The organism is Cellulophaga baltica, from assembly GCF_018861125.1.
GTDB classification, from domain to species: Bacteria; Bacteroidota; Bacteroidia; order Flavobacteriales; family Flavobacteriaceae; genus Cellulophaga; species Cellulophaga baltica_A.
The window spans coordinates 57,531-115,201 of the sequence record NZ_JAHKQN010000029.1 but is presented as its reverse complement, the minus strand read 5'-3'; the positions used below and the strand labels follow the sequence as shown (position 1 = coordinate 115,201).

General features: G+C 31.0%; 57 protein-coding genes (1 of these 57 only partly in view). 27 read left to right on the top strand and 30 right to left on the bottom strand.

Annotated features, from left to right (window positions below; all coding sequences use genetic code 11):
• Positions 1 to 96, top strand: the 3' end of a protein-coding gene (locus tag KO500_RS14625) for an efflux RND transporter permease subunit (protein WP_215957306.1). It extends 3,402 nt beyond the left edge of the window; 96 of the gene's 3,498 nt are visible here — the last part of the coding sequence; its start codon lies off the left edge, out of view; its stop codon occupies positions 94 to 96.
• A 360-nt stretch (positions 97 to 456) separates the two neighbouring features.
• Here KO500_RS14625 and KO500_RS14620 read toward each other — a convergent pair whose 3' ends face one another.
• Positions 457 to 804 carry a toxin-antitoxin system YwqK family antitoxin gene (locus tag KO500_RS14620; protein WP_215957305.1) on the bottom strand — a complete coding sequence of 116 codons (348 nt, stop codon included), beginning with the start codon at positions 802 to 804 and terminating at the stop codon, positions 457 to 459.
• A gap of 245 nt (positions 805 to 1,049) precedes the next feature.
• On the opposite strand from KO500_RS14620, the gene aspS reads away from it, so the two are divergent.
• The 4 genes from aspS to KO500_RS14600 all read left to right on the top strand — a co-directional run bounded on the left by aspS (position 1,050) and on the right by KO500_RS14600 (position 5,188).
• Positions 1,050 to 2,804 carry an aspartate--tRNA ligase gene (gene aspS / locus KO500_RS14615; RefSeq protein WP_215957304.1) on the top strand — a complete coding sequence of 585 codons (1,755 nt, stop codon included), beginning with the start codon at positions 1,050 to 1,052 and terminating at the stop codon, positions 2,802 to 2,804.
• 36 nt (positions 2,805 to 2,840) lie between these two features.
• A complete protein-coding gene (locus KO500_RS14610; protein WP_215957303.1) occupies positions 2,841 to 4,634 on the top strand; it encodes a chloride channel protein in 1,794 nt (597 codons plus the stop codon).
• Between the two features lie 18 nt (positions 4,635 to 4,652).
• Positions 4,653 to 4,916, top strand: coding sequence for a hypothetical protein (locus KO500_RS14605; RefSeq protein ID WP_215957302.1), 264 nt, complete (start codon positions 4,653 to 4,655; stop codon positions 4,914 to 4,916).
• A gap of 77 nt (positions 4,917 to 4,993) precedes the next feature.
• Positions 4,994 to 5,188, top strand: a complete 195-nt coding sequence (locus KO500_RS14600) for a cold-shock protein (protein ID WP_215957301.1) — start codon at positions 4,994 to 4,996, stop codon at positions 5,186 to 5,188.
• A gap of 60 nt (positions 5,189 to 5,248) precedes the next feature.
• Here KO500_RS14600 and KO500_RS14595 read toward each other — a convergent pair whose 3' ends face one another.
• On the bottom strand, positions 5,249 to 5,698 hold the full coding sequence (locus KO500_RS14595; RefSeq protein WP_215957300.1) for a nucleoside deaminase: 450 nt from the start codon (positions 5,696 to 5,698) through the stop codon (positions 5,249 to 5,251).
• Positions 5,699 to 5,784: 86 nt separating this feature from the next.
• Between KO500_RS14595 and KO500_RS14590 the strand changes: the two genes are divergently transcribed.
• Complete coding sequence (locus tag KO500_RS14590) at positions 5,785 to 7,557, top strand: 1-deoxy-D-xylulose-5-phosphate synthase (protein ID WP_215957299.1); 1,773 nt, start codon at positions 5,785 to 5,787, stop codon at positions 7,555 to 7,557.
• Entirely contained in the window at positions 7,547 to 8,653 is a 1,107-nt protein-coding gene (locus tag KO500_RS14585; RefSeq protein ID WP_215957298.1) for a DUF3078 domain-containing protein, read from the top strand. The genes KO500_RS14590 and KO500_RS14585 overlap by 11 nt, the downstream gene beginning before the upstream one ends.
• A 5-nt stretch (positions 8,654 to 8,658) precedes the next feature.
• Here KO500_RS14585 and dgt read toward each other — a convergent pair whose 3' ends face one another.
• Positions 8,659 to 10,002: a dGTP triphosphohydrolase gene (gene dgt, locus KO500_RS14580; protein ID WP_215957297.1), complete on the bottom strand. Its 1,344-nt coding sequence runs from the start codon at positions 10,000 to 10,002 to the stop codon at positions 8,659 to 8,661.
• A gap of 147 nt (positions 10,003 to 10,149) precedes the next feature.
• On the opposite strand from dgt, the gene KO500_RS14575 reads away from it, so the two are divergent.
• Both KO500_RS14575 and KO500_RS14570 read left to right on the top strand, forming a co-directional pair.
• Entirely contained in the window at positions 10,150 to 10,542 is a 393-nt protein-coding gene (locus KO500_RS14575; protein WP_215957296.1) for a carboxypeptidase-like regulatory domain-containing protein, read from the top strand.
• 166 nt (positions 10,543 to 10,708) lie between these two features.
• Positions 10,709 to 13,000: an inorganic phosphate transporter gene (locus KO500_RS14570; RefSeq protein WP_215957295.1), complete on the top strand. Its 2,292-nt coding sequence runs from the start codon at positions 10,709 to 10,711 to the stop codon at positions 12,998 to 13,000.
• Between the two features lie 83 nt (positions 13,001 to 13,083).
• On the opposite strand, the gene KO500_RS14565 is transcribed toward KO500_RS14570, so the two are convergent.
• From KO500_RS14565 to KO500_RS14545, 5 genes are all read right to left on the bottom strand, one after another.
• The gene (locus KO500_RS14565) at positions 13,084 to 15,585 is read right to left on the bottom strand and encodes a zinc-dependent metalloprotease (protein ID WP_215957294.1); all 2,502 of its coding nucleotides are present in this window, start codon (positions 15,583 to 15,585) and stop codon (positions 13,084 to 13,086) included.
• Positions 15,586 to 15,716: 131 nt separating this feature from the next.
• Positions 15,717 to 16,301 (bottom strand): nicotinate (nicotinamide) nucleotide adenylyltransferase, encoded by a 585-nt coding sequence (nadD, locus tag KO500_RS14560; protein WP_215957293.1) that lies wholly within the window; start codon positions 16,299 to 16,301, stop codon positions 15,717 to 15,719.
• Between the two features lies 1 nt (position 16,302).
• Positions 16,303 to 16,881, bottom strand: a complete 579-nt coding sequence (gene gmk, locus KO500_RS14555; protein WP_215957292.1) for a guanylate kinase — start codon at positions 16,879 to 16,881, stop codon at positions 16,303 to 16,305.
• A complete protein-coding gene (locus KO500_RS14550) occupies positions 16,881 to 17,738 on the bottom strand; it encodes a YicC/YloC family endoribonuclease (protein WP_215957291.1) in 858 nt (285 codons plus the stop codon). The genes gmk and KO500_RS14550 overlap by 1 nt, the downstream gene beginning before the upstream one ends.
• 95 nt (positions 17,739 to 17,833) lie before the next feature.
• Positions 17,834 to 18,640, bottom strand: a complete 807-nt coding sequence (locus tag KO500_RS14545) for a 3-keto-disaccharide hydrolase (RefSeq protein ID WP_215957290.1) — start codon at positions 18,638 to 18,640, stop codon at positions 17,834 to 17,836.
• A 676-nt stretch (positions 18,641 to 19,316) separates the two neighbouring features.
• On the opposite strand from KO500_RS14545, the gene KO500_RS14540 reads away from it, so the two are divergent.
• Positions 19,317 to 19,772: an ASCH domain-containing protein gene (locus KO500_RS14540; RefSeq protein WP_215957289.1), complete on the top strand. Its 456-nt coding sequence runs from the start codon at positions 19,317 to 19,319 to the stop codon at positions 19,770 to 19,772.
• 200 nt (positions 19,773 to 19,972) lie between these two features.
• Here KO500_RS14540 and KO500_RS14535 read toward each other — a convergent pair whose 3' ends face one another.
• From KO500_RS14535 to KO500_RS14490, 10 genes are all read right to left on the bottom strand, one after another.
• On the bottom strand, positions 19,973 to 20,899 hold the full coding sequence (locus KO500_RS14535; RefSeq protein ID WP_215957288.1) for a DUF3078 domain-containing protein: 927 nt from the start codon (positions 20,897 to 20,899) through the stop codon (positions 19,973 to 19,975).
• A 63-nt stretch (positions 20,900 to 20,962) separates the two neighbouring features.
• Positions 20,963 to 21,466, bottom strand: coding sequence for a DUF2480 family protein (locus KO500_RS14530; RefSeq protein WP_215957287.1), 504 nt, complete (start codon positions 21,464 to 21,466; stop codon positions 20,963 to 20,965).
• Between the two features lie 16 nt (positions 21,467 to 21,482).
• Positions 21,483 to 21,809: a DUF59 domain-containing protein gene (locus KO500_RS14525; RefSeq protein WP_215957286.1), complete on the bottom strand. Its 327-nt coding sequence runs from the start codon at positions 21,807 to 21,809 to the stop codon at positions 21,483 to 21,485.
• Positions 21,810 to 21,824: 15 nt separating this feature from the next.
• Positions 21,825 to 22,247, bottom strand: a complete 423-nt coding sequence (locus tag KO500_RS14520) for a SufE family protein (RefSeq protein WP_215957285.1) — start codon at positions 22,245 to 22,247, stop codon at positions 21,825 to 21,827.
• Positions 22,248 to 22,375: 128 nt separating this feature from the next.
• Positions 22,376 to 23,593: an aminotransferase class V-fold PLP-dependent enzyme gene (locus KO500_RS14515; RefSeq protein WP_252732531.1), complete on the bottom strand. Its 1,218-nt coding sequence runs from the start codon at positions 23,591 to 23,593 to the stop codon at positions 22,376 to 22,378.
• 66 nt (positions 23,594 to 23,659) lie between these two features.
• Complete coding sequence (locus KO500_RS14510) at positions 23,660 to 24,250, bottom strand: outer membrane protein (RefSeq protein ID WP_215957284.1); 591 nt, start codon at positions 24,248 to 24,250, stop codon at positions 23,660 to 23,662.
• 131 nt (positions 24,251 to 24,381) lie between these two features.
• The gene (gene sufD / locus KO500_RS14505) at positions 24,382 to 25,698 is read right to left on the bottom strand and encodes a Fe-S cluster assembly protein SufD (RefSeq protein WP_215957283.1); all 1,317 of its coding nucleotides are present in this window, start codon (positions 25,696 to 25,698) and stop codon (positions 24,382 to 24,384) included.
• 52 nt (positions 25,699 to 25,750) lie between these two features.
• Positions 25,751 to 26,503, bottom strand: coding sequence for a Fe-S cluster assembly ATPase SufC (gene sufC / locus KO500_RS14500; protein ID WP_215957282.1), 753 nt, complete (start codon positions 26,501 to 26,503; stop codon positions 25,751 to 25,753).
• Between the two features lie 35 nt (positions 26,504 to 26,538).
• Positions 26,539 to 27,984: a Fe-S cluster assembly protein SufB gene (sufB, locus tag KO500_RS14495; RefSeq protein WP_215957281.1), complete on the bottom strand. Its 1,446-nt coding sequence runs from the start codon at positions 27,982 to 27,984 to the stop codon at positions 26,539 to 26,541.
• A gap of 72 nt (positions 27,985 to 28,056) precedes the next feature.
• On the bottom strand, positions 28,057 to 28,386 hold the full coding sequence (locus KO500_RS14490; RefSeq protein WP_215957280.1) for a HesB/IscA family protein: 330 nt from the start codon (positions 28,384 to 28,386) through the stop codon (positions 28,057 to 28,059).
• Between the two features lie 178 nt (positions 28,387 to 28,564).
• On the opposite strand from KO500_RS14490, the gene KO500_RS14485 reads away from it, so the two are divergent.
• Positions 28,565 to 29,515, top strand: a complete 951-nt coding sequence (locus tag KO500_RS14485; RefSeq protein ID WP_252732530.1) for a glycosyltransferase family 90 protein — start codon at positions 28,565 to 28,567, stop codon at positions 29,513 to 29,515.
• Between the two features lie 60 nt (positions 29,516 to 29,575).
• Positions 29,576 to 30,622 (top strand): thiamine-phosphate kinase, encoded by a 1,047-nt coding sequence (thiL, locus tag KO500_RS14480; protein WP_215957279.1) that lies wholly within the window; start codon positions 29,576 to 29,578, stop codon positions 30,620 to 30,622.
• Between the two features lie 150 nt (positions 30,623 to 30,772).
• Here thiL and KO500_RS14475 read toward each other — a convergent pair whose 3' ends face one another.
• Entirely contained in the window at positions 30,773 to 31,030 is a 258-nt protein-coding gene (locus tag KO500_RS14475; protein ID WP_215957278.1) for a hypothetical protein, read from the bottom strand.
• A gap of 274 nt (positions 31,031 to 31,304) precedes the next feature.
• On the opposite strand from KO500_RS14475, the gene brnQ reads away from it, so the two are divergent.
• Positions 31,305 to 32,576: a branched-chain amino acid transport system II carrier protein gene (gene brnQ / locus KO500_RS14470; protein WP_215957277.1), complete on the top strand. Its 1,272-nt coding sequence runs from the start codon at positions 31,305 to 31,307 to the stop codon at positions 32,574 to 32,576.
• Here brnQ and KO500_RS14465 read toward each other — a convergent pair.
• Together KO500_RS14465 and KO500_RS14460 are read right to left on the bottom strand one after the other, a co-directional pair.
• Positions 32,563 to 33,144, bottom strand: a complete 582-nt coding sequence (locus KO500_RS14465; protein WP_215957276.1) for a tRNA-(ms[2]io[6]A)-hydroxylase — start codon at positions 33,142 to 33,144, stop codon at positions 32,563 to 32,565. The genes brnQ and KO500_RS14465 overlap by 14 nt on opposite strands.
• 54 nt (positions 33,145 to 33,198) lie before the next feature.
• Entirely contained in the window at positions 33,199 to 33,813 is a 615-nt protein-coding gene (locus tag KO500_RS14460) for a MarC family protein (RefSeq protein ID WP_215957275.1), read from the bottom strand.
• A gap of 181 nt (positions 33,814 to 33,994) precedes the next feature.
• On the opposite strand from KO500_RS14460, the gene KO500_RS14455 reads away from it, so the two are divergent.
• Positions 33,995 to 34,582: a fasciclin domain-containing protein gene (locus KO500_RS14455; RefSeq protein ID WP_215957274.1), complete on the top strand. Its 588-nt coding sequence runs from the start codon at positions 33,995 to 33,997 to the stop codon at positions 34,580 to 34,582.
• 70 nt (positions 34,583 to 34,652) lie between these two features.
• Here the strand turns inward: KO500_RS14455 and KO500_RS14450 are convergent, their stop codons facing one another.
• A complete protein-coding gene (locus KO500_RS14450; RefSeq protein ID WP_215957273.1) occupies positions 34,653 to 35,945 on the bottom strand; it encodes an aminopeptidase P family protein in 1,293 nt (430 codons plus the stop codon).
• A 168-nt stretch (positions 35,946 to 36,113) separates the two neighbouring features.
• Here KO500_RS14450 and KO500_RS14445 point away from each other — a divergent pair, with 168 nt between their 5' ends.
• From KO500_RS14445 to KO500_RS14415, 7 genes are all read left to right on the top strand, one after another.
• The gene (locus tag KO500_RS14445) at positions 36,114 to 38,948 is read left to right on the top strand and encodes a VPS10 domain-containing protein (protein ID WP_215957272.1); all 2,835 of its coding nucleotides are present in this window, start codon (positions 36,114 to 36,116) and stop codon (positions 38,946 to 38,948) included.
• 3 nt (positions 38,949 to 38,951) lie between these two features.
• On the top strand, positions 38,952 to 39,338 hold the full coding sequence (locus tag KO500_RS14440) for a DUF2721 domain-containing protein (RefSeq protein WP_215957271.1): 387 nt from the start codon (positions 38,952 to 38,954) through the stop codon (positions 39,336 to 39,338).
• Positions 39,339 to 39,675: 337 nt separating this feature from the next.
• A complete protein-coding gene (locus tag KO500_RS14435; RefSeq protein WP_215957270.1) occupies positions 39,676 to 40,353 on the top strand; it encodes a succinate dehydrogenase cytochrome b subunit in 678 nt (225 codons plus the stop codon).
• Positions 40,354 to 40,365: 12 nt separating this feature from the next.
• A complete protein-coding gene (locus tag KO500_RS14430; RefSeq protein ID WP_215957269.1) occupies positions 40,366 to 42,381 on the top strand; it encodes a fumarate reductase/succinate dehydrogenase flavoprotein subunit in 2,016 nt (671 codons plus the stop codon).
• Between the two features lie 10 nt (positions 42,382 to 42,391).
• A complete protein-coding gene (locus KO500_RS14425; protein ID WP_215957268.1) occupies positions 42,392 to 43,132 on the top strand; it encodes a succinate dehydrogenase/fumarate reductase iron-sulfur subunit in 741 nt (246 codons plus the stop codon).
• Between the two features lie 786 nt (positions 43,133 to 43,918).
• Positions 43,919 to 44,659 (top strand): LytR/AlgR family response regulator transcription factor, encoded by a 741-nt coding sequence (locus KO500_RS14420; protein WP_215957267.1) that lies wholly within the window; start codon positions 43,919 to 43,921, stop codon positions 44,657 to 44,659.
• 42 nt (positions 44,660 to 44,701) lie between these two features.
• A complete protein-coding gene (locus KO500_RS14415) occupies positions 44,702 to 46,648 on the top strand; it encodes a tetratricopeptide repeat protein (protein WP_215957266.1) in 1,947 nt (648 codons plus the stop codon).
• On the opposite strand, the gene KO500_RS14410 is transcribed toward KO500_RS14415, so the two are convergent.
• Positions 46,641 to 47,210 (bottom strand): DUF3109 family protein, encoded by a 570-nt coding sequence (locus tag KO500_RS14410; protein ID WP_215957265.1) that lies wholly within the window; start codon positions 47,208 to 47,210, stop codon positions 46,641 to 46,643. The two genes, KO500_RS14415 and KO500_RS14410, sit on opposite strands and share 8 nt — an antisense overlap.
• A gap of 102 nt (positions 47,211 to 47,312) precedes the next feature.
• Here KO500_RS14410 and KO500_RS14405 point away from each other — a divergent pair, with 102 nt between their 5' ends.
• Together KO500_RS14405 and KO500_RS14400 are read left to right on the top strand one after the other, a co-directional pair.
• Positions 47,313 to 47,891, top strand: a complete 579-nt coding sequence (locus KO500_RS14405) for a MarC family protein (protein ID WP_215957264.1) — start codon at positions 47,313 to 47,315, stop codon at positions 47,889 to 47,891.
• A 26-nt stretch (positions 47,892 to 47,917) separates the two neighbouring features.
• A complete protein-coding gene (locus KO500_RS14400) occupies positions 47,918 to 48,121 on the top strand; it encodes a hypothetical protein (RefSeq protein WP_215957263.1) in 204 nt (67 codons plus the stop codon).
• Here KO500_RS14400 and KO500_RS14395 read toward each other — a convergent pair.
• The 4 genes from KO500_RS14395 to KO500_RS14380 form a co-directional block, all read right to left on the bottom strand.
• The gene (locus KO500_RS14395; RefSeq protein WP_215957262.1) at positions 48,118 to 49,746 is read right to left on the bottom strand and encodes a S41 family peptidase; all 1,629 of its coding nucleotides are present in this window, start codon (positions 49,744 to 49,746) and stop codon (positions 48,118 to 48,120) included. The two genes, KO500_RS14400 and KO500_RS14395, sit on opposite strands and share 4 nt — an antisense overlap.
• Positions 49,747 to 49,754: 8 nt before the next feature.
• Positions 49,755 to 50,192, bottom strand: coding sequence for a deoxycytidylate deaminase (locus KO500_RS14390; protein ID WP_215957261.1), 438 nt, complete (start codon positions 50,190 to 50,192; stop codon positions 49,755 to 49,757).
• 112 nt (positions 50,193 to 50,304) lie between these two features.
• Positions 50,305 to 50,889, bottom strand: a complete 585-nt coding sequence (locus KO500_RS14385; RefSeq protein WP_215957260.1) for a HupE/UreJ family protein — start codon at positions 50,887 to 50,889, stop codon at positions 50,305 to 50,307.
• 13 nt (positions 50,890 to 50,902) lie between these two features.
• Positions 50,903 to 51,583: a TerB family tellurite resistance protein gene (locus KO500_RS14380; protein ID WP_215957259.1), complete on the bottom strand. Its 681-nt coding sequence runs from the start codon at positions 51,581 to 51,583 to the stop codon at positions 50,903 to 50,905.
• A gap of 143 nt (positions 51,584 to 51,726) precedes the next feature.
• Here KO500_RS14380 and KO500_RS14375 point away from each other — a divergent pair, with 143 nt between their 5' ends.
• From KO500_RS14375 to KO500_RS14365, 3 genes are all read left to right on the top strand, one after another.
• Entirely contained in the window at positions 51,727 to 52,137 is a 411-nt protein-coding gene (locus KO500_RS14375; RefSeq protein WP_215957258.1) for a BrxA/BrxB family bacilliredoxin, read from the top strand.
• 69 nt (positions 52,138 to 52,206) lie between these two features.
• Positions 52,207 to 52,944, top strand: coding sequence for a lysophospholipid acyltransferase family protein (locus tag KO500_RS14370; RefSeq protein ID WP_215957257.1), 738 nt, complete (start codon positions 52,207 to 52,209; stop codon positions 52,942 to 52,944).
• Positions 52,941 to 53,603, top strand: a complete 663-nt coding sequence (locus KO500_RS14365; RefSeq protein ID WP_215957256.1) for an HD domain-containing protein — start codon at positions 52,941 to 52,943, stop codon at positions 53,601 to 53,603. The genes KO500_RS14370 and KO500_RS14365 overlap by 4 nt, the downstream gene beginning before the upstream one ends.
• 4 nt (positions 53,604 to 53,607) lie before the next feature.
• On the opposite strand, the gene KO500_RS14360 is transcribed toward KO500_RS14365, so the two are convergent.
• The 3 genes from KO500_RS14360 to KO500_RS14350 all read right to left on the bottom strand — a co-directional run bounded on the left by KO500_RS14360 (position 53,608) and on the right by KO500_RS14350 (position 57,186).
• Entirely contained in the window at positions 53,608 to 54,681 is a 1,074-nt protein-coding gene (locus KO500_RS14360; RefSeq protein WP_215957255.1) for a PA0069 family radical SAM protein, read from the bottom strand.
• 136 nt (positions 54,682 to 54,817) lie between these two features.
• On the bottom strand, positions 54,818 to 56,305 hold the full coding sequence (locus KO500_RS14355) for a hypothetical protein (protein ID WP_252732528.1): 1,488 nt from the start codon (positions 56,303 to 56,305) through the stop codon (positions 54,818 to 54,820).
• 104 nt (positions 56,306 to 56,409) lie between these two features.
• Complete coding sequence (locus KO500_RS14350) at positions 56,410 to 57,186, bottom strand: enoyl-CoA hydratase/isomerase family protein (protein ID WP_215957254.1); 777 nt, start codon at positions 57,184 to 57,186, stop codon at positions 56,410 to 56,412.
• Between the two features lie 267 nt (positions 57,187 to 57,453).
• Here KO500_RS14350 and KO500_RS14345 point away from each other — a divergent pair, with 267 nt between their 5' ends.
• Positions 57,454 to 57,645 carry a hypothetical protein gene (locus tag KO500_RS14345; RefSeq protein ID WP_215957253.1) on the top strand — a complete coding sequence of 64 codons (192 nt, stop codon included), beginning with the start codon at positions 57,454 to 57,456 and terminating at the stop codon, positions 57,643 to 57,645.
• The last annotated feature ends 26 nt before the right edge of the window (positions 57,646 to 57,671 follow it).

Genomic DNA, 57,671 nt, shown 5'->3' with positions numbered 1-57,671 from the left:
ATTCTTGTACCTGTATTATTCTTTTTAATAATGAGATTTAAAATGTGGTTAAGAGTTAAATTTTCTAAAGACACAGAGGCTACTATTGTAGAGTAATAGCTTACTTTAAAAACCTAAAAACCCTCTCAATTTTACTATTGAGAGGGTTTTTTAATACTAGTAATTACCAATTATTAATAACCTTTTTTATAATTGGAATAAACATCAATACAGACCAAGTGGTTTAAACTGAATGTTTGTATAAAAACTGTAAAATTTAAGTGACCGTTATTTTACCAATCATAATCGGTAAAACGCAACTATCTGAAAGCGTTCAATTATAACAAAAGGTTTTGTAAACCAAATAGTCTGTTTTACCACAGCATAAAAACCTCAACAAAACATAATTTTTAAATAAATAACACAAAAAACCCGATGATTGCTCATCGGGTTTAAATATTTTTTTTTAAAATAACCTTAGTTAATAACCAAAGCTTCTTTTCCTTCGTGTTGTTCAACACTTACAATTTGACTATTTTCAAAATCTACTTCTTGAATTGTTTCACCTTTAAAGAAAAACCACTTTCCTGTTTTTTTTCCCTTAGCATATTCTCCCGTAGCAATTTTTTTACCTGCTTGGTCAAACATGTTCCACTCTCCGTTTAGCTTCCCTTTTAAAAATTCACCAGTTTGTGCAATTTGACCATTTTCATGATAATATGTTGCAATAACTTTATCTCCTTCTTTTGTAAATGTTGGCTCTGTGTCTTGTGCTGATATTGCAACTGTCATAAACAATGCAATAAAAAATGTAATTGTTTTCATGTATATATATTTTTAAAATTAGACTTCTTCTATTTACCTTAACGTAACAAATATACATTTTATTTTACTTTAAAGACACATTTACATAACATTAAATTTACATTAAAACTTTAATTATTTAAAAATCAACATTTTAACAATTATTGAATGCTTATAAATTAGATAAAATACCTTTAAAAACAGTTCTAATAAATTCAATTAAATTAAAGATACTTACTAAATTTGCCCCTAAATAAATATTTAGCATGTACAGAAGTCATACTTGTGGCGATTTAAGAGTAGCACACAATAATCAAGAAGTAATTTTATCAGGTTGGGTACAAGGTATTCGTGACAAAGGTTTTATGATCTATGTTGATTTAAGAGACCGTTATGGAATTACACAATTATATTTTGATGAAGAAAGTACTCCTAAAGACATTATAACGAAAGCCCAAAAGCTTGGTCGTGAATTTGTTGTACAAGTAAAAGGTAAAGTTGTTGAACGTGCTTCAAAAAACCCAAACATACCAACTGGTGATATTGAGGTTTTAGTTACTGAACTTACCGTTTTAAATAATGCACAAGTTCCTCCATTCACAATTGAAGATAAAACTGATGGTGGTGAAGATATAAGAATGAAATATCGTTATTTAGATATTCGTAGAAACCCTGTAAAAAACAATCTGATTTTCAGGCATAAAGTTGCGATGGAAGTTCGTAAGTTTTTATCTGATGGTGGATTTATAGAAGTTGAAACGCCATACTTGATAAAATCTACACCTGAAGGTGCAAGAGATTTTGTTGTACCAAGCCGTATGAATGAGGGTCAATTTTATGCATTGCCACAATCACCTCAAACTTTTAAGCAATTGCTTATGGTTGGTGGTATGGATAAATATTTCCAGATTGTAAAATGTTTTAGAGATGAAGATTTACGTGCCGATAGACAGCCAGAATTTACACAGATTGATTGTGAAATGGCTTTTGTTGAGCAAGAAGATATTTTAAATGTTTTTGAAAACTTAACAAAGCACTTATTAAAAGAAATTAATGGTGTTGAGATTGAAAACTTCCCAAGAATGACTTATGATGATGCTATGCGAAAGTATGGTAATGATAAGCCTGATATTCGTTTTGGAATGGAGTTTGGCGAATTAAACGAAGTTGCTCAACATAAAGAATTTGGAGTTTTTAATGATGCCGAACTAGTAGTTGGTATCGCTGTACCAGGCGCTGCTAGTTATACTAGAAAAGAATTGGATGCTTTAGTAAACTGGGTGAAAAGACCACAAGTTGGTGCTAAAGGGATGGTTTACGCTAAATGTAATGAAGATGGTAGTTTTAAATCTACAGTAGATAAATTCTACGATCAAGATGATATTGCAAACTGGGCGAAAATTACTGGTTCAAAACCAGGAGATTTAATTTGTGTACTTTCTGGTGATGCTAATAAAACCAGAGCACAACTTAGTGCTTTACGTATGGAATTAGCAGAACGTTTAAACCTAAGAAACCCTAAGGAGTTTGCTCCGTTATGGGTAATTGATTTCCCTTTATTAGAATTAGATGAAGAAACAGGTCATTACCATGCAATGCACCACCCATTTACTTCACCTAAGCCTGGTCAATTAGAGTTACTAGACACTGATCCAGGTGCTGTAAAGGCAAATGCTTATGATTTAGTCTTAAACGGAAATGAAATAGGTGGTGGTTCTATTCGTATTCATGACAAAGAAATGCAAGCAACGATGTTTAAACATTTAGGCTTTACACCCGAAGAAGCAAAAGCTCAATTTGGCTTTTTAATGGATGCATTTCAATATGGTGCACCACCACACGGTGGTTTAGCATTTGGTTTAGATAGGTTAGTATCAATATTAGGCGGTCAAGAAACTATTAGAGACTTTATTGCATTCCCAAAAAATAATAGCGGTAGAGATGTAATGATTGATGCCCCTGCATTTATTGATGATGATCAATTAAAAGAACTAAGCTTAAAATTAAACATACAAGAATAAAAAACAATCCCGATTAATTTCGGGATTCTTTGTAAAATGGAGGCGACTAAAAAAAATTGGTTTGCTAAATTTCTAGTTTGGCGAATTAAAAACATTCCTGAAAGAAAATTTGTATACTTATTAAGCATATTGGTAGGTTTTACATCAGGTGTTGGTGCGGTTATCTTAAAAAACCTTACACACTTCTTTCAGCATTTATTAGAAGGCAAATTGGTGAAATATTACCAACAGGCATTCTATTTTGTATTTCCAATAATTGGTTTTGTTCTCGTATATCTTATATCTAAATATATAATTAGAAATAAGGTAAGTCACGGTATTCCATCTACACTTTATGCTATATCAAAACGAAAAGGTATTATTCGTAAATTTCAAATGTTTGGCTCTTTAATTACCGCACCACTAACAGTTGGTTTTGGTGGGTCAGTTGGTTTAGAAGGCCCAACAGTTGCAACTGGCGCTGCTATAAGCTCAAACATAGCTCGTTTGTTTCACATGAACCAAACAAACAGAAATCTATTAATTGGTTGTGCTGCTGCAGGTGCATTATCTTCAATATTCAAAGCTCCAATTGCTGCAATAATATTTGCCATTGAAGTTTTTAGTCTTGATTTAACAATTGCATCAATGTTACCTTTATTATTGGCATCAATTTCTGCAATAATAACTTCTTATTTTTTCTTTGGAAATGATATTTTACTCCCTTTTAAAATTGAAGATACTTTTAAAATAGGTGATGTTCCTTTTTTTATGGTATTAGGTGTATTTACTGGTTTAACTTCAATATACTTTACAGAAGTATATGATAGAATTCAAAAATTCTTCGATAAAATAGATTCACCAATAAAACGGGTATTAATAGGTGGCATTGGTATTGGTATATTAGTTTACTTAATACCACCTTTATATGGTGAAGGTTTTGACATTATAAACAACCTTGTACAAGGTAACCCTGAAGTACTATTAAAAAACAATATTTTTAATTTAGATGTTACAAACGTCTGGACTATTATTTTGCTTTTAATAGGGCTAGTACTATTTAAAATTATTGCAAGTGCACTAACATTTGGTGCTGGTGGCGTTGGTGGTATTTTTGCCCCAACCCTATTTATGGGTAGTATTTTGGGCAATTGTGTAGCTAAAGTCATTAATAATATTGGGCTGTTTAGTTTTAAGGTTTCTGAAAGTAATTTTACACTTGTAGGAATGGCCGGTTTAATGGCAGGCGTTCTTCATGCACCTTTAACCGCAATATTTTTAATTGCAGAATTAACGAGCGGTTATGAGCTTTTTATACCTTTAATGATTACAGCAGCAATATCATACTCAATAACAAAATATGCCAATCCGCACTCAGTATATAACATGGAGCTTGGTAGAAAAGGAGAGTTAATCACACATGATAAAGATCATGCAGTTTTAACTTTCATGGATATTGACGCTGTAATTGAAAACAATTTTGCAATTATGAATCCTGATATGTCATTAGGCGACATGGTTCATAAAGCCGTTGTAAAATCAAATAGAAATATATTCCCAGTAATTGATACTAATAAAAAAACATTATTAGGCATTATACTATTAGATGATATCAGATCTATTATGTTTAATCAAAAATTATACGACAAAGTATATGCTAAAGATGTGATGCATACACCACCTGAGATCATTGAATTAGATAAAGATAAGATGACCGATATTATGCAAAAATTTCAAGATAGTGGCGCATGGAATTTACCTGTTTTAAATAAAGGGAAGTATGTAGGTTTTATATCTAAGTCAAAATTATTAACTGCTTATAGACGAAAGTTGATTAATTTTACAAAGTAAACCACATACATCTTATAAATGAAACTAAAATTTCAACACATAACTACTCTTGTACTTCTAGCTTCCATACTATCAATTTGTTATGGTTTTTATATAGAACAAGAAGAATTGAAACTTGCCCATAAATTTATAGGTTTTGGTACTGCAGGTATTTTTTTTGTTGCTATGCCCTTATTCTTATATAAAGCGAGCAAAGGCAAAAATGTAAAAGATTATATGTTAAATGAAGAAAACATAAGAAAAATGAACGCAAAAGAATCCAAAAATACTGGTAATCAATAAACTACACATGTTTTTTAATCCCCTGTTTCAGAAAAAATTATAAATTTGTAGTAATCAATTTCATAATTATCTTTAAAATGACCGGAACAGTAAAATTTTATAATGCATCTAAAGGTTATGGATTCATTACAAACGACAGCACAGGAAATGATATTTTTGTACACGCCACTTCATTGAACGGTACAGAGCTTAATGAGGGAGACAAAGTAGAATATGAAGAAGCTGAAGGCCGAAAAGGTATTGTAGCTTCACAAGTACAAGTTATCGGTTAAATTATTAACCACTATTTATTAGTACAAGCAACACCTTGCATATTATAGCAGTTGCTTTTTTTAATTTAAATTACGTTTTTGAATAAAAAAACGTTTCAGTATTTCTGAAGCTTCTTTTTCTAAAACGCCACCTTCTATTGTTGTTTTTGGATGTAATTTTGTCCCCATAACACCAAAACCACGCTCCAAATCTCTTGCTCCGTATACGATTTTAGAAATCTGACTCCAATACAAAGCTCCTGCACACATTTGACAAGGCTCTAAAGTCACATAAAGGGTACAATCTTTCAAATATTTACCACCTAAAAAATTTGCAGCAGCAGTAATTGCTTGCATTTCGGCATGAGCAGTAACATCATTAAGTTGCTCTGTTAAATTATGTGCTCTAGCGATAATTCTATCTTTTATTACAATCACGGCACCAACAGGAACTTCTCCTTTACTAAAAGCCTCATCAGCTTCTTGTAAAGCTTTTTTCATAAAATAAGTGTCATCAAATGGAGTAATCATTGCTTTATATTTAGAATTATCAAAGCTAGTATAAAGATTAAAGTATTAAAATAAAAAAGTATTTTTGCAACTAAATAAAATAGTCAATGGTTTTACTTAACCAAATAAACACACCTGAGGATTTACGCAAGCTAAAGCAACCTGATTTATTACTACTTGCTAAAGAATTACGTGAGTTTATAATTGATATTGTTGCTACAAAAGAGGGGCATTTAGGTGCTAGCTTAGGTGTAACAGAATTGACTATTGCACTACACTATGTTTTTAACACTCCAATAGATAAGCTCATTTGGGATGTAGGCCACCAAGCGTACGGCCATAAAATACTTACTGGAAGAAAAGAAATTTTTGAAACAAACAGACAGCTTAACGGTATAAGCGGATTTCCTAAAAGGAATGAAAGTAAATATGATGATTTTGGTACTGGTCATAGCTCTACTTCTATTTCAGCAATTTTAGGAATGGCAATTGCTTCAAAAATTAAAGGAGATTTAAATAAACAACACATTGCGGTTATTGGTGATGCATCTATAGCGAGTGGAATGGCATTTGAAGCACTAAACCATGCAGGAGCAACAGATGCGAATATTTTAATAATTTTAAATGACAATGCAATTGGTATTGATCCTAGTGTGGGGGCATTAAAAAAATACCTTACCAATGTTAAAAAAGGAACTGCCAAAGATGAAAATATTTTTGAATGTTTGAATTTTGACTACACAGGCCCTATCAACGGGCATGATCTGCCTGTATTAATTGAAACTCTAGAAAAGCTAAAGGCTAAACCAGGTCCTAAATTATTACATATAATAACTGTAAAAGGCAAAGGCTTACAAAAAGCTGAAGAAAACCAAGTTACCTATCATGCACCTGGTAAATTTGATAAAAAAACTGGTGATTTATTACCAAAAACCTCAGAAGAAATAACCCCAAAATATCAAGATGTTTTTGGACTTACAATTCTTGAATTAGCAAATACAAATAAAAAAATTATAGGTATAACACCTGCTATGCCTACCGGGAGTTCATTGAAATATATGATGGAAGCAATTCCTGAAAGAGCTTTTGATGTTGGCATTGCAGAACAACATGCAGTGACTTTAGCTGCAGGTATGACTACGGAAGGTTTCATTCCTTTTTGCACTATTTATTCTACCTTTTTACAGCGTGCATACGACCAAGTAATACACGATGTTGCGATTCAAAATTTACCCGTGATTTTTTGTTTAGATAGAGCTGGCTTAGTTGGTCATGACGGAGCTACACATCATGGTGTATACGATATTGCGTATTTAAAATGCATACCTAATCTTATTTTATTTGCTCCAATCAATGAATTAGAACTAAGAAACATAATGTACACCGCACAATTAGGTTTACCAAACCCTATTGCCATAAGATATCCGAGAGGGCGAGGGGTTTTAAAAGAATGGCAACTTCCGTTTGAAAAAATTGAAATTGGAAAATCTGAAGAATTAAAAAGTGGAACGAAAATTGCAGTATTGTCAATCGGTCATATGGGGAATATGGTTTCAGAAGTAATCAATACGATTAAAGAACAAGATAAAATTGGTCATTATAATATGCGATTTATTAAACCACTAGACAAAACACAACTTGTGAAAATTTTAAATAATTACCAACATATTATTACTATTGAAGATGGTTGTAAAATAGGTGGGTTTGGTAGTAGTATTTTAGAATTCGCAAATGAAATTAACAATTATGTACCTATTACAATAATGGGTATAGATGATAGATTTTTGGAACATGGAACAACCCAAGAACTTCATAAACTGTCAAAAATTGACCTACAATCTTTTAAATTTCAACTAAATACCATTTTAAATGCTTCTTAATAAATTAAAATTAAGTCTTATTTGCACGTTATTATTTATCACAAACCAAAGCTGGTCTCAAGATAGTATCCCTCTTACAGCTGAAGCAGATTCTATTATTATTGACACCATCGTAATACGATCAGTTCAAAATAGAATAAAAAATATACCACGTGGGGCTAACTTGACTAATCCAGTAATTTCATTTAAAAAAACAAAGCCTCTAAAAAATAAATTTAACAGTTTTAACATCCCCTCATTTTGGGACAACACAAATCAATTTGGTTTTACATTAAGTGAAACTGCTTTTGTTAACTGGAGTGCAGGTGGTGATAATGCAGTATCAGGTGCCGTTACTACTAAGCTAGCTCGAAATTACAAGTTTAGATATATTCAGTGGAATAATGATTTAGAAATGAATTATGGTCTGAATGCTCAAGAGGGCCAAAAGCTCCGAAAAACAACCGATGCGATTAACTTTAGTTCTACTTTCAGTTACCGAAGAGATACTATTTCAAATTGGTACTATTCAGTAAAAACTACATTTAACACCCAATTTACAAATGGTTACACTTATCCTGATAGAACAACCCCTATTTCAAGGTTTATGGCTCCTGGTTATCTAACATTTGGTGCGGGTACCTCTTATATTCCTGAAGGAAAAAATTTAAATTTATATTTGTCACCCGTTACACAAAAATCAACTTTCGTATTAGATCAAACATTAGCAAATAGTGGTTCTTTTGGTGTAGAGGAAGCTACTTACGATGATGATGGAAATATAATAACAGAAGGAGAAAACGTATATATGGAGCTCGGATTTCTACTCACCAATACATGGGAAGGAACCATTATGGAAAATACAACGTTGAGTCACTCAATTAGTTTATATACTGATTATCTAAACAGCTTTGGTAATATTGATGTTGATTGGCAACTCAACTTCAAATTTGTTATTAATAAATATTTAAACACCACATTAGGAACTCAATTAAAATATGATGATGATACTTTATTTGATGAAATAACTAATGATGATGGTGTTATCACCCAAAGAGGAGTGCCAAAAGTTCAATTTAAACAAACTTTAGGAATTGCTTTCAGCTATGATTTTTAAATAGATTACAGTTGTTTGCCCATAATTTTATTATGAATATGCACCGCCGCACTATCTGATAAGCTCGCGACATAACAACACGTATTTAAAAGTATATTGTATAGATTATCTTCGGTATTTTTATAAAAATCAGGTAAAGTTTCAATTAACAACTTATCGTAATTTGAAGTTTTATGTTCTTTTTTATTAATAAGTGCTTTGGTATAAACATTCAAAATATCTGATATGATTTTGTAACCTGCTATTTCTTTTTCTAGCACCTCTGAAGAACGGTATATTTTATTTACACTAATTGTAATAATATCATCAATTTGAGCTTTGTATTTACTTTTATCTAATAGTGAAACATGAAACTCTCCTTTTAAAATAGCTTCTTCATTTTCTATAAAAACATTTACAGCATCTTGAATAAGAGTATTTATTGCCAAGGCGCGCAAGTAACTCAACCTATCTTCCATATGTGCCATAGCATTATACTTTTTAGTATTAATACTATCTTTTACGAGCTTTATTAGATACTCTAAAGCAAAATCCTCAGGTATTAAACCCAAATTTATTCCATCTTCAAAATCAATAATAGTGTAGCAAATATCATCTGCTGCTTCAACCAAATATGTTAATGGGTGCCTTGAAAAACTAATAGCACCACCATCTCGGGTTTGAATTAAGCCTAATTCTTCGGCAATAGTTGCAAATGCATTTTTATCAGACTGAAAAAAACCAAATTTTTTGTCAGCTATATTATTTGTAGGATTTTTAGGTAACGATTCTTTAGGATATTTCATAAAAGCACCTAAAGTTCCATAACTCAACCTTAAGCCACCTTCGACCCCAACTCTGTCAGCAGCAAGCAAACGAAAACCATTGGCATTACCTTCAAAATCTATAATATCTTGGTATTCCTTATCAGTAAGTAATGATTTATATTTTAAACCTTCACCTGTTTTAAAAAACTCTCCAATAGCTTTTTCTCCACTATGGCCAAAAGGCGGATTACCTATATCGTGAGATAAAGCTGCTGCAGCAACTATAGCACCAAAATCGTTAATTTGAAATCCGTGAACTTCCTTTAAATACGGATGTTTTTCTAAGATTTTTTTACCAACTATTCTACCTAAACTACGCCCAACTACTGAAACTTCTAAACTGTGTGTAAGTCTCGTATGAATAAAATCTGTTTTTGAAAGCGGTATAACTTGAGTTTTATCTTGCAAACTTCTAAAGGCAGATGAAAAAATAATACGATCGTAGTCTACCTCAAAACCTAGTCTAGTTTCATCTTGTTCTTTTCGTAATCGTTTATGTTTATCGCCCTGTCTTTTTAAAGATAGTAACTGCTCCCAATGCATAGTATAAAATTTAATGCAAGATACTTTTTTAGAAAATAAAATGTATTAAAAAAGACAAACAAAACTATCATCTATTCTTAACCTACAAGTAACATTAATTTTACGTTTAAGACTTTATTTTGCACTGCAAAATAAAAGTGCAAAGTGATGAAAAAAGTATTCTTAATTATTATGCTATGTATTGTTGGAAATGTATTCTCTCAAAACAAAGGAACCATTGTTGGTAAGGTTTCGGACATAGCGTTGAATGACGAACCAATATTATTTGCTCAAGTTCAATTAAAGAATAGCAATCACACTGCGCAAACCAATTTTCATGGAAATTTTGAATTAGCTGATGTTATTCCTGGTGAATACACACTCGTATTTAGTTTTTTAGGTTATGAAACTAAGGAAATAGCTGTTCTAGTTAAAGACAATGAAACTGTAAGAATAAATGGCCATTTGAAAACAAAAATTGTTGAAATTGATACTGCATTTGAAGATGAATTAGCCATGTCTCAAAAAACAACATTTCAAGAAAAAAATCCTTTAAAATAAATTCCTTAAGCACACAAATAACAATCTCATTAATAAGACATTAAATTTCGTAGCTCTTAATTGTTACCGCATATTTACTTTATTAACTGCAATACTTAATTTCATAACGTTTTATTAACCTTAATTTATTTTATAAATAGGACTTTTGCTCTTATTTTCAATTTAAATGGGCGAGAACATATACCTTTTCATGATTGCTGCCTTAGCAATCTTGGCAATAGCAGATTTAGTAGTAGGAGTTAGTAATGATGCTGTTAACTTTTTAAATTCGGCCATAGGCTCAAAAGCTGTATCATTTAAGACAATAATGATTGTTGCTAGTATTGGAATAACCCTAGGTGCTGTATCTTCAAGTGGCATGATGGATATTGCTAAAACAGGTATTTTCAATCCGAATAATTTTTTCTTTTCAGAAGTCATGATCATTTTTATGGCGGTTATGATTACTGATATTTTGCTACTAGATTTCTTTAACACATTAGGAATGCCAACTTCAACAACTGTTTCAATTGTTTTTGAGCTTTTAGGTGCGGCAGTTGCAATATCAATATTAAAAATATTTGACTTAGATGATAGCCTAATGACATTAGGCGATTATATAAATACTGACAAAGCAATACAAATTATTTTTGGTATTCTTTTATCAGTAGTTGTTGCCTTTTCCACAGGTGCAATTATTCAATATATAACACGATTATTAATCACTTTTAATTTTGACAACAAACCAAAATGGATTAGCTCTTTATTTGGTGGTATTGCTATTACTGGTATTATCTATTTTATTATAGTAAAAGGATTAAAAAGTGCTTCAATTTTAGATGGCCCAATATCTGATTTTATAGCCGCACAAACTGAGCTTTTTATTTTAATAAACTTTATAGTGTGGAGTTTAGCTACTTATACATTAAGTACTTTATTAAAAGTAAATGTTTATAAACTAATTATTCTTTTAGGAACATTCGCATTGGCAATGGCATTTGCTGGTAACGATTTGGTAAACTTTATAGGCGTACCTATTGCCGCTTTACAATCTTTTCAAGATTGGAATTCTACAGATATTTTAGCTTCTGAATATGTAATGAGTGGCTTAGCAAACCCTGTAAAAACTCCTGTATACTTATTACTAATCTCAGGATTGATAATGATTTTAACCATTTGGTTTTCTTCAAAAGCTAAAAATGTGGTAAAAACAAGTGTTGACTTATCAAGACAAGATGAAGGTGAAGAACGTTTTGAGCCAAACTTTTTATCAAGAATAATTGTTCGCTTCTCTTCAAATGTTTCTGAATCACTAACTACTCTTTTACCTATTACTGCACAAAAGAAATTAGATGAAAGATTTAAGAAACCTGCTCCTTCAATTATAAAGGTAAAAGAACAAGATAAACCAGCTTTTGATTTGGTTAGAGCTGCTGTAAATTTAATGGTTGCCAGTATATTAATATCACTTGCAACATCAATGAAATTACCGTTATCTACAACCTATGTGACTTTTATGGTTGCTATGGGAACATCACTTGCTGATAAAGCTTGGGGAGCAGAAAGTGCTGTTTATAGAGTTGCTGGTGTATTAAATGTTATTGGTGGTTGGTTTTTTACTGCCATAGTTGCTTCATTAGCCGCTGCTACAATTGCTGTAATCATTCATTATGGTGGTTTTCCAGCCCTAATTGTGCTACTTATTTTGGCTTTTTTAATGATTACAAGAAACTATTTTAAGCAGAATAAAAAAGCACAAGAATATAAAGCTGAAGATACTCTTAGAAAATCTGAAAGTAGCTCTATACAAGGTGTTATTGAAGAAAGTGCTAATAATATTTCAAATGTAATTAGCAGAAGTAATAAAATATATACGAATAGTATTGACGGTATTGCTAGGCATGATTTAGATGCATTAAAGAAAAATAAAAAAGGAGTAGTAAAGTTATCTAAAGAAATTGATGACTTAAGAGATAATATCTTCTACTTTATTAAAAATTTAGATGATAGTAGTGTAGGAGCTAGTAATTTTTACATTAGTATTTTGGGCTACTTACAAGACTTAGCACAGTCACTTGAATATATTAGTAAAGTCAGTCACAAACACATTCACAACAACCACAAAAAATTAAAATACAACCAAATAAAGGAATTAAAAGAGATTGATTACAAATTACAAAGCGTTTTTCAAAAAACAAAAGAGGCTTTTGAATCAAGATCTTTCGAACAAATTGGTGAAATACTAAAAACAAAACACGAAGCTTTTGATTTAGTTAAACAAAAAATAGCTAAACAAGTCGAGCGAACTAGAACGGAAGAATCAAGCCCAAAAAACACAGCACTTTATTTTTCATTATTACAAGAAACTAAAGATTTATTAACCACTACAATGAATTTAATAGAATTGTATTATAGTGAGCATGATAGTAGTATAGAACCTGCTAAAATTGCATCTAATGAAGATGTAGAGAAAAAATAAAGCTCAAAATAATGAATAAAAAAGCGAATAAATTAAGTTTAATTTATTCGCTTTTTTATTTCTAAAACTTATTACTTAATCTATTATTTACTTGAACTAGTATCAAATAAAGCATCAATACGAGCAATAGCATCTTCATAATGATAACGCGTAATATTATTTACACTAGAGCTTTTAGCATTTTTTAGTTTTGATTTTAGTGTAGCTAATTCACCACGAACTAATGCTCTTACATCTGATGTATTTACATCATAATTAATAGCACCCTCAAAACCTGATCTTCGTGAACGCCTAACCACATTATCTTCTTTTAGCAAATACCCCATTCTATCAATATAGGAACGCTGTAAGTTTCTTCTATATATTGAAATATTTCTACCGTTATTTACTTCACTAAAAATACCCGAGCGTAAATCTTTCAACATTTGTAATGCTGCATAATAGTTTTCCTCAGTTGTTTCGGCATCAATCAATCTACCTAAACGATCAAAACTTAAAATTGAATTAAGATGACGTTCTTGTAATCTTCTAACTTTTTCTGAATACCCAGCATGGTCAATATTTTGCAAAATGTTTTTATCAATTAACCACTCTGGTGTTGCAAATAAGTTTTTTTGCAACCAAACCATTGATTCTTTTTGAGATTGCTTATCTAAAGGCGTATAAATTAAGCCACCTTGTTCTGGTTTTTTTATATTTTCAAAAACACCACCAATGTTTGTTACCACATGCCCTACATAACGACTATAAACACTTAATAACTCACCGTAAAGCTCTTCTAAATCTGCATAATTATTTGTTTTACCCGATGTCCAAGTTGGTAAATTAGATGCAACGTATTTTAAATTTTTTAATCCGTAAGTACTAGCTAAAACAGGATCATCACCAACACCTTCTGTTTGAGATTGCGGATCAAATGAACTTGACTGTCTACCAAATTTATATTTCGGATCATTAGCTTTTTCTTCAATCCATTGATCTAATATTGGTGTTTCTTCCTCTGGTGTTTTAATCTCTGAAATGTAACGGTATCCCCAATTTGTTGCATAATGATCATAAGGACCCATTTGGCGGATAAATCTTACATTTTTATCTCCGGGCTGTGCCACATAGTTATACCTAGTGTAATCCATTAAACTAGCTGCAAGTCCGAATTGTTTAGTAAATTCACTTTTTCGTAAGGATTCAACAGGGTAAGCATAACTCGCTGCCATGTTGTGAGGAAAACCTAAAGCATGACCTACTTCATGGGCAATTACCATACGCATCATCTCTCCAATTTCTTCATCAGGTGTATTTAATGTTCGTGCCGAAGGATTAGCCGCACCTGTTTCTAATAAATACCTATTTCTATAACTTCTTAGATGATTATGATACCAAATAATATCACTTTCAATTATCTCACCACTTCTAGGGTCAGAAACACTTGGCCCAACAGCATTTCTGGTTGTACTGGCAACATAGCGCACTACAGAATAACGAATATCTTCAGGACTAAAATCAGGATCTTCTTCTGGTGTAGGAGCATCTTTTGCTATAATAGCGTTTTTAAAACCAGCAGTTTCAAATGGTTTTTGCCAATCTTCAATACCTTGTTTAATATATTCTTTTAAATTTTCAGGAGTTGCTGGATCTAAATAATAAACAATTGGTTTTATTGGTTCTACTAATTCACCTTTTGCATAGGCTTCAGGATCTTTTGGTTCTAATCTCCAACGTCTGATATATGTTTTTTCATCCGCTTTTAACTCTTTACTACCATAATCATATTGGCTAACTGTAAAAAAGCCTACTCTTGGATCAAATAACCTTGGTTGCATCGGTTTTTCAGGCAAAAGAATCATAGATTGGTTCATCTGAAGACTTATTGCCCCTGTATTTGCTCTTCCCGGTGGTTCAGAAGCGTCGTAAGTGAAATCTTGCTTTACTTCTATATTCTCAGGAAAACTCTTAATACTATTAATATAACTTCTTGAAGCATCTAACTTCTTTACCTTGTACTCTTTTCGCAACCTACTAGACAAACCACTAATAGCAGTAATGTCACTTGAAAAAAACTTAGTTACATCAACAACTACAGCTGTTGAATCTTTATTGAATGCCTTTATATCAAAAGAAAATAAAGTAGGCTCATAGTTATTTACTTGAACTGATTTTGAAATAGCTTTTGTACTGGCAGCAACATTGGAAAATGACTTAACTTTTAATAAAATTTTATTCTGAAATCGCTTCCAATTAACAACTTGCTCATTTGTTTTTGAACCAGCATTCAAGTATCCACCACCTAAACCACTAGGTATTTGAGCAATTCTACTTACCCAAAGCATATCTTTTTCTAAAACATTAAATGGTATCTCGTAGTAGTACGTGTTTTTAACTTGATGTGTTTTAAATAAGCCATCATCAGTAACAGCATCTTTAGTAATTACAGCATTGTAATCTTTAATAGGGCTCTTATCTTTTGATTTTGAAGTAGTTTTTTCTACACCTTTTTCATTAGATTTTTTGCTTTTCTTTTTCTGTGCGTTGACATTGCAAAAGGGTATAATTGCAATACAAAAACACAATAGTAATTTTTTTTTCATAAAATATGAGTTAGTTTATAACTTTCTAAATTAGAAAAAAGCAAACTAATACAAATCCGTTTAAAATAAGATTAACATATTTAATGTGAAAAGTATAGATTTTTATTAAATAAAATTAATAAGAAGAATATCTATCTGTAAAAATTCATTTTATCTATATACTCCCAAGTTTCAAGAGGTAATAATGGCTTAATATTTTTACCTTCTTTATGAGCTTTACGAATAAAAGTCGAAGAAATTTCCATTATAGGCGCATCTACACGATGTACTTTAGGGTGACTTTTAAACTGGTGGTCTATTTCCCCTTCTGAGACTCTTGGATATATATAAATGTTATAATCCTCAAGCATTATTTCATAATTTTTCCACTTATGAAAACTCTTTAAATTATCTTCTCCCATTATTAAAGAAAATTCATGTCCCTTAGGATACTTTTCAGAAAGATGTACTAAAGTATTTATGGTATAATTAGGTTGTGGCAAATTAAACTCAATAGTACTTGGTTTTAATTTATCATATGCCTCTGTGGCATCATATACCATTTGATACCTATCGTTGTTGTTCAAAAGTGATTTTTTGGTTTTAAATGGACTCTGTGGGGTTACCACAAACCAAACTTCATCTAATTCGGAAAATTCAACCATATGGTTTGCAATTATCAAATGCCCCATGTGGATAGGATTGAATGTTCCGAAATATAACCCTACTTTTTTCACTCTATTTATCAGACTTAATAAATTCTGCAACCAACTCTTTAGCTTCAACTAAAGCGGTATCTAAATCGTAATTTTTAATAATTTTATCAAACTGTGGAGCGGTTGCTAATTCTACTGATGCCTTTGCAACTCGCATGTTTATCTTATCGTCACTCTCGGTACTTCTTTTCTTTAGGCGAATTTTTAATTCATCAACACTTGGTGGTTTAACAAATACAGCCAATGTTTGATCAGGAAACTTCTTTTTTATTCTGAGTCCGCCTACAACATCAATATCGAAAATTACATTTTTGCCTTCTGCCCATAAACGTTCTACTTCACTCTTTAAAGTACCATAAAAATTATCGCGGTACACTTCTTCCCACTCTAAAAAATCATCATGTTTAATATGATTTTTAAATTCAGAAAGTGACATAAAATAATAATGTTCACCATTTTTCTCTTTACCTCTTCGAGGCCTAGAAGTTGCTGATATAGAGAATGCTAAGTTTAAATCATCATGCTCCAATAAGTGCCTTACTATTGTTGTTTTCCCACTACCAGAAGGTGCTGAAAATATAATTAGTTTACCTCCTTTCATTACAAAACATTAAGCATTTGTTCTTTAATTTTCTCTAACTCATCTTTCATTTGAACCACTACTTGTTGTAAAGGTGCAAAATTTGCTTTTGAGCCAATTGTATTTATTTCTCTACCTATTTCTTGGCAAATAAAACCTAGTTTTCTACCATTAGAATCCTCTGATTTTAAAGTGGTCATAAAATAATCTAAGTGGTTCGCCAATCTTACTTTTTCTTCAGTAATATCGTATTTTTCAAGGTAATAAATTAACTCTTGCTCAAAACGATTTGCATCTAAATCTGTTTTTAAATCAGATACTGCTCTTTCTAATCGCTCACGAATTGTTGCTAATCTATCTTTATCAAGAGCAGCTACTTCAGCCAACAACATTTTAATAGTACTTATTCTACCTACAAAATCATTATCTAAAACTTGACCTTCTTCAGCTCTAAATTTATTAATATCTTTTAAAGCTACCTCTAAAGCTTCTTCAATAGCTACAAACTCATGTTCATCAATATCTTCTCGTTCAGTTTTCATAGCATCTGGCATACGCATTGCCATTTCTAATAACTGAACATCTTCAACATTAGCTATCTCATTTAATTGCGCCATGTATTGTTTTACAACAACCTCATTAATAACTGATGTAGTTGCATTACCTGTATTTTCAACATACAAGCCAAAATCTACTTTACCTCTTACTAATGCACTCGCTATTGTTTTACGTAGTTGCAACTCTTTTTCTTTGTAAGCTGATGGCATTCTTGCATTTAAATCTAAACTCTTACTGTTTAAAGATTTAATCTCAATGGTAATTTTTTTACTTGGGAGTTGGATTACGTGTTTTCCAAACCCCGTCATTGAATGAATCATATGTAGATTTTATTTTTTGCAAAGATACTCAAATTTCATCTTTTACTTTAGAGAATTATTGAAGGAAAAATGTAACTAAATTTTAAAATTTTACGCTAGTTTAATTCCCGAACCCAAATATTTCTAAAACTAATCTTACGACTATCCTTATGATTTTGAAGAATTATTGGAGCTTTACCGTGGGCTTCGTTTTTTGGCCAACCTATAAATCGAGTTGTTCCTTTAATTTCTGCATTATCTTGAACTAAAACCCCATTATGCAATAAAGTTATAGTTGCTGATTTTGTTTTATGTCCTCTTTTATCAAATTCTGGAGCATGGTAAACTATGTCAAAAGTATTCCATTTACCCATTGGCATAGTGGCTTTAACCAAAGGTATTTGTTGTTTGTAAACAGATGCAACAAATCCATTAGTAAAATTTGTGTTACTAGTATTATCTAGTATTTGAATTTCATATCTGCCTTGCAAAAAAACACCACTATCAACTTCTTGACCAACATTAGAAGCATTATCAATTGGCGATTTCCATTCTAAATGCAATTGAATATCTCCAAATTCTTTAATTGTTCTAATATTTCCTGTTATACTTTTTATTGTAAAACTACTATCTGCATTAATGGTCCAATCTACTATTTTAGAATTATCATTAACACTCACCCATTCATCTAAATTATCATTATCAAATAAGGTAATAGCATCGCTTGGCACACCGTTACTTTCTTTTACTGAAACTACAGGAGGCACCGGAACGTAAACTTCTGTTTCTTTAGGCATGTTTGGTTCTTTTCCTGAATATTCTTCATAAGTTATAAATTCAGGTGAAGGATTTTCAGCTGATTTATTTTCTTCATTTTTACATGAAAAAATTATCAAAATTAAAATTAGATATATAAACTTCATTTAATATATATTATTAAAGCCCAAAATACTTTTTCATCAGTTGAACTACTTGTAAAATCATCAAACGTTTTAACTATATCTTCTATTATAGAATTTCAGTTAAAATATTCACATCCATTCAAATATCACTATTAAAATTAGTTATAATACGCCAATATGTAACAAAACTAAAAATTCAAATAAACCAGTAAAGCTATAATCAACCTGATTCTCAACAATTTAATTAATGGTTTTAAACAACTATTTAACTGAATAATTCTCCTAAAATATAACATGAAATTTAAGTAGCACTCAACAAACTTTCTTCAATTTAAATTTACAGCTCAAGATTTAAGTTTACAGGCAATAAAGTTATTAAATGAAGCTTTTAAAAGATAAATACTTTAGGGAAATTTAACTATGCCTAAAATTAAAAATATTACTCCAATAACTATACATAAAATCAAGCATAAACTACTATAAATATACAGAAATAGAAATAAAATAATTGCCTTTAACTATTACAACATTGTTGAAATTAACAATGTAGAGGTTGAATGGATAAATTAAGTATGAAATATATAGTGATTAAAAAATACTATGTAAATTAGTATTCTGGATAAGTTTGAAAGTTAATTTATATTTAGTTTAAACTTATCTATCAAAAAAAATTATTAGTACTTATTTTAGAATAAATATGGAAAATACCTCAGCCCAAACTATGTGGGACAATTATCTAGATAAAAATTTAAAAAATGTGCTTGTAGAAACCCCTAGAACAATTCACTTATCAGATAATGAAAGTGAAGCTAACTCATCAGTTGATTTGACATTAAAGGGTTTAAAAAAAGCAACTTCAAATACATTAATTGCTTTACAAAATAAAAATGAAACCTTACCTAAAATTGGGTCTTATTTAGTTATTACAGATTGGAATAAAAATCCGAAGTGCATTATAAAAATTACAGCAGTTAAGCTAAAACCTTTTTTCGCTATTGATTCTGATTTTGCAATTAAAGAAGGTGATAAAACCTTAGATTCCTGGAAAAAAACACATTGGGATTATTTCTCAAGAGAGCTTCATGTGTTCAAGAAAACACCTAATGAAAGTATGATTATTGTTTGTCAAGAATTTGAAAAAGTATACGAATAAAACAATTAGGCATTAAACAGGCCAAAGTTACACACGTTTACTATTTGACAACTAAATAATTTTAAAGTTTATAATCATTAAAAGATAGGTGACACAAACAATATTAAATATGAAAAACCCCAGGATAAAATTCTGGGGTTTTTATTTATTTCACCTTTAAAATCTATATTTATTTTTATAGATTTTATAATTACTATTACTTAGAAAGAATAGTTTAAACCTAGCATCCAAAAAGTCTGTAAGTCATTATCTACGGTATCAAAAGTATCACTGTTACCTAAAGTATTATTAGAGTAATCTAAAGCCTCTTGTTTATTGCTTCTTAAACCAAAGTCAAAACCAACACCAATCATTTTCCATAATGTATACCCAAAAGAGTTTGTCCAAGTTACACTTGATAAATCAGAACTTTCATAACTAAGAAAAGAAGATAAGTTAGTTTTAAAGCTAATTGCACCTAATTTTTTAGTATAATCTGCAACTATTTTAGCACCTAAAGATGACTCATAAATAGCATCTTCATCGCTAAAAACAAAATTATAGTTTAATGGGTGAATTACTACTACTAAATCTTGAATAGGAGTCCAAGTACCACCAATACCTAAATCTAAATAACCAGGATCGTTAAAGTTGTTGATAATTGTAGTTCTGTACTCACCTAAAGCAGATAAAGCAAAATGCTTAGTTAAGTTTCTACCGTATAAAGATGTTATTGTAAAAACATCAGTAGTTGCTTCAAATTCATCACTATCAGTATCATCATCTTTATCATCTAACTTTACCCAAGAAAGATTTGCATTTAAAGAGTTGTTCCAGAAAAACTTTTCTTGCTTAAGATTAGCAAAAGCATTTACTGTAAACCCAATAGTACCTGAACTGTTGTTTGGTGTTCCTTGTGCATACCAGTTATTAAAATTTGACAAGCTACCACCAATAGTACCAAAAGCTCCTTTTTTCCAGCCCGGCATGTTGTCAATTTCTTTCTGAATTGCATCTACACGACCTTGAATTGCTGCGATAGAATCATTCTTGGCCTTTTTTTCAGCTTTTAATTCAGCCTCTGTTGTTTGCCCGTAACTAGATGCTAATGCAAATGTAGCTACTAACGTCAATACTAATTTTTTCATAATTTAATGTTTAGTGTTTAAAAAAATCAACGCCAAAGGTATGAATATATCTACAACTTAATCTTAAATTTTTCTAAATAGTGGAACAGAAGAACACGCTTCACCATACATAACATTTTTAGCAACAGTCTGAATTTTTGTAGTAGCCATAACATATGCATTTGTTGGAACTGGCTTTGAGCTACAGCCTTTTATGATTACTGGTTTACCTTCAAAACTTGAAACATCAAGGTTTTCAATTATAGTTTGATACAATATTGTCTCTAAATTTTCAAGAGTTCCTGTTATCACTTTTTTAACATATGGCTGAAGTTTCGTTGCAATTAACATGTATGCCCAACCAGGAATTATAGCATCGGTACTACAACCCAAAGCCACATATGAATCTTGATATTTGGTCCAATCATGTTGTTCTAGAACCTCACGAAAATCTTTCTCACGAAGTATAAAACCTTCATACAGCCAATCTTTAATATCTATAACTATACGCTTCCCTTTTGGATAATAATCTTCCAAATTGAAAGTAATTAGCTTACTCTGAGAAACTCTATTTACTATTTCATCCATATACTGGTAAGCTTATTTAAAGCATTCCTAGTTCTAATTTAGCTTCTTCACTCATTAAATCTTGAGTCCAAGGTGGATCAAAAGTAATTTCAACTTCAGCATCTTTAATTGCATCTAGTGATTTCACCTTTTCTTCAACCTCTGCTGGTAATGATTCTGCTACAGGGCAATTTGGTGACGTTAATGTCATTAATATTTTAACTTCAAAATCTTCATTTACAAAAACATCATAAATAAGACCTAGTTCATATATATCAACTGGTATTTCAGGATCATAAATAGTTTTTAATACTACTACAATTTTTTCACCTAACTCTTGAGTATCTATTGCTGTATCGCTCATCTTTTTATCTTTTAACTATCCTAATTGGGTTTGGTATGCAATCGCATATAATTTTATTTGTTTGATCATACTCACCAAACCATTTGCCCTTGTCGGTGACAAATGCTCTTTTAAACCAATCTCATCAATAAAATCGGTATTTGCATCTATAATGTCTTGTGGTTTCTGATTGCTAAATGCACGTATTAATATTGCTATTATACCTTTTGTGATTATTGCATCACTATCAGCTGTAAATACTAATTTATCTGTTTCTAAATCAGCATGAACCCACACTTTACTTTGACAGCCTTTTATAATATTATCGTCTGTTTTATATTGCTCTTCAATGATAGGGAGTGATTTTCCTAACTCAATCATATATTCATAACGTTGCATCCAATCTTCAAACATTGAAAACTCATCTACTATATCTGCCTGTATCTCTTTAATTGTCATAAACTATTATTAATCTTCAGAAAAAGAAGAATTTAATGATTACAAAAATACAATATGTTAGAGTAGATTTCAACCATTTTAAGAATGTAATAACTAAGTCGAAAAAGTACTAAATAATTACGTACATATTACTCTAACATTCCTTTTGCACGCATCAATGCAGCAACCATAACATCAATTTCTTCTTTAGTATTGTAAAAACTAAAGCTAGCTCTTACCGTACCTGGTATTTTAAAAAAATCCATAATAGGTTGTGCACAATGGTGACCTGTACGTACCGCAACACCTAATTTATCTAGAATAGAACCAATATCATAAGGGTGAATTACACCTATATTAAATGAAATTACTGCTGTTTTCTCTTTAGCAGTACCATAAATTTTTAAACCCTCAATAGCTAAAAGCTGTTCCGTAGCATAGTCTAAAAGTTCATGCTCATAACTTGCAATAGCATCAAAACCAATAGCATTCATATAATCGATTCCCGCTGCCATAGCTATACCCCCACAAATATTTGGAGTACCTGCTTCAAATTTATGAGGTAGAGCTGCATAAGTAGTTTTTTCAAAACTAACCTCAGCAATCATTTCACCACCTCCTTGATACGGTGGTAATTTATTTAACCACTCTTCTTTACCGTACAGAATACCCTCCCCAGTTGGACCACAAATTTTATGTGCGGAAACAACATAAAAGTCCATATCTAATGCTTGTACATCTGCTTTTATATGCGGTGCTGCTTGTGCTCCGTCAATTAAAACTGCCGCGCCAACTTTATGTGCAGCATCAATAATCTCTTTAATAGGGTTTACTGTACCTAACGCGTTAGATACATGGTTGCAGAAAACAAGTTTTGTTTTATCGGACAACAAATTAGTATGGTAAACATCCATTAAAAGCTCTCCTTCTAAATTCATAGGGATTACTTTTAAAATGGCACCTGTACGCTCACATAACATTTGCCAAGGAACAATATTAGAATGATGCTCCATTGCTGAAACTATAATTTCATCGCCTTTTTTTAATAGTGATGAAAAACCATTAGCCACTAAATTTATACCATGTGTTGTACCTGATGTAAATATTATTTCGTGTGCTTTGGCCGCATTAAAATGCTTTTGAATAGTTTGCCTAGCTTGTTCGTATTTATCCGTAGCTTCTTGGGAAAGTGCATGAACGCCACGGTGAATATTTGCATTGTAATTACTGTAATAATCTACAATAACATCAATAACCTGCTGTGGAGTTTGAGATGTTGCTGCATTATCAAAATAAACCAATGGCTTACCGTTTACTTCACGGTTTAATATTGGAAAATCTTTACGAATATTTGTAACATTTATCATAATACTTCTGCTAAGTTGCAAAGATACTTACTACATAGCAGAAGTAATAATTCTAACAAGTCTTAATTAAAATCTAAAACCTACACCTAATTTTAAAAATCCTAGGTTTTGATCATTTTCATATTCTACATCGTTTACTTCATAATCATAATTAGATCTTACGTAATCATATTGAACTTGAACGAAAATCCTATTTATAATATCATAAGATAGTCCTAAATTTATATTTAGACCTCCAAATGATTCTGTATTATCAAAAGATTCACCAAAAGAAGATCCATCAAATTTAGATTCAATAAATGTATACCCCAAACCTACACTAGGGTGCAGTTTACTCAAAGTTGGTATTGTAATATCAGTAAACACTCTAGGTTGAATTAACCAATCAGTCTCATCAAAATCTATCGAGTTATCAAAATCACCACTACCTACATTACCATTTAGTACACCTGCATTTATACTAGCTCCTAATTTTACGATATTTAAATCTACAAAACGGTATTTTAAGCCTAAATCAATAATACCAGGCACGTCATTTCCTAAGTCTTCTCCAACAGAAATAGGGTAATTTGCTTCAATGCTCCATTTTTGGTCTTGTGCACATAACGATGTGGCAATTAAAAACATTGAAATTGTTAAAAAATAAAGATTTTTCATACGAGTTATGAGTTAAAAGTTTACAATTATACTGCTAATATATCAGTTAATTTTAACGCATAAAAAAACGACACTCATAAAGTGTCGTTAATTATTTTTAATATTTTAACAGTTTCCGTTAAACTGTATTTTTATATATCAAACCCTAAATTAACACCTAATTTATTAGCTATTAATTTATTAATTCTAATTTTAAGTTCTGGTATACGTACACTTGCCAATACATTATTAGCAAAAGCATACATTAATAATGCTCTAGCTTCTTTTTGAGGAATACCTCTTGATTGTAAATAGAACATTGCATCTTCATCTAACTGACCAATAGTACAACCGTGGGAACATTTTACATCATCAGCAAAAATTTCTAACTGAGGTTTTGTATTGATAGTCGCTTTATCACTTATTAGTATATTGTTATTTTGCTGGAATGCGTTTGTTTTTTGAGCAATTTTATCTACAATAATTTTACCATTAAAAACACCTGTTGAATTCTCTGCAAAAATACCTTTATAATCTTGATGACTTTCACAATTAGGTTCAATATGATGTACTAACGTGTGGTGATCAACATGTTGTTTAGCCCCTAAGATAGTAACACCTTTCATTACAGAATCCATATACTCACCGTTCTGGAAAAAATTTAAGTTATTACGAGTTAACTTACCACCAAAACTAAAAGTATGTACATTTACAACACTCTTATTCTTTTGATTTACGTACGTATTATCAATTAATGATGCATTTTCAGCATCATTCTGAATTTTGTAATAATCAACAATTGCACTATCTGCCGCAAAAATTTCAGTCACACAGTTTGTTAAAACTTCATTTGAAGTCAAACTCTGGTGACGTTCTAAAATTTGAACCTCAGCATTTTCTTCAACTACAACTAAATTACGTGGCTGTAACATTAAAGAAGCTTCATTACCTGTAGCAAAATGAATAATTTCAATTGGCTTTTTAGGCATTTTATTTTTAGGAATATAAATGTAAGCTCCTTCTTTACTGAATGCAGTATTTAATGTTGTTAACGAATCATCTTTTGACGCTATTTTATTAAAATACACCTCAATAATTTGCTTGTACATTGGCTTTGATAAAGCCGAACTCATTAAACAAATATCAACACCATCATGTGTCGTCTCTGATAAGTAAGAGCTAAAAATACCGTCTATAAAAACAATTTTATAGGTATCTATTTCGTTGATGAAATATTCTTTAACGTCTTTATATTCTAATGTGTTTTTCTCTTTTGGAAAAATACTAAAGTCTATTTTTTCAAGACTTTTTAATGAAGTATACTTCCAAGCTTCTTCCTTTTTACTAGGGAAACCTTTATTTTCAAAGTTTTTCAAAGCATCTACACGCACTTCGTGAACAGGATGTTCAACATCCACATTGTTCTCAAATGCCATGAAAGAAGAAACTAATTTATCTTTTAAACTCATTTTTTTTAGTATTAATTATGAAGTTTTTAGCTTGAAGTACATTGTACTTTTTTTAAACTGTAGCTTCATTTTTAAGCCAATCGTATCCTTTTTCTTCTAATTCTAGAGCTAATTCTTTTCCTCCAGATTTAACAATTTTTCCATTATGTAAAACGTGAACAAAATCAGGAACAATATATTCTAACAAACGTTGGTAATGCGTAATTACAATAACTGCATTATCCTTGCTTCTAAGTTTATTAACTCCGTTTGATACAATACGTAACGCATCAATATCTAAACCAGAATCTGTTTCATCTAAGATGGCAACTTTTGGCTCTAACATTGCCATTTGAAAAATCTCATTACGTTTTTTCTCACCACCTGAAAAACCCTCATTTAATGAACGTGATAAAAACTTACGGTCAATTTCAAGCATTTCAGATTTTTCACGAATCAATTTCAGCATTTCATTTGCTGGCATATCTTCTAATCCTTTTGCTTTTCTACCCTCGTTAATAGCCGTTTTCATAAAGTTTGTTACAGAAACTCCAGGAATTTCAACCGGATATTGAAAAGAAAGGAAAATACCTTTGTGTGCTCTTTCTTCAGGAGAAACATCTTCTAGATCTTCACCTTCTAAAATAACCTGACCTTCAGTTACCTCAAATTCTTCTTTACCAGCAATTACCGAAGATAATGTACTTTTACCAGAACCATTTGGGCCCATAATAGCATGTACTTCTCCAGGTTTAACTTCTAAATTAATTCCCTTTAAAATCTCTTTATCTTCTACACTTGCATGTAGATTTTTTATTTGTAACATCTTTGTGTAATTTAAGTCTTTTTACTAAATTTTATTTATCCTACTGAACCTTCTAAACTAATTTCTAATAGTTTTTGAGCCTCTACTGCAAATTCCATTGGCAATTTATTCAATACCTCTTTACTGAAACCATTTACAATTAATGCAATTGCTTTTTCAGTATCAATACCACGTTGGTTACAATAGAAAATTTGATCTTCACCAATTTTACTTGTTGTAGCCTCATGCTCAATCATTGCAGATTTATTTTTTGCTTCAATATATGGGAATGTGTGTGCACCACATTCATTACCCATTAACAATGAATCACATTGCGAGAAGTTACGTGCATTTGCAGCACGACTACTAACTTGCACCAATCCTCTATATGAGTTTTGTGATTTACCAGCAGAAATACCTTTTGATATAATGGTTGACTTAGTGTTTTTACCTAAATGAATCATTTTTGTACCTGTATCTGCTTGTTGGTAATTATTAGTTACTGCTATTGAGTAAAATTCACCAATTGAATTATCACCTTTTAAAATACAAGAAGGGTATTTCCAAGTTACAGCAGAACCCGTTTCAACTTGCGTCCAAGAAACTTTTGCGTTTTTCTCACATAAAGCTCTTTTAGTTACAAAATTGTAAACACCACCTTTACCCTCTTTATTACCTGGGAACCAGTTTTGTACTGTCGAATATTTAATTTCAGCATCATCAAGTGAAATTAATTCTACCACTGCAGCGTGCAATTGATTTTCATCACGTGACGGCGCAGTACAACCTTCAAGGTAACTAACATAACTAGCTTCATCAGCAATTACCAATGTACGTTCAAACTGACCTGTACCTGCTTGATTAATTCTGAAATAAGTAGAAAGTTCCATTGGACAACGTACGCCTTTTGGAATGTAACAGAAACTACCATCAGAAAATACCGCAGAATTTAATGCCGCATAAAAGTTATCTGTTTTAGGAACTACAGAACCTAAATACTTTTTAACCAACTCAGGGTGCTCTTTTATAGCTTCAGAAATAGAACAAAATATAATTCCTTTTTCTGCCAATGTCTTTTTAAATGTTGTAGCCACAGAAACAGAATCCATAACAATATCTACTGCTACGTTTTGTAATTTCTTTTGCTCATCAACAGATATACCTAATTTTTTGTACATCTCTAACAACTCCGGATCTACATCATCTAACGTTTTATTAGGATCTGCTTTTTTAGGTGCTGAATAGTAACTTATTGCTTGAAAATCTGGTTTCTCATAATGAACATTTGCCCATTCTGGTTCTTCCATTTCTTTCCATATTTTAAAAGCTTCTAAACGCCATAAGGTCATCCATTCTGGCTCCTCTTTCTTTTTAGAAATAGCTATAACTATCTCTTCACTTAAACCTACTGGAAAAGTCTCTGACTCAATATCTGTATAAAAACCGTACTCATACTCTTTGGTTTCTAACTCTTTTTTCAGCTCTTCTTCTGTATATGCCATCTTTTTCAATTTACCAATATACCTTTGATTGGTATTCTCAAAGGTGTATTGTTTAATTTTAAATTCTTAATCTTATAGAGAAAAACTTTCTCCACAACCACAGGTTCTTTGTGCATTCGGATTGTTAAACACAAAACCTTTTCCGTTAAGACCGCCTGAATATTCTAAGACTGTCCCAACCAAATAAAGAAAACTCTTTTTCTCAACTATAATGCGCACATCATTAGCTTCAAAAACTTTATCTGTTTCCCCTATTTTGTCATCAAATTTTAATTCATAAGACAAGCCACTACAACCGCCACTTTTAACGCCTACACGAACATAATCTTTTGACGAATCAAACCCCTCCTCAGTCATTAGAGAGATGACTCTTTTTTTTGCCGTTTCCGATACTTGAATCATACTATATTGGATTTGTTCTAAATAATTTACAAATATACATTATAAGTCGCTTTTTTCCATAGGAACTAACATTTATATGATGCATACTAGTATAAGTTTTATTTATACTTGTAGTCGCTATAAGATACAACAATTTTTAAATTTAATTTTTACTTTAACTTTTCTACATTTGTTCACCATGAAACTAGATGACATTAACATTATTTATTACATTAAAAGGTTTAGTAGAAATGCTTTACCTGATTTTTATTTTAAAAATTTTTATAATAAAATAAGAACTTACGAGAAAATATGCGATGCTAATGAAGTAAAAGAAAGGCTTGCTTATTATGTGAAATTTAATGATAATTTTGAAGTACCTGAACAGGCTGTTGCTGTTAAAGATTTTAAAAATACTAAGGGCACTTTTTATTACCTAGATTTGAAAGAATTTCTACATTATTTTAATTCAAATGTTAAGTTTGCCTACCATTTTGGTGATGAAACTCATATAAACCCATATCCAACTTTATTTAAAGCTAGACCTATTCATGGTGCTATTGCAAATTCAGTTTTATTCAAATTAAATAAAAGGAGACATTTTAAATGGGTAAAAGATTCACTTAAATTTTCAGAAAAGGAAGATATGCTTGTTTGGAGAGGTCAGGCGAGAAAACCTCTTAGAGTGAATTTTGTAAAAAATTTTTACAATCATCCGCTTTGTAATATTGGTCAAATAAAAAAAGAGCACGATAACGAACCTTGGATAAAAGAATTTATGACTATAAATGAGCAACTAGCTTATAAATTTATTTATTGTCCTGAAGGGTACGATGTTGCCACAAATTTAAAATGGGCTATGTCATCAAACTCTTTATGTATAATGCCGAAACCTAAGTATGAAACTTGGTTTATGGAAGGCACCTTAAAGGCTGGTGTTCATTATGTTGAAGTAAAAGACGATTGTTCTGATCTTGAAGAAAAAATTAATTATTATTCAAAAAACATTAAAGAATCTGAAGAAATAATTAATAATGCCCACCAACACATTAAGAGGTTTCAAGATAAAAAATTAGAAGATTTGCTTTGCTTAAAAGTTTTAGAGAAATATGCTGCATTATCAAATCAAAAAAATGCTTTAAAGTTTTAAATACACCTTCAAAAATTAATAAATCATCTTGCATAAAATTATACTTCTTATTTTTGCACTATGATAGAAGATAAAAATCAAAAAAGAACGTCTTTAGAACAACTGGGTGAATTCGGTTTAATCGAGCACCTTACTAAAGATTTTGCCATTTCACATGAATCCACAATTAAAGGTATAGGAGATGACGCTGCTATTTTAGATTACAAAAATAGAAAAACTGTTCTCTCTACAGATTTACTTGTTGAAGGGGTACATTTTGATTTAGCCTATATGCCTTTAAAGCACTTAGGTTACAAAGCCGCTATGGTTAATTTATCTGATATTTATTCCATGAATGCCATTGCAACTCAACTTACAGTGTCTGTTGCAGTTTCAAATAGATTTCCACTAGAAGCATTAGAAGATTTATATGCTGGCATTGAATTGGCAACAAAAGGATACAATGTAGACTTAATTGGTGGCGATACAACCTCATCAAAAACTGGATTACTTATTAGTATTACAGCTATAGGTTCAATTGAAGAAAAAGATATTACCTACCGAAGTGGTGCAAAACCCAATGATTTACTAGTGGTTTCTGGTGATTTAGGTGGTGCTTACATGGGATTACAAGTTTTAGAACGCGAAAATGAAGTTTTTAAAGTAAACCCAAACAGTCAACCAGATTTAGAACCTTATTCTTACATAGTTGAACGACAACTAAAGCCAGAAGCACGTAAAGACATTGTTGAAATACTTGAAAAGTTGGAAGTTAAACCAACGTCAATGATTGATATTAGCGATGGCTTATCTTCTGAGATTTTACATTTATGCAAAGAGAGTAATGTTGGCTGTGATTTATATGAAGATAAAATTCCATTAGACCCAACTGTTATTGCCGCTTGTGAAGAATTTAAAATGGACAGTACTTTAGTTGCCCTAAGTGGTGGTGAAGATTACGAACTACTTTTTACGGTTGATCAAAAAGATTTTGAAAAAATTAAAGGAAATCCTCATTTAACAGTAATAGGTTTTATGACTGATAAAGACCAAGGCGCACATTTGGTTACTCGTGGAGAAACTAAAATTCCGTTAAAAGCACAAGGCTGGAATTCATTTGAGGAATAAAAAAAAGAATTCCCAAAAAATAAACGACAAATTCAAGTTACCGCGCATAGGGCAAATGCAAAGTAACATATTTATAAGTCATTAGGATTTCAGGAATATCTTTAGAATTTTTAAACCACACAGGGTAAAAATTCAAATATAAGAAATAGGCTATGCAACTTGCTGGTGAGAAGTTCGTATATGCCTTTTGCTATGAATGTTTTCAAGCTCTCTGTTAATTTCTTTCATTTCTGCAGTCAATACAGAAATATTACCATCAGCATCAGTTGAAACTTGCTTATCGCAATGTATGCATTTATATTCTTTAATGTGAGAAGTAACGTTTCTTGAGACTGTATAATGATGACCAAAAATTGAACAGCACACAAAATTAAATGTAGAGCTACAGCTAGAGAGTACTTTTTTCATAGGTTATATATTTTATTTGCAGTAAGTTTTGGGAACTTAACACTAGTAATCTTACATTATTTAAATTTCACTTATTTACATATGAAAAATAAAATATGTAAATGATTTAATACTAGAACGATACTTTACTTCATTTTATTGAATGCTTCCTAACTTTTTTTGGCAATAATTGTCAAAAGGTGTGGTTTTTTCGGTAAAACGCTAAAAATCATTACCAAAAGAAAGATACCAGAATAGAATTTCAATTACCTTTCCCCTTTATTTTTAAAATTTCATGCAAAACATCAAAAAAACACTTGTAACTTCTTTTGCTCTTTTCTCATTATTTTTCGGAGCAGGAAATTTAATATTCCCACCTTTATTAGGTTTCCAATCTGGGAACATGTGGTGGTTAGTTGCCATAGGTTTTTCAATTTCTGCCGTAATTGTTCCAATACTCGGAATTTTTGCACACGCTAAATTACAAGGAACAATTTTTGATTTTGGAAAAAAAGTAGGCACCAAGTTTAGTATTATTTACTCCCTACTAATTTACCTTATTGCTGCAAGTTTACCATCACCTCGGACAGCTTCAGTTACGCACGAAATTGCAATAAAGCCATTTTTTGACACACCTTATTTATATACTAGCATAGCATATTTTACTTTAGTCTTTTTATTCGCTATAAATCGGTCTAAAATTTTAAATATACTTGGTAAGATACTTACACCTACTATAATTATAATCTTGTTAGCAATTATTGGAGTTACTTTATTCACATTTGACTTAAATTTTGGAACCACTACTTTTAGGAATCCTTTTTCAAAAGGCATTTTAGAAGGGTATCAAACTTTTGATGCTATAGCAGCAGTGGTAGTAGGAGGCGTAATAATTGTATCTATAAACATCAATAACAAAAAAGATTCTTATGAAGAAAAAAGGGTTTTAATAAGAAGAGCAGGTTGGCTCTCTGGGTTTGCTTTATTTCTTATTTATGCTGGTTTAATTATTACAGGCGCATTAATGCATAATGAATTTAGTGAAACAATTTCAAGAACTGAATTGCTAAATGGTATTAGCAAAAATACTTTAGGTGATACTGCAAATTTTCTTTTAAGTATTCTTGTAAGCCTTGCATGTTTTACAACCGCTGTAGGAGTTGTAACCGGAACTGCTGATTTTATAAAACACCTCAGTAAAGGATCAAAAAAAGCTTTTTATGCTACGGCTTTTATAGGCTGTTTATTAGGTGTGGTAATGGGACAATTTAACGTGAATAGTATTATACAATTTGCAGTTCCAGCTTTAATGTTTATTTATCCGCTTACAATAATATTGATACTATTAAATGTAGTACCTGAAAAATATGGCTCTTCACAGGTATTTAAGATAGTAGTAATTACCACATTGCTATTTAGTATTCCTGATTTTATAGACAGTATAGGGTTTTCATCAACAGCTATAAAAAATTACATTCCGTTAAGCAATTATAATATAGGATGGATTTTACCGGCTTTACTAAGTTTTGTTATCGCTAATCTAATTAAAAAAACTACCCGTGAATAGTTTCAGACTTTCCGTAGTTTTTAATAATTTCTCCTTCAGCAACTAATAACTCTTTCCAAAGTTTATCTACATCAATACCTTCTCCATATTTACGTGCAAAACCTAAAAAAGTAGTATAATGACCTGCCTCACTAATCATTAAGTCTCTATAAAATTTTGAAAGCTCTTTATCTTTTATATTTTCTGACAATACTTTAAAACGCTCACAACTACGTGCCTCAATCATTGCCGAAAACAACAATCTATTTACCAGCGCTTGCTGACGACTTCCCCCCTTCATTTGAACTTTAAAAAGTTCATTTACATAACTATCTTTCCGTTCCCTACCTAGTGTAAAACCTCTTTTTTTAATAATATCATGAACCATTTGAAAATGCTCTAGTTCTTCTTGAGCCAATTTCAATAGTTCCGTCACCAATTCTTCATGTTCAGAATTCAAAGAAATTATTGTTATCGCATTTGTTGCTGCCTTTTGCTCACACCAAGCATGATCCGTAAGTATTTCTTCAATATTAGTCTCTACTAATTTTGCCCAACGTGGGTCTGTTTCTAATTTTAATCCGAGCATAAGAAAATATAATTGATAAATAACAAAGATATGGTTTTGACTACGAACAAAGCGTTAATGCAAAACTGTAAAAAAATCACGAAGTCCACCTAAAATACTTTGCACAGCATATGATGCCAATATTAAACCCATAATTTTACTAATTACAGTAATTCCATATTCTCCCACTTTTTTCTGAACAATATTAGCTACTAATAACAATACACAGGTAAGACCAATAACCAAAACAACCAAAACGGTAGTTACTGCTTGTTGCTGAATGGTGTATAAGTTATTATTCGTCATTAATACCACAGCCATAATTGCCCCTGGAGATGCAATTGAAGGTATTGCTATTGGAAAAATTGCTACATGTTTATAATCTGAAATTTGACTTTTTTCACTTTCTGGTTTACCATCACCAAATATCATTGTTAAAGCAAATAGAAATAAAATTACACCTCCTGATATTTGAAAAGCATTTAATGAAACCGCCATACCCTCCAGAATTAACTGCCCTATAATAATAAAGAATAACAAAACACCAAAAGCTACAATTGAAGCGCGTATGGCAATTTTTCTTTTATGGTGTTTATCAAAATTTTTAGTCGCTTCAAGATAAACAGGAACCGATCCTAACGGATCAATTACTGCTATCAAAAAAAATATAGTGGTTATTATTTCTGTCATTCTAATTTAGGTATATAAAAAACTCAAAGCTACAAAACCAAAAGTTTATAATATTTAACTAATAGTTTTTCTGCAAGTTAAATCAATTTGTTTGTACCTAATCTAAAATTATATCATTAAAAACCAAACCCATCATATATTTCTTCCGTAGGTAAAGCGTAATCAAATAAAAACATAAAATATGAAATCTAGTACAATTTTAAAATCGATTAGTTTAGTAATGCTATTTATAGCTACTTCAACATTTGCTCAAGAAAAAGCAATGATAAAAAAAGGTAAAATGGAAACCAAAACGGTTGGCGGAGCAGAAATGTATCCTAACAAAGATATAATCTCCAATGCCGTAAACTCCAAAGATCACACAACACTTGTTGCTGCTGTTAAGGCTGCTGATTTAGTAAAAACTTTACAAGGCGAAGGACCTTTTACAGTATTTGCTCCTACCAATGATGCTTTTTCAAAACTACCAAAAGGCACCGTTGAAACTTTATTAAAACCTGAAAACAAGAAAAAACTACAAGCCGTTTTAACATACCATGTGCTTGCAGGAAACCATGATGCTAAAAGTATTATTAAAGCTATTAAAAAAGGAAAAGGAGTGGCTATTTTTAAAACCGTAAATGGCGATATGTTAACTGCCATGATGAATGGTAAATCATTAAAATTGAAAGATGCTAACGAAAATGTTTCAACTGTTATTATTGCAGATGTTCACCAATCAAATGGAATTATACACGTAGTTGATACTGTAGTTTTACCTAGAATGTAAAAACAAAATTACTTTTAACCAAAAACGACCCAAAATTGGGTCGTTTTTTATTTATAAAACTATAGCTTATTTAGCTATTCATTAAAGTTTCAATTTCATCTACCTCAATAGGAATATTAGCCATTAGATTAAAAGGCGCTCCTTTTTCTTGAATTACAACATCATCTTCAAGGCGAATACCAAATTTTTCTTCTGGAATATAAATACCTGGTTCTACTGTGAAAACCATATTTGCTTTCATAGGTGTTTTTAATGCCCCATAATCATGTGTATTTAAACCAATGTGGTGACTAGTACCATGCATGAAATATTTTTTATAGGCCGGCCAATCAGCATTTTCATTTTGAACATCCGCCATATCTAATAAGCCTAAGCCTAATAATTCTGAAGTCATTATTTTACCACATTCTTTATGATATTCAGCCCAAATAGTTCCAGGAACTAACATTTTTGTAGCTTCATTTTTCACACGAAGTACAGCTTCGTAAACCTCTTTTTGCCTGTCATTAAATTTACCACTTACAGGAATTGTACGTGTTAAATCACTTGAATAGTTCGCATATTCAGCAGCAACATCCATTAGTATTAAATCGCCTGCTTTACATTCTTGATTATTCTCAATATAGTGCAACACATTAGCATTGTTGCCTGATGCTATTATTGGCGTATAAGCAAACCCTTTTGATTTGTTTCTAATAAATTCATGCAGTAGCTCTGCTTCTATCTCATATTCAAAAACACCTGGCTTTACAAAACCTAACAATCTTCTAAAACCTTTCTCCGTAATATTACAAGCAATTTGCATCAAATCAATTTCTTCTCGCTCTTTTACACCTCGTATTTCTTGTAAAATAGGGTTGCTTTTTGCGTATTGGTGTGCCGGAAATTGCATTTTACACTTCTGAATAAAACGATCTTCCCTTGTTTGCGTTTCTACTGCCTGACGGTAATGCTCATTTGTATTAAAGTAAATGATATCTGCTTCTGTCATTAAATCAAAAAACACGCGATCAAAGTCCGTTAACCAATATATAGTTTCAATACCAGAAACTTCAGTTGCTCTTTCTTTAGTTAATTTCTCTCCTTCCCAAACAGCAATATGTTCATTGGTCTCACGAACAAATAATATTTCTCTGTGTTTTTCATCATTTGCCTCAGGAAACAAAAGAAGTATTGTCTCCTCTTGATCTGCACCCGATAAATAAAAAATATCTCTGTGTTGTTCAAAAGGTAATGTACTGTCTGCACCTATAGGGTAAATATCATTTGAATTGAAAACAGCAATACTTTTCGACCTCATTTGAGCCATGAACTTTTTTCTATTCTTAATGAATAAATTACTGCTTATACTATCGTACTTCATATGATTCTATTTTATTAAAATTTAGACCTCTACTCCTCTCACAAATTTTATTTTGTAATAGCTCATCAAAAGTATGAATTATAAAAGAGACCAAAGAAAAAGTAGACCGTTTGGTTTCCTTTTTTTGGTATAGTTTTCTTAACTTTCCAAAGACTAATTATAACTAAGATGCAAAAACAACTACTTTCCTTTTTTTTACTTTCAATTTCACTAACAAATGCACAAATTACACCTACTTCATCTGAAAAAGTTGAAATCGCTTTAAAAGAGAAAGACAAATTGAACAATATTTCTATTTTAAAAAATATTCCATTTGAAAATATAGGACCATCTGTAATGAGTGGTCGCGTTGTTGATATTGCGGTTAACTCTGATGATCCAACAGAATTTTACGTCGCCTATGCTTCAGGCGGACTTTGGTATACTAAAAATAACGGAACAACATTTACACCCGTTTTAGATAATGCTGAAACACAAAATATTGGAGATATTGCTGTTGATTGGAAAAATGGCACCATTTGGGTTGGAACTGGTGAAAATAATGCTTCACGATCTTCTTATGCAGGTATAGGCATTTTAAAATCGACAAATGCAGGTGTATCTTGGCAAAATATGGGACTTAAGGATTCTCATCATATTGGTAGAATTATAATTAACCCTAAAAATCCTGATGAAGTAGTTGTTGGTGCTACAGGTCATTTATACTCTCCAAACGAAGAACGAGGTATTTTTAAAACTATTGATGGTGGTAAAACTTGGAAAAAAACACTTTATATAAATGCAGTAACAGGTATAATTGATGTAGCGATTGCACCACATAATTTTAATACGATTTACGCTACTGCTTGGGAAAAAGATAGAAAAGCTTGGAATTTTTCTGGCAATGGAACAAATTCTGGAATTTATAAGAGTACTGATGCTGGTGAAACTTGGACTAAAATTTCTAGCCCAGAAAGTGGTTTCCCTACAGGTGAAGGAGTTGGGAGAATTGGACTTGCTGTTTTTGATGAAAACACTGTTTATGTTGTACATGACAATCAAAACAGAAGACCTGTTGATTCTTCTAAAAATTTAAAAAGCAAAGAACTTAATACGATGACACCTGAGCAAGTATTAAGCTTACCTGGCAAAACTTTAAATTCATTTATTAAAAACAATAATTTTCAAGAAAAACACAGGGCAGAAAACATTAAACAACTAATTAGAAGTGGGTTCGTTAAGCCTAATGAAATAGAAGATTATTTAAAAAGTGTAAATCCGATAGTATTTGAAACTCCTGTTATTGGGGCTGAAGTTTATCGTAGTAATAACGCAGGAAAAACCTGGACAAAGCAAAACTTAGACTTTATTGATGACTTATACTATAGCTATGGTTATTATTTTGGACAAATAAGTATCGACCCTAGTAATGCTGATAAAGTATACCTATCAGGCGTACCAGTTATAAAATCTGAAGATGCTGGAAAAACGTACAGTTCAATAAGTGCTAGAAATGTACATTCAGACCATCATTATGTTTGGGTGAATCCACAAATGCCAGGTCATTTAATTAACGGAAATGATGGCGGTGTCAACATTTCATACGACGATGGCAAAAGTTGGATAAAAAACAACCCAAATGCAGTCGGTCAATTTTATGCCGTTAATATTGATCATGAAACACCTTATAACATATACGGTGGCTTGCAAGATAATGGTGTTTGGAAAGGACCAAGCAATGTAACCGAGAATGAAGCTTGGCATCAGTCTGGAGATTACCCTTGGAAATCTATTATGGGTGGTGATGGCATGCAAGTACAAATAGACAATCGCAACTCAAATATTGTATATACAGGGTATCAATTCGGAAATTATTATAGGTTAGATTTAGAAAATGATACAAGAGAATATATTCAACCCAAACCAGAATCGGAAGATGAAGCCTATCGTTTTAATTGGCAAACACCTATTTTGTTATCACCACACAACCAAGACATATTATATTTAGGAAGTAATAAATTACACCGTTCGTTAAATAAAGGGGACAACTGGGAAACTATTTCAACAGACCTAACTCAAGGTGGAAAACCAGGAAATGTTGCTTACGGCACCCTAACTACTATATCAGAATCTCCTTTTAAATTTGGATTAATATATACTGGTAGTGATGACGGACTTATTCAAAGAACCGACGATAGCGGAAATAGTTGGGTAAATATAGCAACTTCACTTCCAAAAGATTTGTGGGTAAGTAGAGTCATTGCTTCAAAGCATAAAAAAAGTCGTGTTTATGCAACACTAAACGGTTATAGAAACGATGATTTTAGCCCCTATATTTATAGCAGTGAAGATTATGGTAAAACTTGGCAAAGTATTACAAATAATGTTCCTGCCTCACCAGTAAATGTAATTATTGAAGACCCAGTAAATGAAAATTTGTTACTTATTGGTACTGACAACGGATTATACCTTTCATTTAACAAAGGAGCGCTATGGGAAAATTTTCAAAGTGGAATACCTAATGTTGCAGTGCATGATTTAGTAATTCAACCAGATGTAAAACATTTAATTGTCGGCACACATGGTAGAAGTATTTACAGAACAGATATTTCTAAATTAGAATTAATGACACCTGAAATTTCATCAAAAAATCTACATATATTCGCTATTGATACTATTAAACACTCTGGCAAATGGGGAGAAACAAGAAATAGTTGGAGAAAACCAAATACACCAGGTGTAGATATTACATTTTATACTAATAAACCAAATGTATATGATATTTCAATATTAAGCTCAAGTGGTGTAACAGTTAGTGAAACTACACTTGAAGCATCAAAAGGATTTAATATTTTATCTTATGATGTTTCTTTTTCAAAGGCTGGTAAAGCTAATTATTTAAAAAAGGTAAAGACAGAATTAAAGACTGCTTCTGATGGTAAAACTTACTTACCTAAAGGAAGTTACACTGTAAAAGTGAAAAATAAGTATACAACAGAAACTATAAATTTTATAATAGAATAAAATATGGAGCTTTCTCTTAGTATTCCTTCATTATTATTTCCCGCAATATCATTAACTATGCTTGCATACAATGCGAGATATTTGGCAATTGCCGCTTTAATAAGACAATTGCATCAAAAATACCAAGAAACAGAATTGCATTCTATTAGTTTACAAGTAAAAAAATTAAGACAAAGGCTAACAATAATTAAAAACATGCAAGCAGTTGCCATACTCAGTTTTTTACTGGCGGTAATTACTATGTTTTTAATTTATGTGGAATTAAATTTTTGGGCAAAACTTGTATTTGGTTTTAGTCTTTTTTCACTAATGGCATCCTTAATTCTATCTTTTATTGAAGTTCAAATGTCAACAAAAGCACTTTCAATTCAGTTAAAAGATTTAGAGTGAAAAATACTAAATAGTTTGTTTTAGAATTCTTTAATTAAACTACTAAATTGAATTACTATGATTAAAGTAAAAAAAAGACGTCCTAAAGTTACTATTTGTAAAATATTTTAATTTGACACACCAATAACCAACTATTAGGTTTGTAATTTGAGAACTTAAAATTAGCATTCGAAACCTTTTAAAGTGTAATTTTATAACTTTTCTCAATCGTTATAGTGAAAAATAACCAAATTCTTAAAAAGTTACTTATTTTCATTCTAAATAAGCACAATATACAGCATTAAAGTTTGCTAATAATTCGTTTGTGGTTTAGATTTGTATAAAAAATAAACAACTAATGAGCGGATTTTTTAAATCTTCGATTGGTAGAAAGTATGCAATGGCGCTTTCTGCTTTCTTTTTAATGTTTTTTCTACTTCAGCATTTTGCCATTAATATTTTGTCAGTTTTTAGTCCTGATGCTTTTAATGAAGCGTCACATTTTATGGGGACTTTTTGGGCTGTTCAATATTTATTGCAACCCATTTTAATTTTTGGAGTAATTTATCACTTTGTGATGGGTTTCTATTTAGAAATTAAAAACAAAAATGCTAGAGTAGTAAAGTACGCTAAAAATAACGGAGCAGCTAATTCTAGCTGGATGAGTAGAAACATGATTTATAGCGGATTGGCTATTTTAGCCTTTTTAGTGCTTCACTTTATTGATTTCTGGTTACCAGAATTAAACACAAAATACATTCAAGGCAATATGTCTGGGTTATTGGCTGACGGAGAAAGCTTTCGTTATTACGAAGAGCTTGTTCATAAGTTTGTAAATCCAATACGCGTTATTGCATATGTAATTGCTTTTGTGTTTTTATCATTACACTTAATGCACGGTTTTAGTTCTGCATTTCAATCTGCAGGCGTAACGTCAATGAGAAAAGAAAAGTTACAAATTTTTGGTAAAGCGTATGCTATTATAATCCCATTAGGATTTATATTCATCGCAATTTATCATCATTTTAATCATTAATACCATATACTTATGTCTGTATTAGACTCAAAAGTACCAAAAGGTCCATTAAAGGATAAATGGATTGATTATAAAAATCATATTGATTTAGTTAACCCTGCCAACAAACGTAATATTGATGTTATTGTAGTTGGAACAGGATTAGCAGGTGGTTCAGCTGCTGCAACTTTAGCAGAACTAGGCTATAATGTAAAAACATTTTGCTACCAAGATTCACCACGTAGAGCTCACTCAATTGCTGCTCAAGGTGGTATTAATGCCGCGAAAAACTATCAGGGTGATGGTGACTCAACTTACCGTTTATTTTATGATACCGTAAAAGGTGGTGATTATCGTTCTCGTGAAGCAAACGTTTATCGTTTAGCAGAAGTTTCAGCAAATATTATTGACCAATGTGTTGCTCAAGGAGTTCCTTTTGCACGTGATTATGGCGGATTACTTGATAACCGTTCATTTGGTGGCGTATTAGTATCTCGTACTTTCTACGCAAAAGGTCAAACAGGACAACAATTATTGTTAGGAGCATATTCTGCAATGAACAGACAAATTGCACGTGGTAAAATTACTCCGTTCAACCGTCATGAAATGTTAGATGTTGTTAAAGTTAATGGAAAAGCTCGTGGTATTATTGCACGTAACTTAGTTACTGGTGAAATAGAACGTCATTCAGCTCACGCTGTAGTTATTGCTTCTGGTGGATATGGAAATGTTTATTTCTTATCTACTAATGCAATGGGTTCTAATGCTACTGCCGCTTGGAAAATACACAAAAAAGGTGCATTTTTTGCCAACCCTTGTTACACACAAATTCACCCAACTTGTATTCCACGTTCAGGAGATTATCAGTCTAAATTAACATTGATGTCTGAGTCTTTACGTAACGATGGCCGTATTTGGGTTCCTAAAAATATGGATGATGTAATGGCAATTCGTGAAGGCAAGAAAAAGCCAACTGATTTGTCTGAAGACGAGAGAGATTATTACTTAGAAAGAAGATATCCTGCATTTGGTAACTTAGTACCTCGTGATGTTGCATCACGTGCCGCAAAAGAACGTTGCGATGCTGGTTATGGTGTGAATGCTACAGGTGAAGCTGTTTATTTAGATTTTGCTTCTGCTATTGAAAGATATGGTAAAGAACAAGCTAAAATTCATAACATCAAAAATGCTTCTGCTGCTAAAATATATGAACTTGGTGCTGCAATAGTTAAAGCTAAATACGGTAACCTTTTCCAGATGTACGAAAAAATCGTAGATCAGGATCCATATAAAACACCAATGATGATTTACCCTGCAGTGCATTATACAATGGGTGGTGTTTGGGTTGATTATAACTTAATGACTACTGTAGATGGTTTATACTGTATTGGTGAAGCAAACTTCTCTGATCATGGTGCAAATAGATTAGGAGCTTCAGCCCTAATGCAAGGTTTAGCAGATGGTTATTTTGTATTACCTTATACAATTGGAGATTATCTTTCTCATGAAATTAGAACAGGAAAAATTCCAACGGATTCACCTGAATTTGATGCAGCTGAGAAAGAAGTAACTGATAAAATTAACTTCTTTGTAAATAACAAAGGTTCTCACTCAGTAGATTATTACCACAAAAAACTTGGTAATATTATGTGGGAGAAATGTGGAATGTCTCGTAACGCAACTGGCTTAAAAGAGGCAATGGTAGAAATTAAAGCTTTACGTGAAGATTTTTACAAAAATGTTAGTGTACCTGGTAAAGCAGACGAGTTTAATAACGAATTAGAGAAAGCTGGTCGTGTGGCTGATTTCTTAGAATTAGGAGAGTTGTTTGCAAAAGATGCCTTAGCAAGAGAAGAATCTTGTGGTGGTCACTTTAGAGAAGAATCTGTAGAGTTAGATGGCGAACAAAAAGGTGAAGCAAAACGTAACGATAAAGAGTTTGCTTTTGTTTCAGCTTGGGAATATAAAGGAGAGCCTGGCGAAGCTGTTTTACACAAAGAAGAGCTAGAGTTCAATGAAATCGAATTAAAACAACGTTCATACAAATAAGATAGACATTATGAATTTAACACTTAAAATTTGGCGTCAAAAAGATGCCCAGTCGAAAGGTAAAATGGTCGATTATAAAGTGACTGAGATCTCAGAACACATGTCTTTCTTAGAAATGATGGATGTTTTAAACGAGCAGTTAATTAATTCTGGTGAAGAGCCAGTAGCATTTGATCATGATTGTCGTGAAGGTATTTGCGGTATGTGTTCTATGTACATAAACGGTGAAGCTCACGGACCAGATAGAGGTGTAACTACTTGCCAATTACATATGCGTATGTTTAAAGATGGCGACACAATTACAATTGAACCGTTTAGAGCAAAAGCTTTTCCTGTATTAAAGGATTTAGTTGTTGATAGAGGTGCATTTGATCGTATTCAGCACGCTGGTGGTTACATTTCTGTAAATACTTCTGGTAATACACAAGATGCCAACTCACTTCCTATTTCTAAGCATGCTGCTGATGAAGCAATGGATGCTGCAACTTGTATTGGTTGTGGTGCTTGTGTTGCAAGTTGTAAAAACTCTTCTGCAATGCTTTTTGTTGGCGCAAAAGTATCTCAATACGCATTGTTACCGCAAGGGCAAGTTGAAGCAACTGATCGTGTTAGAAACATGGTTGCACAAATGGATTTAGAAGGCTTTGGTAACTGTACAAATACAGGAGCTTGTGAAGTTGAATGCCCAAAAGGAATTTCATTAGAAAACATTGCAAGAATGAATAGAGAGTTACTAAAATCAAATTTTTAACAATAACCTCTTTTAAAATTTTATAAGATTGAAACCCAAGCTGATGTTTGGGTTTTTTTATTTTTTATGTAGTACAAAGTTGTTTTCAACAAAACACCTCCCAAAGACAATGTCTTTGGGAGGTGTTTTAATTTAAATTATATTTTAAATATCTTAAACTAAAATAATTGAAATTTACAACACTGCCAAACCATACTATTAAATCGCCATAGTAAAATTTGTTCATTAACGACTTTTTATTGACTTAGGAAGTTCCCCCCGAAACCTAAAAATCAAATACCTGAAAATAAATTTCAGAACTCAGTAATTAAATTTATTACATATAGCTTATACTCAATAGTATTAATTGGCTTGACAGTTTTTATTGTAAATTGATTATTATCTAAATAAGTTAATAATTATTAGGTCTTAATTATTTTCAGTGAAAAGTATAATAGCTATAAGAACTATTAAAACCATAAATAAAACTATTGCTAAAAACATGTTCACTTCTTTTATAAAATTTGATTATTTATTCAATAAAAATTCAGCAGTTTTTATTTAACTCATTGTTTTACAGTACTAAAATAAGATTATTTAATATTTTAAAGAATTGGAATGTATAAATGGTATAAAAAACTGTATAAATGGTAATCCTAAAACCAAATAAGTAATATAACTATTACAAAAATAAAATGGGATATTTTAACCAACTACACTTAAAAACTAACCAATTACACATTGAACATTAAATAATTAAAAAATACTCTTATTTTTGAAACACCCAATACTTTATACCGAACAAACATGTTAAAAGCTGTAATCGTAGATGACGAAGCAAAGGCTCTCCAAAGTTTAACCTGGGAGCTCACTAACTTCAGTAACGAGATTGATATTGTAGCATCATTTACAAATCCTATTGAAGCATTATCATATTTAAACAATAATAAAAACATACCAGACTGTCTTTTTTTAGACATAGAAATGCCTACAATGGATGGTTTTCAATTCATGCAGAGGTTAAGTAATAGAGATTTTCCTGTGGTTATTACAACTGCATACAATCAATATGCTATTAAAGCTTTAAAAAATGAAGCGATTGATTATTTATTAAAGCCTATTGATTCTGATGATTTGAACGCTACAGTTGAAAAAATAAAAAAATTTAACACAAAACATTTTACACCAGATAAATTAGAACAAATTCTTTTAAATTTTCACGAAAGCCAAACTCAAAAAAAAATAACCATAAATGCTGATGGTAAGATACTATTTTTACGCAATGAAGAAATCTCATATATAGAATCTGATGGAAACTACAGCACCATTTTTCTATGTGATGAAACCAAAATTGTGATTACTAAAAAATTAAAAGAAGTCAATGAAATTTTACCAGATGACACTTTTTTTAGAGTCCATAATTCATATATAATAAATTTAACTAAAGTAAAAGAATTTTATAAAGCAGAAGGATACATTGTTTTAGAAAACAATCAAAAAATACCAGTATCAAGACAAAAAAAATCTGATTTTCTAGACCTTTTGTAGTTTTGAATGATACTTTGTTTTCAGCTTAAAATAAATAGACGCATGTCAATACAACCAAAGTATAAAACAATTAAAAAACTCTGTGTCTATTTTATATTTTTTAATATAAATTATTCATTATCACAACAAATACCTCAAAACTTTAAAAATAAAGTTGATAGCATAGTTGCTTCAACACCACAAAAATATGATACTCTCAACAAAAAATTAAATAACGTAAAATACGACACAATTCTACTTAATTACTTTTTAAAAATCTCTAGAAAGAATAATTATTTAGAAGGCCAATCATATGCCTTAAATCACTTGGGTAATAAATACAGAAATACGTCACAATTACAAAAAGGGATAAACCATCACAAAGAAGCATTAAAAATAGCTAAACAAGCTAATAATGTTGTTTTACAACTGTACAGTCTAAATATGCTAAGCCTCTCTTACAAGTATATTGATGCTATAAAAACCTCATTAGATTATGCTCAACGAGCTTTAGAATTAGGAGAATTAGAAAAAGAACCAAATTATCAAGTAAAACGAAATATAACTTTCGCACTAAATAATATTGGTAATATATATTTGTCTTTGAAGCAATATCAAATTGCAATAGAAAAATTCAATACTTCATTAAAACAAGACGAAAATATTGGAAACGCTATCGGCCTAGCGGTAAACAATCAAAATATTGGCACTTGTTATGAAGAATTGGGTCAATTGGATTTAGCTCTTAAATATTATAAAAAAAGTTACACATACAGCAGTCAAATTAATAATGATATAGGAAAGTTAATTTGCAATAATTATATAGCACAGGTTTATATAAAACAAAACAAAACCATTGAAGCAAAAAAATTATTAAAAACCACATTAAAAGAAGCCCAAAAAGCTAATAATAATTATCTGGCCGCATCTATCTACTTAAATTTAGGAATGGCTCAAATACAACTCAAAGAATACAAAAGTGCTGAAAACCACTTATTAAATGGGATATTTTTGGCAAAAGAACATAATTCCCCTAAATCTCAAGTTTTAGGCTATAGTCACCTATCAGAATTATATTCTATAAAAAAGGATTATAAAAAGTCACTACAATATTATAAAAAAGCAAAATTAATTGATGAAACTATCAATAATGAAACAAATATCAAATACGTAAATGATATTCTGTTTAGGTATGATACTGAGAAGAAGAATAGCCAAATTGAGGCTTTAGCTCGTGAAAATGAAAGAGTAAGACTCGAACTTAAAAAAAATGAAAATACTATTTTAGTTAGTTTGCTTTCTTTAGCTCTTCTTGCTTTAATACTCTACATACTATACCGACAGTTTCAACTAAAAAGTGAGAAAAAATTATTAACCCTTGAACAAACTATGCTAAGGAGTCAAATGAACCCTCATTTTTTATTCAACTCTTTAAATTCTATAAAACTGTATATTATTAATAATGAAACTAAAAATGCAGTTTATTATCTAAATAAATTTTCAAAACTAGTACGCAAAATTCTTGAAGCTTCTACACTAAAAGAAATCTCTTTATCTGACGAATTAGAAACTATTGAACTTTATATGAATATTGAAAATATTAGATTTTCAAACGAAATAGATTTTCAAATTAAAGTAGAAAAAAACATTGATACAGAACATATTAAAATTCCTTCTTTAATACTACAACCCTTTTTAGAAAATGCAATTTGGCATGGCTTATCTTCAAAAATAGGAGAAAAAAAAATCAGATTAGATGTTTTTTCTAAAGATGATTATTTTAATATAATCACTATTACAGATAATGGTATTGGCCGAGGAGCTTCTGAAGTGATAAAAGAAAATAAGGTTTTAAAAAGAAAATCAATCGGTATAAATATCACAAAAGAACGTTTATATAATTTCTCAAAAGATTACCACAATTCTTTTGATGTGGAAATTATCGACCTTTATGATAATACAGATACCCCTTGTGGTACAAAAGTAGTAATTTCACTCCCTACTATTTAGCCATATCATTAGCTACTTGCTCCAATTCCGTATACCACTCTTCGCCAAATTTACGCACTAAAGCTTCTTTTACAAATTTATAAATAGGCACTTGTAATTCAGCCCCCAAAGAACATGCATCATCGCAAATATGCCACTTATGATAATTTACAGCTGTAAATTCTGAATATTCGCGTATTCTAACAGGGTACATATGGCATGAAACGGGTTTTTTCCATGTAGTTATTCCTTCATTATAAGCATCTTCTAATGCACATTTAGCAGTTCCATTTTTAGAAAAAACTACATAAGCACATTCACTACCATTAACTAAAGGAGTTTCCCACTCACCATCTTCACCCTTTACAAAAGCACCTTCTTTTTCAATAACAGCAATACCTTCAGGTCTTAAAAAAGGTTTTACATCTTGGTAAATATCTACTAAAATCTCCGTTTCTTTTTCATCAAGCGGAGCCCCTGCATCTCCATCAATACAACAAGCACCTTTACATGCGGTTATATTGCAAACAAAATCATTCTCTATAATTTCCTCTGATATCAGGGTTTTTCCTATCTGAAACATACTACTTGTTATAAAATACAAAGATACTTTATCTAAATTTATTTATAGCTATAACTTCCTTTACTTGATTTATAATGTAAATTTGCATACAAATTACTTGATATGGGTTTACGTTTTGATCTTAAAGAAATTGCTACTGCAACAATGGTACTTTTTGCTGTTATTGATATTTTAGGAAGTATTCCTATAATCATCGGTTTGCGTAATAAAGTTGGACATATACAATCAGAAAAAGCATCATTAGTTGCTTCATTAATTATGATTGCCTTTCTATTTGTGGGTGATAAAATTTTAAGTATTATCGGTATTGACGTTAATTCTTTTGCCGTTGCGGGTTCTTTTATTATCTTTTTCTTAGCTATAGAAATGATTTTAGGCATTACATTATATAATGATGATGAACCTGAAAGTGCTTCAATAGTACCAATTGCATTCCCTTTAATTGCAGGTGCTGGTACAATGACTTCTATATTATCATTGCGAGCAGAGTATTACGTTGAAAATATTATTGTAGGTATTTTAATAAATATGGTATTTGTTTACATTGTATTAAAATCATCAAAAAAAATAGAAAACATACTAGGTCAAGCTGGTCTTAGTGTTATTAGAAAAGTCTTTGGTGTAATTTTACTTGCTATAGCTGTAAAACTATTCGCCGCAAACATAAATGAGCTTTTTTAAGCTACTAAAAATTTAAATTTATTACAATGAATAAAATAATAAATATTATCCTAATTATAATTGCTACTGGTTTGATCATTTACAATGCAACCATACTAAATTTTGATAATTTATTTGAAGGTGATAGTATGGTTGCACTTATCGGAATAGTTGCCGCTCTATGTGCTATTGTGCTTTTACTTATCTTTATGATATCAAAAAAAATTCAGAAAAAAGTAGAAGATAATTAATCCTCTACTACTTTTTCTAATTCCATTTCTTGATTGCTATCAAGCTCTAACACTTTTTTTAGCATATCATCATCTTGATCTTTGATTATAGCATAAGCATTCGGGTTAAATAACTGCTCTGCTAACGATGCTTTTATGTAAAGTTTAATCTTATCCTCTAAATTATAAAACAAATCAGCAGATCCGGCTTGAGCGCCAAATTGTTGCATGTAATTGACAAACTTTTCAAACAAAACATTATCTACTTTAAAATTCTTGATAAAATCTTGTTCTTCATAATCTTTATATCGCGTTCTATCTTCTTCGAGATGATTAAAAACAAAGCGAGACATAATACCCACATTCAATAAAGAGTTTACTGTTTCTTCATCGTAATTACTAATTGGAACAAACACATCAGGAATAATACCACCACCACCATAAACAACTTTTCCTTTAGGTGTGATGAACTTTAAAGAATCGGCAACTTTAATACTATCAACAGATACTAGTTCTCCACTAGCATAACGGTCTGTAAATTTCTGGTAATAATCTTTATTTCCATTCGCATAATCTTTTTGAATAGATCTACCTGTTGGTGTATAATAACGCGATATTGTTAAACGCACTGCAGAGCCATCACCCAGTTCCATTTCACGTTGCACTAATCCTTTACCGAAAGAACGCCTACCCACAATAGTACCTGTATCATTATCTTGTAATGCTCCTGCAATAATTTCACTTGCAGATGCCGAGCGTTCATTAATTAGTACATAAATTGGTTTATCTTCAAAAGAGCCTTTACTGGTTGCAAATGACTTATCAATTTTACCTTTTTTGTTTTTTGTAAATAAAATTAGCTTATCATCTTGTAAAAATTCATCGGCCATTTGCTCGGCAATGGTTAAATAACCACCTGGGTTATCTCTTAAATCTAAGGTCAGCTTTTCCGCACCTTGATTTTGCAAACTAGACAAGGCCTCTTTAAACTCTTTATAAGTAGATTCTGCAAAACGATTTACTTTTATATACCCCATGTCATTGGTTAACATATAAGCCGCTTCAACACTTTTTAAAGGAATATCATCTCTTTTTACATTAACCGTAAATGTTTTATCTTCTTGTTCTCGATAAATTTTAAGCTTTACAGCACTTCCCTTTTTTCCTTTTAATTTATCAATGATTGATGTATTTGCCATATTCTGACCGAATAATGAATCATTGTCAGCCATTAAAATACGATCACCAGGTAGGATGCCTTTATTATAACTTGGTCCACCTTCAATTGTTCTAACTACAGCAATGGTATCGTTTTCCATAAAAAAACTGATACCAATACCTACAAAATCCCCTTTCATACTCTCGGAGACTTTTGCCATGTCTTCTTTAGGGATATAGACAGAATGTGGATCTAACTTATCTAAAATATTATTTACAGCCACATCAACAATACTATCGGTATTAATATCATCGACATACTCATAATCAATATAATCAATAAGCCTATTTAGCTTATCTTTTTTAGAATTAGTCGTGAATAATTTTTCTGGTGTATCATTAAAATGAAGTTTTCCTCCAATAAAAACCCCAATTGCTAGAGTTACCGCAAGAATTGTGGGCCATATATATTGTTGATTTTTCTTCATATTTTATATTATGAATTGGCTTCGATTTCAGGAAGATGCGCTAATTCAACTCCTGCTTTTTTTAGAAACTGGAGTCCAGAATCATCTTTATATGCATTTTGATACACGACACGTTTTATACCCGATTGATGAATAAGCTTACTACAATCTTTACAGGGCGACAATGTAATATATAACGTTGCTCCATCACATGATTGGGTTGACGAAGCTACTTTTAATATTGCATTTGCTTCTGCATGTAATACATACCATTTGGTATACCCTTCATCATCTTCACAAAAATTTTCAAAACCAGTTGGTGTACCGTTGTAACCATCAGAAATAATCATTCTGTCTTTTACAATAATTGCCCCTACTTTTTTACGCTCACAGAATGAAAGTTTACCCCATTCTAATGCCATTCTTAAATAAGCTTTATCGTATTTTTTTTGCTTTGAATCTTTCATGAATTAAAATATATTTCCAAAATTTATAGACTTCATATTTTTGGAAATAAATGACTAAGATACCTGCTTTCTACAACCTTCACAACCACAGATGGTTAATTTTAACCAAAAATCAAAAAGGAAAGGTCTCAATTAAAATTGGAATAGTAATGAAAATTATCACAATTGATGCTCCAATAATAAATAATGACTGTTTTAATTTAGCTACTTCTTGAGTTAAAAATGCTATCATTAATATTGAAAGTATAATGCTTAATTGCGACAATTCAATACCTGATGCAAAACCCAATAACGGAGTAACCTTATCTTCTTCTTCAACCATTAACATTTTAAAATAGTTTGAAAAGCCAAAACCATGTATTAATCCAAAAAGAGCTGTGGCGCCTGCATGAAACAGAATACTTCTATTTTCAATTTTAGTACGCACGTAAATAATATTATAAATAGCTGTAAGAACAATAGTTACTGGTATTAAAAACTCAATTAAACTTACATCAACTTCTAAAATCTCAAAAGCTGATAAAGCTAATGATAAACAATGTGCAATTGTGAATACTGTTGCTAACACAACAACTTTTTTCCAAGTTTTAAAAGTAAACGGAATTGCTAAAACTGATAAAAATAAAATATGATCGTATGCTGCAAAATCAAGCACATGATCTAAACCAAGTTTTAAATAAAACCAAAATTCTGACATTATTAAATATTTTTTAATTTAAACCTCTTTCATTCTGAATAGTTTCATAAGCTTTTTGAACTTCCTTAAACTTTTCTTCAGCTCCTTTTTTAATCGCTTCGTTTTCGGTATTTACCCTGTCTGGATGGTATTTTTTTGCCATACTCCTATAAGCCTTTTTCACTTCATCATCAGTGGCAGTTTTTTCAATCTCTAATACTTTATAAGAATTATCAGCAGATTTAATAAACATAGCCTTTACACTCTCAAAACTATTTTTACCTATTCTTAAATAATCTGCAATCTCTTGTATTTTATTTATCTCAGCACTACTAACGTTACCGTCTGCTTGAGCAATACCAAATAAAAAGTGTACCAATTGCAAACGAACCTCTGGACTAGTTCTCATATTCATATAATTGCAAATGTTAGAAACCGAAACTTCTTTTTTCTTTACAACATCATTAAAAACTCTGAATATAGCATTTGCTTTCTCCTTTCCATAAGTACTTACAAAATATCCCTGTACATAAGCCATTTCACTCTGTGTAACTTTACCATCCGCTTTTATAACAAGTGAACATAATGACAATAAATTTAATTCAAAATCTGCAGGGCTTACAGGTCTTGATTTTTGTGCTGTAAAAGTTGTTTTTGAGCTACTAAATAACCTTTGAAGAAAATAGAATATTACAATAAGAAAGATCCACTTCATTTTTTTAAAATAATTTTTCCCAAAGATATAATAATCAATCACAAAAAATAGTGTAACGAAAAGTTAAGGAAAAGTAAGAACTACGACAAATTACTTATCTTTGATAACTTAACTAGATTTTTAATTGATTAAAATATATAATTATGTATCCTGCAGAATTAGTAAAACCAATGAGAGAAGACCTAGCCTCTGCTGGGTTTGAAGAATTACATACAGCTGAAGCTGTTGAAAAAGCTGTAAATGCTGACGGAACAACTTTAGTAGTTGTAAACTCAGTTTGTGGCTGTGCTGCTGCTAACGCAAGACCAGCTGCTAAATTTAGTCTTACAAATAGCAAAAAACCAGATAATATTGTTACTGTTTTTGCTGGTGTAGATTTTGATGCTGTAGATAAGGCAAGAAGCTTAATGGTTCCTTTTCCTCCATCGTCACCAAGTATGGCATTATTTAAAAATGGTGAGTTAGTTCATATGATTGAGCGACATCATATTGAAGGTAGACCAGCTGAAGTAATTGCAGAAAACTTAATGTCTGCTTACGATGAATTTTGTTAGTATAAAATAGTATTAAAATATTTTACCAAAAACCGCTCTATAAAAGGAGCGGTTTTTTATTTTTGTGAGATGCAAAAAATTCTAGCATATCCATTAAGCATACTCTACCAATTAGCATTTGGATTGTGTTTACTAATTTTTCATCCTTTACAATGGGTTGCTTTTCATGTTTTTGGCTATAATGCCCTTAAAAAAACTGTGAGTTTACTAAACCTAAGCTTAATGAGGTGTTCTTATATTTTGGGAAGCTACTATACCTTTAATAATCCACATCAAATTCCAGAAGGAAGACCATTAATAATTGTTGCCAATCACCAAAGCATGCACGATATTCCACCAATAATTTGGGGGATGCGAAAATACCATCCAAAGTTTGTTAGTAAAATTGAATTAGGTAAAAATATACCGAGTGTATCATTTAATCTTGTTCATGGAGGCTCTGTTTTAATTGACAGAAATGATGGCAAACAAGCATTAGGTCAAATTGTTAAGCTTGGTAAGTATATAGAAGATCATAACAGAAGTGCAGTTATTTTCCCAGAAGGAACTCGAAGTAGAACTGGTGAGCCTAAAAAATTTCAAACTACGGGCTTAAAGTTATTGATGAAAAATGCGCCGTCAGCATTAATAGTTCCTATAAGTATAAACAACTCATGGAAAATGCTACGGTATGGTAAATTCCCTAATGGAATTGGTAATAATATTACACTTGATGTTCATAAACCAATTGAAAATACAGGTGATTTTGAGCAACTTCTTAATCAAATAGAAAATACAGTAACCTCAGGAATAATTTTAGATAAATGACCAACACTGCCATTGTAGAAGAAACTATCGCTTTTGTTAGAGAAACTTTACAAGGTGCCGAAGGTGGACACGATTGGTTTCATATCCAACGTGTATTTAGAACATCACTATTAATTGCTAAAGACGAAAAAGAGATTGATGTTTTAGTTGTAAGCTTAGGTGCGCTATTACATGATATTGCTGATGCTAAGTTTTTTGATGGTGATGAAACTGTTGGCCCTAAACTAGCTAAAGAGTTTTTAACAGCCTTAGCCATTGATAAAAAAGTAATTACACACGTTGTAAAAATAATTGAGAATATCTCTTTTAAAAATAGTCTTGAAAAAGGCTCAAAGAAATTCAATTCATTAGAACTGCAGGTCATACAAGACGCTGATATGATTGATGCTATTGGAGCCATTGGAATTGCACGTACTTTTAATTATGGAGGATTTAAAAACAGACCTTTATACAATCCTGATATTGCACCTAATTTGAATATGACTAAAGAGGAGTATAAAAAATCTTCTGCCCCTACCATTAATCATTTTTACGAAAAACTTCTTCTTCTTAAAGATAAAATGAATACTAAAACTGGGAAAGCTATTGCTGAAGAACGACACCAGTTTATGCTTAATTATTTAGAGCAGTTTTACAAAGAGTGGAATTCTCAATTTTAAAAAATTAAAACAATTTAAATTGCCCGTCTTTAAACTGTTCGTGTAGCTTAGTATTTAGTAATGGTCTAGTTTTATTGTTAAAATATTTTTTCTTAGCCATTGTCATCAAATCATGAATTTGAGTTGCAATTTTACCTTCACCTCTATTCCGAAGTCCAAAACGACTATCATTTAAAGTGCCACCATGGCATTCTTCAATTTGATGTAATACTTTAGTTGCTTTATCAGGCAGTGTTTTATGAATCCAATCGGTAAATATTTGCCCTATAGCGCCATTCAAACGTACGACAGTAAACCCAAAAGACAAAGCTCCATTATCAGAAACAGCCTTTGCTAAGTTTAAAATTTCATGACTATTTATTCCTGGTATTATTGGAGCTAACATAGTATTTACAGGAATTTTATTTTCTGATAAAATACGTACAGTTTCTAATCGTTTTTTAATGGAAACTGTTCGGGGTTCTAAAATTCTTCTCGTTTTTTCAGATAATGATGTGATGGATATATTTACGGCAATTAAATTATCATTTGCTAATTCTTTTAAAATATCTAAATCTCGTAAAATCAATCCATTTTTAGTGATAATACTCACTGGATGTTTATACTTTAAAAACACTTTTAAACATGCTCTAGTAATCTCAAATTGTTTTTCTGCAGGCTGGTAACAATCTGTATTTCCTGAAAGCACAATTGTAGTTGCTTTCCATCTTTTACTTTTTAATTTATCCTCCAATAGTCTAGGAGCATCTTTTTTAACCAAAATAATTCTTTCAAAATCTAAACCTGCACTATAACCCCAATACTCATGTGTGTTACGTGCATAACAATAAATACAACCGTGCTCACAGCCTTGATAAGGGTTCATAGAGAACTCCATTCCAATATCGGGGCTAGTAACTTTATTTACTATTGTTTTAGGAAAAATAGGAATATATTTTGTCTTATTTTTATCAGCTTCCTCACCTTCTAATCTACAAAATTCTAAAAAATCATCACGTTGTTCGTAACTAAATTCTAAAAATTTATTTGAACTATTTTGCTGTGCACCCCTACCTCTTAAAATACTTTTATTAGTCATAATATTTGGAATTAATCCAAAATTATGGAATAAATACTTATTTTAGATTTTATTTTAGTTAAAATTTAAATTTTATTAAAAAAGCCATTTTCTAATGGAGAAAATGGCTTTCATACTTTATAAAACATTTTTTTGCTTAGTCAAAACTGACCTTTACTTGTTGCTTTTTAGTCCCTCTTTTAGCATAGAACAAAAGTTTATCATTTGCTGTGTCAATTAAAGGAATAGATACCATCAAAGGTAATCTGGCTTCTTTACTATCAATTACTTTTTCATAATTCATATGACCGTTCTCATCTAATTTAATGACAAACACATTTCTATTTCTACTCAAACCTTGCTTAAAAAGAATACGATCGTCACCAATTTTCTGAGGATTTTCACTAGCTGTACTTATAAAAAAGTAAGTATCAGTACCTTTTGTGTATGAACAATACGAAGTATACGCTGGGTCGCCTTGAGTAACTTCTGTTTTATTAATATTTCTTGCCCAGACCATCTCACCCTGCGGATCTAATTTAACACTCACAATATCATTATAATGAAAACGATCAATTTTTAAACGAGAACCAGAAGGATCACTTTGTGTACTTGTTGTTACGAAGTATTCTTCAGCATTGAATAGAATGTAATCGTCTTTAGTTACCTCAACACCTTTAAAAACAAGATTCTTAATAATCTTATCCGAATCTAAACCAAATTTATCAACCATAAATTGTTCTGAAAAATTATGATATTTCTCTTCATTAATTTTCATTGTTGCTGAGTCTATATCATAATAAACTATACCATTGTATCTATTGTCTTTTCTAGTTGCAAAAAAACCAACACAAATAACTTTACCATTTTTAACAATTGGTGTAAGTGCTTCTGGTAATTTACCAGGAGTTGCAAAATTTTGAATTTTGCCTCCTGCATCTGATATTTGTAATAATTCATATTGAAACTTACGCTCATTAGCCGTAAAACGTTTCTTTTTAAAATAGGCTTTAGCCGTTAAGTACACCTGCTTTAAATCTTTTGAAGTTTCCATGTTTTCAAAAGCATAGTTTTTTGTTTCTACTTCACCTGAAAAATCATGCTCAAATATTTTATTTAAACCAGAATCAAAAACATGAATAATATGTTTATTATCTTTTCCTTTTTTGTGATGCGAACTAATTGCAAAAGCAGTCCTCTCTTTATTAAAAAGAACGGTTGTTGTAAAACCTGATGTAAAATTTCTATTGTAGTAGTTACGATCTAGCGGTTGTTCTACGGGTTTCGAATCAATACTTAGTATTTTATCAATGGTAAAATTAAATTCATCAAACGGACTTCTGTGCACAGAATACTCATATGCCTCAGCATTATAATTATATTCTAGAAACAATAGATAAACTTGACCATTTTTTACAAATGCATCTACATAATCAACATCCTTTATCTTGTAATTGTAGGTATTTATTAGTTCAAGATTCTCATTATAGTGTTCTATAAAATATCCTTTAGGCTTTAATATAATTCCTGTATAGTAAGACCTAATTAAGATGCTACCGCCTTTACCATCTGGTGCTGTGGTTAATAAATTTGAATATTTATATCTATCGCTATACTTTTCACCAAAAGTATATGATATCGGCATTTCTTGAGCTTGGGAAAAGCACATAAAAGCGAAGAAAAACAAGATGAATAACTTGTTGTAACGCAAAGTAGGCATAATTTTAAGATTTTAGGTTAAACAGTGGCTTACTCAAATTTTGCTTTTCTTTTTTCTAAGAATGCTGTTGTTCCTTCTTCAAAATCGGAAGTACCAAAGCAATTTCCAAAAGCTTTAATTTCTTCTTTAAAACCATCTGTATCACTACTAAAACCAGCATTTATTGCTTTTATTGCATAACTTATCGCAACAGATGAATTATTCGATATCTTACCTGCTAATTTCTCACATAAGGGTAATAATTCTTCTTGAGGTACTACATAATTTACCAAACCTATCGAAAGGGCTTTTGTTGCATCAATCATACCAGCGGTCATGATCATTTCGTTAGCAATACCCTTACCTACTAATTGCGGTAAACGTTGCGTACCACCATAACCAGGAATAACTCCCAGAGAAACTTCGGGTAAACCCATTTTAGCATTATCGCTAGCAACTCTAAAGTGGCTTGCCATTGCCAACTCTAATCCGCCACCTAAAGCAAAACCATTTACAGCTGCAATTACTGGCGTATTTAGTTGTTCTACATAATCAAATAATTTTTTTTGTCCTTTAGCTGCTAGTTTTTCTCCTTCATTTACTGAAAAATCAGAAAATTCTGCGATATCGGCACCAGCAACAAAGGCTTTTTCTCCACTACCCGTTACAATAATTACCTTTACTCTTTTATCTTTATTAAGTGCTTTAAAAGCACGGTGCAACTCTTGAATAGTAGCTTTATTTAATGCATTTAATTTTGTTGGACGATTAATAGTCACTGTTGCAATATTATTTTTCTCTTTAACTAAAATATTATCAAAACTCATATGTCAAATTTTTAAATCCACTTAAAGATAACTTCTTCATATGAAATTGCACAAATTTAAACTCAGAAATCAATAACCCCCTAAGAAAAACTATTAACGATGCGTTAGAACAGTTAATTTAATAACGTACACAGGTATTTAAGCTCTTAGAAAATGGCTGAATATGTTTATTTACCTGCTATAAAAGCGTTAACAAAACCTTAACATTTTATTTTAGGAATACTCTATCATTATCATATACTAATGCCTTAAAATCAATAAATTTTTATGAAGTTAATACACATTAAAAGAGAAACAAAAACAGAACAGAGACACAGTGTAAAAATGGGTAGTTTAAATACTAAAGTTACTTATGTACAAAAGTATTTTTTAGGCATTAAAATAAAGACTTTACACAAATACAGAGAAACGTATTATGGTGAGGTTAAAAATTGTGATGATTGCTTTCTGTTTGTTTAACTTTTAATAAAAATAAAAAAGCCAGA

Coding starts and splice junctions, on each gene's coding strand:
- KO500_RS14620 (WP_215957305.1), bottom strand. CDS start 804: ATGAAAACAATTACATTTTTTATTGCATTGTTTATGACAGTTGCAATA.
- aspS (WP_215957304.1), top strand. CDS start 1,050: ATGTACAGAAGTCATACTTGTGGCGATTTAAGAGTAGCACACAATAAT.
- KO500_RS14610 (WP_215957303.1), top strand. CDS start 2,841: ATGGAGGCGACTAAAAAAAATTGGTTTGCTAAATTTCTAGTTTGGCGA.
- KO500_RS14605 (WP_215957302.1), top strand. CDS start 4,653: ATGAAACTAAAATTTCAACACATAACTACTCTTGTACTTCTAGCTTCC.
- KO500_RS14600 (WP_215957301.1), top strand. CDS start 4,994: ATGACCGGAACAGTAAAATTTTATAATGCATCTAAAGGTTATGGATTC.
- KO500_RS14595 (WP_215957300.1), bottom strand. CDS start 5,698: ATGATTACTCCATTTGATGACACTTATTTTATGAAAAAAGCTTTACAA.
- KO500_RS14590 (WP_215957299.1), top strand. CDS start 5,785: ATGGTTTTACTTAACCAAATAAACACACCTGAGGATTTACGCAAGCTA.
- KO500_RS14585 (WP_215957298.1), top strand. CDS start 7,547: ATGCTTCTTAATAAATTAAAATTAAGTCTTATTTGCACGTTATTATTT.
- dgt (WP_215957297.1), bottom strand. CDS start 10,002: ATGCATTGGGAGCAGTTACTATCTTTAAAAAGACAGGGCGATAAACAT.
- KO500_RS14575 (WP_215957296.1), top strand. CDS start 10,150: ATGAAAAAAGTATTCTTAATTATTATGCTATGTATTGTTGGAAATGTA.
- KO500_RS14570 (WP_215957295.1), top strand. CDS start 10,709: ATGGGCGAGAACATATACCTTTTCATGATTGCTGCCTTAGCAATCTTG.
- KO500_RS14565 (WP_215957294.1), bottom strand. CDS start 15,585: ATGAAAAAAAAATTACTATTGTGTTTTTGTATTGCAATTATACCCTTT.
- gmk (WP_215957292.1), bottom strand. CDS start 16,881: ATGAAAGGAGGTAAACTAATTATATTTTCAGCACCTTCTGGTAGTGGG.
- KO500_RS14550 (WP_215957291.1), bottom strand. CDS start 17,738: ATGATTCATTCAATGACGGGGTTTGGAAAACACGTAATCCAACTCCCA.
- KO500_RS14545 (WP_215957290.1), bottom strand. CDS start 18,640: ATGAAGTTTATATATCTAATTTTAATTTTGATAATTTTTTCATGTAAA.
- KO500_RS14540 (WP_215957289.1), top strand. CDS start 19,317: ATGGAAAATACCTCAGCCCAAACTATGTGGGACAATTATCTAGATAAA.
- KO500_RS14535 (WP_215957288.1), bottom strand. CDS start 20,899: ATGAAAAAATTAGTATTGACGTTAGTAGCTACATTTGCATTAGCATCT.
- KO500_RS14530 (WP_215957287.1), bottom strand. CDS start 21,466: ATGGATGAAATAGTAAATAGAGTTTCTCAGAGTAAGCTAATTACTTTC.
- KO500_RS14525 (WP_215957286.1), bottom strand. CDS start 21,809: ATGAGCGATACAGCAATAGATACTCAAGAGTTAGGTGAAAAAATTGTA.
- KO500_RS14520 (WP_215957285.1), bottom strand. CDS start 22,247: ATGACAATTAAAGAGATACAGGCAGATATAGTAGATGAGTTTTCAATG.
- KO500_RS14515 (WP_252732531.1), bottom strand. CDS start 23,593: ATGATAAATGTTACAAATATTCGTAAAGATTTTCCAATATTAAACCGT.
- KO500_RS14510 (WP_215957284.1), bottom strand. CDS start 24,250: ATGAAAAATCTTTATTTTTTAACAATTTCAATGTTTTTAATTGCCACA.
- sufD (WP_215957283.1), bottom strand. CDS start 25,698: ATGAGTTTAAAAGATAAATTAGTTTCTTCTTTCATGGCATTTGAGAAC.
- sufC (WP_215957282.1), bottom strand. CDS start 26,503: ATGTTACAAATAAAAAATCTACATGCAAGTGTAGAAGATAAAGAGATT.
- sufB (WP_215957281.1), bottom strand. CDS start 27,984: ATGGCATATACAGAAGAAGAGCTGAAAAAAGAGTTAGAAACCAAAGAG.
- KO500_RS14490 (WP_215957280.1), bottom strand. CDS start 28,386: ATGATTCAAGTATCGGAAACGGCAAAAAAAAGAGTCATCTCTCTAATG.
- KO500_RS14485 (WP_252732530.1), top strand. CDS start 28,565: ATGAAACTAGATGACATTAACATTATTTATTACATTAAAAGGTTTAGT.
- thiL (WP_215957279.1), top strand. CDS start 29,576: ATGATAGAAGATAAAAATCAAAAAAGAACGTCTTTAGAACAACTGGGT.
- KO500_RS14475 (WP_215957278.1), bottom strand. CDS start 31,030: ATGAAAAAAGTACTCTCTAGCTGTAGCTCTACATTTAATTTTGTGTGC.
- brnQ (WP_215957277.1), top strand. CDS start 31,305: ATGCAAAACATCAAAAAAACACTTGTAACTTCTTTTGCTCTTTTCTCA.
- KO500_RS14465 (WP_215957276.1), bottom strand. CDS start 33,144: ATGCTCGGATTAAAATTAGAAACAGACCCACGTTGGGCAAAATTAGTA.
- KO500_RS14460 (WP_215957275.1), bottom strand. CDS start 33,813: ATGACAGAAATAATAACCACTATATTTTTTTTGATAGCAGTAATTGAT.
- KO500_RS14455 (WP_215957274.1), top strand. CDS start 33,995: ATGAAATCTAGTACAATTTTAAAATCGATTAGTTTAGTAATGCTATTT.
- KO500_RS14450 (WP_215957273.1), bottom strand. CDS start 35,945: ATGAAGTACGATAGTATAAGCAGTAATTTATTCATTAAGAATAGAAAA.
- KO500_RS14445 (WP_215957272.1), top strand. CDS start 36,114: ATGCAAAAACAACTACTTTCCTTTTTTTTACTTTCAATTTCACTAACA.
- KO500_RS14440 (WP_215957271.1), top strand. CDS start 38,952: ATGGAGCTTTCTCTTAGTATTCCTTCATTATTATTTCCCGCAATATCA.
- KO500_RS14435 (WP_215957270.1), top strand. CDS start 39,676: ATGAGCGGATTTTTTAAATCTTCGATTGGTAGAAAGTATGCAATGGCG.
- KO500_RS14430 (WP_215957269.1), top strand. CDS start 40,366: ATGTCTGTATTAGACTCAAAAGTACCAAAAGGTCCATTAAAGGATAAA.
- KO500_RS14425 (WP_215957268.1), top strand. CDS start 42,392: ATGAATTTAACACTTAAAATTTGGCGTCAAAAAGATGCCCAGTCGAAA.
- KO500_RS14420 (WP_215957267.1), top strand. CDS start 43,919: ATGTTAAAAGCTGTAATCGTAGATGACGAAGCAAAGGCTCTCCAAAGT.
- KO500_RS14415 (WP_215957266.1), top strand. CDS start 44,702: ATGTCAATACAACCAAAGTATAAAACAATTAAAAAACTCTGTGTCTAT.
- KO500_RS14410 (WP_215957265.1), bottom strand. CDS start 47,210: ATGTTTCAGATAGGAAAAACCCTGATATCAGAGGAAATTATAGAGAAT.
- KO500_RS14405 (WP_215957264.1), top strand. CDS start 47,313: ATGGGTTTACGTTTTGATCTTAAAGAAATTGCTACTGCAACAATGGTA.
- KO500_RS14400 (WP_215957263.1), top strand. CDS start 47,918: ATGAATAAAATAATAAATATTATCCTAATTATAATTGCTACTGGTTTG.
- KO500_RS14395 (WP_215957262.1), bottom strand. CDS start 49,746: ATGAAGAAAAATCAACAATATATATGGCCCACAATTCTTGCGGTAACT.
- KO500_RS14390 (WP_215957261.1), bottom strand. CDS start 50,192: ATGAAAGATTCAAAGCAAAAAAAATACGATAAAGCTTATTTAAGAATG.
- KO500_RS14385 (WP_215957260.1), bottom strand. CDS start 50,889: ATGTCAGAATTTTGGTTTTATTTAAAACTTGGTTTAGATCATGTGCTT.
- KO500_RS14380 (WP_215957259.1), bottom strand. CDS start 51,583: ATGAAGTGGATCTTTCTTATTGTAATATTCTATTTTCTTCAAAGGTTA.
- KO500_RS14375 (WP_215957258.1), top strand. CDS start 51,727: ATGTATCCTGCAGAATTAGTAAAACCAATGAGAGAAGACCTAGCCTCT.
- KO500_RS14370 (WP_215957257.1), top strand. CDS start 52,207: ATGCAAAAAATTCTAGCATATCCATTAAGCATACTCTACCAATTAGCA.
- KO500_RS14365 (WP_215957256.1), top strand. CDS start 52,941: ATGACCAACACTGCCATTGTAGAAGAAACTATCGCTTTTGTTAGAGAA.
- KO500_RS14360 (WP_215957255.1), bottom strand. CDS start 54,681: ATGACTAATAAAAGTATTTTAAGAGGTAGGGGTGCACAGCAAAATAGT.
- KO500_RS14355 (WP_252732528.1), bottom strand. CDS start 56,305: ATGCCGATATCATATACTTTTGGTGAAAAGTATAGCGATAGATATAAA.
- KO500_RS14350 (WP_215957254.1), bottom strand. CDS start 57,186: ATGAGTTTTGATAATATTTTAGTTAAAGAGAAAAATAATATTGCAACA.
- KO500_RS14345 (WP_215957253.1), top strand. CDS start 57,454: ATGAAGTTAATACACATTAAAAGAGAAACAAAAACAGAACAGAGACAC.